General features: G+C 65.1%; 53 protein-coding genes and 1 pseudogene. 27 read left to right on the top strand and 27 right to left on the bottom strand.

Features of this window, described 5'->3' with window-relative positions; genetic code table 11:
• Positions 1-279: 279 nt before the first annotated feature.
• From RCH11_RS12375 to RCH11_RS12360, 4 genes are all read right to left on the bottom strand, one after another.
• Positions 280-1,407, bottom strand: a complete 1,128-nt coding sequence (locus RCH11_RS12375; RefSeq protein WP_327057322.1) for a baeRF11 domain-containing protein — start codon at positions 1,405-1,407, stop codon at positions 280-282.
• A gap of 166 nt (positions 1,408-1,573) precedes the next feature.
• A complete protein-coding gene (locus RCH11_RS12370) occupies positions 1,574-3,184 on the bottom strand; it encodes an SPFH domain-containing protein (RefSeq protein ID WP_327057321.1) in 1,611 nt (536 codons plus the stop codon).
• Positions 3,185-3,858: 674 nt separating this feature from the next.
• Positions 3,859-4,296 carry a hypothetical protein gene (locus RCH11_RS12365; protein ID WP_327057320.1) on the bottom strand — a complete coding sequence of 146 codons (438 nt, stop codon included), beginning with the start codon at positions 4,294-4,296 and terminating at the stop codon, positions 3,859-3,861.
• 145 nt (positions 4,297-4,441) lie between these two features.
• Positions 4,442-5,983, bottom strand: coding sequence for an amino acid permease (locus RCH11_RS12360; RefSeq protein ID WP_327057319.1), 1,542 nt, complete (start codon positions 5,981-5,983; stop codon positions 4,442-4,444).
• Positions 5,984-6,175: 192 nt separating this feature from the next.
• Between RCH11_RS12360 and RCH11_RS12355 the strand changes: the two genes are divergently transcribed.
• From RCH11_RS12355 to RCH11_RS12335, 5 genes are read left to right on the top strand one after another with little or no spacing between them, the layout of a single operon-like run.
• Positions 6,176-7,543 carry a glutamine synthetase family protein gene (locus tag RCH11_RS12355; protein WP_327057318.1) on the top strand — a complete coding sequence of 456 codons (1,368 nt, stop codon included), beginning with the start codon at positions 6,176-6,178 and terminating at the stop codon, positions 7,541-7,543.
• Positions 7,544-7,586: 43 nt separating this feature from the next.
• Positions 7,587-8,345, top strand: a complete 759-nt coding sequence (locus tag RCH11_RS12350) for a gamma-glutamyl-gamma-aminobutyrate hydrolase family protein (RefSeq protein ID WP_327057484.1) — start codon at positions 7,587-7,589, stop codon at positions 8,343-8,345.
• Entirely contained in the window at positions 8,342-9,703 is a 1,362-nt protein-coding gene (locus RCH11_RS12345; protein WP_327057317.1) for an aldehyde dehydrogenase family protein, read from the top strand. Before RCH11_RS12350 ends, RCH11_RS12345 begins: the two co-directional genes overlap by 4 nt.
• Positions 9,704-9,714: 11 nt before the next feature.
• On the top strand, positions 9,715-10,503 hold the full coding sequence (locus tag RCH11_RS12340; RefSeq protein WP_327057316.1) for a 3-oxoacyl-ACP reductase: 789 nt from the start codon (positions 9,715-9,717) through the stop codon (positions 10,501-10,503).
• Between the two features lie 2 nt (positions 10,504-10,505).
• Positions 10,506-11,267, top strand: a complete 762-nt coding sequence (locus RCH11_RS12335; RefSeq protein ID WP_327057315.1) for a FadR/GntR family transcriptional regulator — start codon at positions 10,506-10,508, stop codon at positions 11,265-11,267.
• 644 nt (positions 11,268-11,911) lie between these two features.
• On the opposite strand, the gene RCH11_RS12330 is transcribed toward RCH11_RS12335, so the two are convergent.
• Together RCH11_RS12330 and RCH11_RS12325 are read right to left on the bottom strand one after the other, a co-directional pair.
• Positions 11,912-12,625 carry a hypothetical protein gene (locus RCH11_RS12330; protein ID WP_327057314.1) on the bottom strand — a complete coding sequence of 238 codons (714 nt, stop codon included), beginning with the start codon at positions 12,623-12,625 and terminating at the stop codon, positions 11,912-11,914.
• A gap of 2 nt (positions 12,626-12,627) precedes the next feature.
• Positions 12,628-12,843: a hypothetical protein gene (locus RCH11_RS12325; protein WP_327057313.1), complete on the bottom strand. Its 216-nt coding sequence runs from the start codon at positions 12,841-12,843 to the stop codon at positions 12,628-12,630.
• A gap of 83 nt (positions 12,844-12,926) precedes the next feature.
• Between RCH11_RS12325 and RCH11_RS12320 the strand changes: the two genes are divergently transcribed.
• The 5 genes from RCH11_RS12320 (at position 12,927) to RCH11_RS12300 (ending at position 20,290) form a co-directional block, all read left to right on the top strand.
• Positions 12,927-14,084: an SLC13 family permease gene (locus RCH11_RS12320; protein WP_327057312.1), complete on the top strand. Its 1,158-nt coding sequence runs from the start codon at positions 12,927-12,929 to the stop codon at positions 14,082-14,084.
• 148 nt (positions 14,085-14,232) lie between these two features.
• Positions 14,233-14,664 carry a hypothetical protein gene (locus RCH11_RS12315; RefSeq protein ID WP_327057311.1) on the top strand — a complete coding sequence of 144 codons (432 nt, stop codon included), beginning with the start codon at positions 14,233-14,235 and terminating at the stop codon, positions 14,662-14,664.
• Positions 14,665-14,787: 123 nt separating this feature from the next.
• Positions 14,788-15,381 carry a TetR/AcrR family transcriptional regulator gene (locus RCH11_RS12310; RefSeq protein ID WP_327057310.1) on the top strand — a complete coding sequence of 198 codons (594 nt, stop codon included), beginning with the start codon at positions 14,788-14,790 and terminating at the stop codon, positions 15,379-15,381.
• A 2-nt stretch (positions 15,382-15,383) separates the two neighbouring features.
• Entirely contained in the window at positions 15,384-18,392 is a 3,009-nt protein-coding gene (locus tag RCH11_RS12305; protein WP_327057309.1) for an MMPL family transporter, read from the top strand.
• On the top strand, positions 18,389-20,290 hold the full coding sequence (locus RCH11_RS12300; RefSeq protein WP_327057308.1) for a YhgE/Pip family protein: 1,902 nt from the start codon (positions 18,389-18,391) through the stop codon (positions 20,288-20,290). The genes RCH11_RS12305 and RCH11_RS12300 overlap by 4 nt, the downstream gene beginning before the upstream one ends.
• Here RCH11_RS12300 and RCH11_RS12295 read toward each other — a convergent pair.
• Entirely contained in the window at positions 20,287-21,255 is a 969-nt protein-coding gene (locus RCH11_RS12295) for a magnesium transporter CorA family protein (protein WP_327057307.1), read from the bottom strand. The genes RCH11_RS12300 and RCH11_RS12295 overlap by 4 nt on opposite strands.
• Positions 21,256-21,299: 44 nt before the next feature.
• Between RCH11_RS12295 and otsA the strand changes: the two genes are divergently transcribed.
• The 7 genes from otsA to RCH11_RS12260 all read left to right on the top strand — a co-directional run bounded on the left by otsA (position 21,300) and on the right by RCH11_RS12260 (position 29,899).
• Positions 21,300-22,790 carry an alpha,alpha-trehalose-phosphate synthase (UDP-forming) gene (gene otsA / locus RCH11_RS12290; protein ID WP_327057306.1) on the top strand — a complete coding sequence of 497 codons (1,491 nt, stop codon included), beginning with the start codon at positions 21,300-21,302 and terminating at the stop codon, positions 22,788-22,790.
• Entirely contained in the window at positions 22,790-23,605 is an 816-nt protein-coding gene (gene otsB, locus RCH11_RS12285; RefSeq protein ID WP_327057305.1) for a trehalose-phosphatase, read from the top strand. Before otsA ends, otsB begins: the two co-directional genes overlap by 1 nt.
• Positions 23,606-23,978: 373 nt before the next feature.
• Complete coding sequence (ilvD, locus tag RCH11_RS12280) at positions 23,979-25,676, top strand: dihydroxy-acid dehydratase (RefSeq protein ID WP_327057304.1); 1,698 nt, start codon at positions 23,979-23,981, stop codon at positions 25,674-25,676.
• A 40-nt stretch (positions 25,677-25,716) separates the two neighbouring features.
• Positions 25,717-27,537 (top strand): acetolactate synthase large subunit, encoded by a 1,821-nt coding sequence (locus tag RCH11_RS12275; RefSeq protein ID WP_327057303.1) that lies wholly within the window; start codon positions 25,717-25,719, stop codon positions 27,535-27,537.
• Positions 27,538-27,541: 4 nt separating this feature from the next.
• Positions 27,542-28,048 carry an acetolactate synthase small subunit gene (ilvN, locus tag RCH11_RS12270; protein ID WP_327057302.1) on the top strand — a complete coding sequence of 169 codons (507 nt, stop codon included), beginning with the start codon at positions 27,542-27,544 and terminating at the stop codon, positions 28,046-28,048.
• A 34-nt stretch (positions 28,049-28,082) separates the two neighbouring features.
• Complete coding sequence (ilvC, locus tag RCH11_RS12265; RefSeq protein WP_327057301.1) at positions 28,083-29,108, top strand: ketol-acid reductoisomerase; 1,026 nt, start codon at positions 28,083-28,085, stop codon at positions 29,106-29,108.
• 164 nt (positions 29,109-29,272) lie between these two features.
• Positions 29,273-29,899: a DUF998 domain-containing protein gene (locus RCH11_RS12260; RefSeq protein ID WP_327057300.1), complete on the top strand. Its 627-nt coding sequence runs from the start codon at positions 29,273-29,275 to the stop codon at positions 29,897-29,899.
• A 256-nt stretch (positions 29,900-30,155) separates the two neighbouring features.
• On the opposite strand, the gene RCH11_RS12255 is transcribed toward RCH11_RS12260, so the two are convergent.
• From RCH11_RS12255 to RCH11_RS12235, 5 genes are all read right to left on the bottom strand, one after another.
• Positions 30,156-30,302, bottom strand: coding sequence for a hypothetical protein (locus RCH11_RS12255; protein ID WP_327057299.1), 147 nt, complete (start codon positions 30,300-30,302; stop codon positions 30,156-30,158).
• 186 nt (positions 30,303-30,488) lie between these two features.
• A complete protein-coding gene (locus RCH11_RS12250) occupies positions 30,489-30,746 on the bottom strand; it encodes a DUF6510 family protein (protein WP_327057298.1) in 258 nt (85 codons plus the stop codon).
• Positions 30,746-31,501 carry a ferredoxin reductase gene (locus RCH11_RS12245; RefSeq protein ID WP_327057297.1) on the bottom strand — a complete coding sequence of 252 codons (756 nt, stop codon included), beginning with the start codon at positions 31,499-31,501 and terminating at the stop codon, positions 30,746-30,748. The genes RCH11_RS12250 and RCH11_RS12245 overlap by 1 nt, the downstream gene beginning before the upstream one ends.
• 7 nt (positions 31,502-31,508) lie before the next feature.
• Positions 31,509-32,102 (bottom strand): sulfite oxidase-like oxidoreductase, encoded by a 594-nt coding sequence (locus RCH11_RS12240; RefSeq protein WP_327057296.1) that lies wholly within the window; start codon positions 32,100-32,102, stop codon positions 31,509-31,511.
• A gap of 36 nt (positions 32,103-32,138) precedes the next feature.
• Positions 32,139-32,912, bottom strand: a complete 774-nt coding sequence (locus RCH11_RS12235; protein WP_327057295.1) for a hypothetical protein — start codon at positions 32,910-32,912, stop codon at positions 32,139-32,141.
• 263 nt (positions 32,913-33,175) lie between these two features.
• Here RCH11_RS12235 and moaA point away from each other — a divergent pair, with 263 nt between their 5' ends.
• Both moaA and RCH11_RS12225 read left to right on the top strand, forming a co-directional pair.
• Positions 33,176-34,273, top strand: coding sequence for a GTP 3',8-cyclase MoaA (moaA, locus tag RCH11_RS12230; RefSeq protein WP_327057294.1), 1,098 nt, complete (start codon positions 33,176-33,178; stop codon positions 34,271-34,273).
• Entirely contained in the window at positions 34,266-34,538 is a 273-nt protein-coding gene (locus RCH11_RS12225) for a MoaD/ThiS family protein (protein ID WP_327057293.1), read from the top strand. Before moaA ends, RCH11_RS12225 begins: the two co-directional genes overlap by 8 nt.
• A gap of 398 nt (positions 34,539-34,936) precedes the next feature.
• Here the strand turns inward: RCH11_RS12225 and RCH11_RS12220 are convergent, their stop codons facing one another.
• From RCH11_RS12220 to RCH11_RS12210, 3 genes are all read right to left on the bottom strand, one after another.
• On the bottom strand, positions 34,937-36,313 hold the full coding sequence (locus RCH11_RS12220) for a hypothetical protein (RefSeq protein WP_327057292.1): 1,377 nt from the start codon (positions 36,311-36,313) through the stop codon (positions 34,937-34,939).
• 367 nt (positions 36,314-36,680) lie between these two features.
• Positions 36,681-37,250: a hypothetical protein gene (locus RCH11_RS12215; protein WP_327057291.1), complete on the bottom strand. Its 570-nt coding sequence runs from the start codon at positions 37,248-37,250 to the stop codon at positions 36,681-36,683.
• The gene (locus RCH11_RS12210; protein ID WP_327057290.1) at positions 37,250-38,740 is read right to left on the bottom strand and encodes an alkaline phosphatase family protein; all 1,491 of its coding nucleotides are present in this window, start codon (positions 38,738-38,740) and stop codon (positions 37,250-37,252) included. The genes RCH11_RS12215 and RCH11_RS12210 overlap by 1 nt, the downstream gene beginning before the upstream one ends.
• A 202-nt stretch (positions 38,741-38,942) precedes the next feature.
• Between RCH11_RS12210 and RCH11_RS12205 the strand changes: the two genes are divergently transcribed.
• Positions 38,943-39,266 (top strand): hypothetical protein, encoded by a 324-nt coding sequence (locus tag RCH11_RS12205; RefSeq protein ID WP_327057289.1) that lies wholly within the window; start codon positions 38,943-38,945, stop codon positions 39,264-39,266.
• Between the two features lie 44 nt (positions 39,267-39,310).
• Here the strand turns inward: RCH11_RS12205 and RCH11_RS12200 are convergent, their stop codons facing one another.
• The 5 genes from RCH11_RS12200 to RCH11_RS12180 all read right to left on the bottom strand — a co-directional run bounded on the left by RCH11_RS12200 (position 39,311) and on the right by RCH11_RS12180 (position 43,719).
• Positions 39,311-39,727, bottom strand: coding sequence for a molybdenum cofactor biosynthesis protein MoaE (locus RCH11_RS12200; protein ID WP_327057288.1), 417 nt, complete (start codon positions 39,725-39,727; stop codon positions 39,311-39,313).
• Positions 39,720-40,700, bottom strand: a complete 981-nt coding sequence (moaCB, locus tag RCH11_RS12195; RefSeq protein WP_327057287.1) for a bifunctional molybdenum cofactor biosynthesis protein MoaC/MoaB — start codon at positions 40,698-40,700, stop codon at positions 39,720-39,722. The genes RCH11_RS12200 and moaCB overlap by 8 nt, the downstream gene beginning before the upstream one ends.
• On the bottom strand, positions 40,697-41,902 hold the full coding sequence (locus RCH11_RS12190; RefSeq protein WP_327057286.1) for a molybdopterin molybdotransferase MoeA: 1,206 nt from the start codon (positions 41,900-41,902) through the stop codon (positions 40,697-40,699). Before RCH11_RS12190 ends, moaCB begins: the two co-directional genes overlap by 4 nt.
• A 37-nt stretch (positions 41,903-41,939) precedes the next feature.
• The gene (locus RCH11_RS12185; protein ID WP_327057285.1) at positions 41,940-43,049 is read right to left on the bottom strand and encodes a ThiF family adenylyltransferase; all 1,110 of its coding nucleotides are present in this window, start codon (positions 43,047-43,049) and stop codon (positions 41,940-41,942) included.
• Positions 43,050-43,110: 61 nt separating this feature from the next.
• A complete protein-coding gene (locus RCH11_RS12180) occupies positions 43,111-43,719 on the bottom strand; it encodes a GNAT family N-acetyltransferase (protein WP_327057284.1) in 609 nt (202 codons plus the stop codon).
• 55 nt (positions 43,720-43,774) lie between these two features.
• On the opposite strand from RCH11_RS12180, the gene RCH11_RS12175 reads away from it, so the two are divergent.
• From RCH11_RS12175 to RCH11_RS12155, 5 genes are all read left to right on the top strand, one after another.
• Complete coding sequence (locus RCH11_RS12175) at positions 43,775-44,179, top strand: TOBE domain-containing protein (RefSeq protein WP_327057283.1); 405 nt, start codon at positions 43,775-43,777, stop codon at positions 44,177-44,179.
• Entirely contained in the window at positions 44,176-44,955 is a 780-nt protein-coding gene (gene modA, locus RCH11_RS12170) for a molybdate ABC transporter substrate-binding protein (protein ID WP_327057282.1), read from the top strand. The genes RCH11_RS12175 and modA overlap by 4 nt, the downstream gene beginning before the upstream one ends.
• Entirely contained in the window at positions 44,952-45,782 is an 831-nt protein-coding gene (locus RCH11_RS12165) for an ABC transporter permease (protein WP_327057281.1), read from the top strand. Before modA ends, RCH11_RS12165 begins: the two co-directional genes overlap by 4 nt.
• Before the next feature lie 38 nt (positions 45,783-45,820).
• Positions 45,821-46,852, top strand: a complete 1,032-nt coding sequence (locus tag RCH11_RS12160; protein WP_327057280.1) for a sulfate/molybdate ABC transporter ATP-binding protein — start codon at positions 45,821-45,823, stop codon at positions 46,850-46,852.
• Positions 46,853-47,213: 361 nt separating this feature from the next.
• Positions 47,214-48,764, top strand: coding sequence for an AtzH-like domain-containing protein (locus RCH11_RS12155; RefSeq protein WP_327057279.1), 1,551 nt, complete (start codon positions 47,214-47,216; stop codon positions 48,762-48,764).
• Between the two features lie 45 nt (positions 48,765-48,809).
• On the opposite strand, the gene RCH11_RS12150 is transcribed toward RCH11_RS12155, so the two are convergent.
• Both RCH11_RS12150 and RCH11_RS12145 read right to left on the bottom strand, forming a co-directional pair.
• Positions 48,810-49,568, bottom strand: coding sequence for an SGNH/GDSL hydrolase family protein (locus RCH11_RS12150; protein WP_327057278.1), 759 nt, complete (start codon positions 49,566-49,568; stop codon positions 48,810-48,812).
• Positions 49,569-49,628: 60 nt separating this feature from the next.
• Positions 49,629-50,213, bottom strand: coding sequence for a nucleotidyltransferase family protein (locus tag RCH11_RS12145; RefSeq protein WP_327057277.1), 585 nt, complete (start codon positions 50,211-50,213; stop codon positions 49,629-49,631).
• 45 nt (positions 50,214-50,258) lie between these two features.
• Here RCH11_RS12145 and RCH11_RS12140 point away from each other — a divergent pair, with 45 nt between their 5' ends.
• On the top strand, positions 50,259-50,681 hold the full coding sequence (locus RCH11_RS12140) for a GNAT family N-acetyltransferase (RefSeq protein ID WP_327057276.1): 423 nt from the start codon (positions 50,259-50,261) through the stop codon (positions 50,679-50,681).
• 99 nt (positions 50,682-50,780) lie between these two features.
• Here the strand turns inward: RCH11_RS12140 and RCH11_RS12135 are convergent, their stop codons facing one another.
• The 4 genes from RCH11_RS12135 to RCH11_RS12120 all read right to left on the bottom strand — a co-directional run bounded on the left by RCH11_RS12135 (position 50,781) and on the right by RCH11_RS12120 (position 54,877).
• Entirely contained in the window at positions 50,781-51,287 is a 507-nt protein-coding gene (locus RCH11_RS12135) for a nucleoside deaminase (RefSeq protein ID WP_327057275.1), read from the bottom strand.
• On the bottom strand, positions 51,284-51,520 hold the full coding sequence (locus tag RCH11_RS12130) for a hypothetical protein (protein WP_327057274.1): 237 nt from the start codon (positions 51,518-51,520) through the stop codon (positions 51,284-51,286). The genes RCH11_RS12135 and RCH11_RS12130 overlap by 4 nt, the downstream gene beginning before the upstream one ends.
• 1,612 nt (positions 51,521-53,132) lie before the next feature.
• On the bottom strand, positions 53,133-54,080 hold the full coding sequence (locus tag RCH11_RS12125) for an SDR family NAD(P)-dependent oxidoreductase (protein ID WP_327057273.1): 948 nt from the start codon (positions 54,078-54,080) through the stop codon (positions 53,133-53,135).
• A complete protein-coding gene (locus tag RCH11_RS12120; RefSeq protein WP_327057272.1) occupies positions 54,080-54,877 on the bottom strand; it encodes an SDR family NAD(P)-dependent oxidoreductase in 798 nt (265 codons plus the stop codon). The genes RCH11_RS12125 and RCH11_RS12120 overlap by 1 nt, the downstream gene beginning before the upstream one ends.
• A gap of 54 nt (positions 54,878-54,931) precedes the next feature.
• Between RCH11_RS12120 and RCH11_RS12115 the strand changes: the two genes are divergently transcribed.
• A complete protein-coding gene (locus RCH11_RS12115; RefSeq protein ID WP_327057271.1) occupies positions 54,932-55,543 on the top strand; it encodes a TetR/AcrR family transcriptional regulator in 612 nt (203 codons plus the stop codon).
• An 805-nt stretch (positions 55,544-56,348) separates the two neighbouring features.
• On the opposite strand, the pseudogene RCH11_RS12110 reads toward RCH11_RS12115, so the two are convergent.
• Positions 56,349-57,020: pseudogene (locus tag RCH11_RS12110) on the bottom strand (hypothetical protein); the annotation flags it as partial.

Here is a 57,020-nt window from a genome sequence, read left to right as displayed (position 1 = left end):
GCCAGGTGGAGGGGCGGCGATCCGTCATGAGCAGGTTGGTCCCGTCGATGCCGCTGAGTTGCGTGGCGTCGGCGGCGCTGAGCTGAGTTGCGTGGCGTCGGCGGCGCTGAGCGTGGAGTGGTGTCCTCACTTTGGCCGCTACTGTTATACCGCCGCGGGCAACCCGAACAGCACGACGTTGGTTCCCTTGAGCCACTCGGGTCCGACAACGAGTCGCTAACCACCGTTGAAGCGATTGTTGCATACATCCATGATCAAACTTGCCCGTCGTGCGGAGGTCTAGGCGTGGACCGGAAACCGGAGAATTGCGGCGACGGGGCCGCTTCCCGGCACCTCAGAGCCGCGCAAAGCCAAGATCCTCGCATCCGACGACAGGGCGCGCCGCACTATCTCATCGATTACGTCGTAGAGTGTCTCGTTTTCGACCGCGTTCCGGGTGATGATCCCCGTCAATTCGTCGATGCGCCCCGGAAGGCGATGGTCGATGTCTACGAAGAGCGTGTCGATCGCCCGAGATGTGGCGGCGAGGGAGACGCCAGTGAGGGTGTCGTCAGCCAGACCCCGCGACGTACTCTCGTGGAACCGCGCGATCTGGGTGGCCAAATCGGCCGAATGCGCGGCATCGAGAATCGGAGTGGCGCTCGCGGCCAGCTCGAGCGCCGACTTCTGTTCGGGATTGCCCGGGATTGTTTCCCCTCCAAGTCGTGCATAGGACGAGACCGAACGATAGATGCTCGCGAGGGGTTCGGCCGCCGCGAGAATGAGGGGTCGATTCGAGTCGGCCACGATCGGACGCAGCGCTCGGTCAACCGCTTGCGAGAACTCCCGCATACGAACCTTCGGATCTTCGGACGTGCGAAGGTGAGCGAGCGTTTGCCGGTCATTTGTGAGGTCGAGAGCCACCGTGGTCTTCAGGTCGTGGGGGAGGTCGGGCACCACAATCTCGCTGGCCGGTGAAGTGGAAGAGACTTCGATGAGTCGAACGGCGTTCTGCGACAGGGCGAGCACGAAAGCCGAGCGGGAAAAAGTGGTGGCGCGCAGCACGGGGGTGATGGCAAACCGGTCGGAAACCTCAGTGAGCCCGAGAAGCCTGTTCGCCAAGTGAAAACTGACGAGCGACGTGCCGTTCACGAAAATAGCGAGGGTCCTGGTGTCCCGGCGCCAGAAGTCTCGCTCGACCAGCAGGCTCTCGACGGCGGCGCGGATCGACTCGATGGTGTCGGCATCCGTCCCCGCGGCCTTGAGCAATTCGGTCGCCGAGCGTAGTCGAGTATGGACCTCGATTCTTGCGGTGTCCGAGGCGTCGGGCCCAGCGGCAGCGTGCACGTAGATCGACACGCAAGCCGGTTCACGGATGCTGGCGAGCCTAAATATTTCGCCCTGGGTCGGAACGTCGATGTATGGCATGAGGATGCTCCCGTCGGCCGGTGGCAAAAAGGGGGATGCGGACCATCCGATGAACCGGCTGGTAGCCGATCCTAGGAAACGCGAGTGACGCCGACAAGGCCAAAGGTCACACGGCTTCGAGGTGCCGAGCGATCCGGAGTTCGGGAGGGAAGGCTAGAGAGTACCTTTACTCTTCTTCCGCCAGCGGCTCTTCGACCGGTACCGACACTGGCGCGGGTGGGTGCACAGCGCTCGTATCCGCGCTCGTGGTCGCGGCTGCCCTGGCCGCGGCTGCGCCTCCGGCAAAGCTGCCAAGCAGGCCACGCAGGTCGATGCCGGTGGTCGATTTGAGCACCGCGTCGATCTCGGTGAATCCGCCCGCGACGTTCCTGGTGAGCTGGCTTGCGCCATCCGTAGAAACGACCGTCAGCTGGTCGATATTGCCCATCGGCGCGGCGAGCTCGTGGGCGATCTGCGGAAGCATCTCGACGAGCCGCAGCTGGATGAGCGCCTCTGACTTCTGGGCGACCGCTTCGGCCGCGAGTTTAGTCGCCGCGGCCTCGGCCTGGCCCCTGGCGAGGATTGCATCGGCCGTGGCCTTACCCTCTGCACGGATCGCCTCAGCGTTGGCGACACGGCTATCGCGCTCGGCAGTTGCGGCGATGACGCGGGCCTCCGCGGCCGCGTTCGCTGCGACCTTCACGCGGTAGGCATCCGCATCGGCGACCGCGTTCACCTCGGAGGCCAGCTGGGCGCTGCGGAGCTTCGCGGCCGCCTGCGCGGTCACCTCCTGCTCGTGCACGATGTTCTGCTGGGTCTTGGCCTCGGCGAGCGGCTTTGCGCCAGCGGCCTCTGCCGTGGCCTTGTCGGTGTCGAGTTGCAGGGCAGCCCGCTTGAGCGCGAGGGTGTTTTGCGCGATTGCCACGGCCTGCTCTGCCGCGATTGATGCCTCCTGCGATGCCTGGCCGGCCTGGGCCTCGGCCACCTCTGCCGCCTTCAAGACGGATGCCTGCTCGGCGCGACCCATATTGTGGATGTAGTCGTTGTCGTCGGAGATACCTTTGATCTCAAAGGAATCAACGTCGAGCCCCTGGCTGAGGAGCGATTCCCGAGCGGTCGACAGCACGGCCGCACCCAGCTCGTCGCGCTTCTGGATGATGGTTTGCACATCTGTTCCCCCAATGGAGGACCGGAGTGAGCCGGAGAGCACCTCGAGCGCGAACCCGTCGATGTTCTTATCGTTACCGATGAATCGTTGGCCAGCGGCGAGGATAGCGGAATGTGTGTCGCCCACCTTGACGATGGCGACAGCCTCGACGGTGAGCGTGATGCCGCGGGCATCCTGTGCCACCGCCGCGAGCTCGATCGCCCGCGAGCGCAGGCTGATCTTGAACGCCTTTTGGAAGAACGGGGTAATGAAGACGCCCGATCCGACCACGATGCGGATACCCGACTCCTCGGTTGCGACACCGGCGACGGTCTTCACCTTGGCCCGCTTGCCGGTAATGAGGATCGCCTCGTCTGGCCCTGCATTCTTGTAAATCGACTTCGCGTAGATGAGCACGATGAGGAAGACCACGATCACGGCGGCGATGATCGTCACGAGGGGATTGAGGGTGAATGGCACGACGACGTCCTTTGTTCGGTGCCCGAACGCTAACATCCCTCGAGTAATTGCACGAGTTGTTCGGCTGCCTGCGGCGTCCTCCGGCTCGCCGTGCGTCACGATCCAGTCGAACCTGCGTGCGCTCGGATCGGATCTACCGGTGCCACGCTCGGTGGCCGAATGGATACTCATATCTACTCATCCCACGCGTCGTCTTCGCCGCATACATGCTCGGCGCCAGGGCGGGTGAAGACCGATACAGGGAGATCACCCGCGTCGCGACCCGGTACTGGAACGACTCGAAAGTGAAGAAGACTCGCGCTCAGGCGCTGAAAGCACGGAACAAGGGCGCAAAGGCAGCGCGCAAGCGTTTCGGCTAGTCACGGTTAACCACCCGTATTGGGGTGTTCCGCGCTAGAGACAAGCGCCGCTTTACGCTGGTACCGTTGGCTCAGATGCAGGGGGAAACAAATACTCTGGTCTCCTGGTGATCGTGTGTCGGGCGCGGGGGCGCTCATTGGCACGATGAATTCGGGTTTGTTTCGGTTCGGGAATCGGGACTAAGTCTCGATCGCCGCCACTCTTCGGAGGGGCGGCGATCAGTCGTTAACGGGGTGGTCAGCGGGCCGGGGTTCCGCCGGGACGAATTCTTGTCGGGACGGGCTCCCAGCGGACGTGCTTCCGTCGGGATTGGCCCCAGGCACGGGCCAGGGGCTGGTGAAGGGTGACTGCTGCGACACGCAGCATCCGCTCGCGATTTCCTGATTCGCGAGCAGGGCCAGCCGTCGAAGAGCGGTGCTCGCCGAGCAGACCCGTCACCGCGGGCTGATGTCCGCTCGCGGCCTTCGGTAAGAAGACTCGGGTCGTCAGGCGGCCTTGCGCGGCTTGAACATGCGGTGCTCGTCGTACTCGACGAACTCGACGGTGACCTCGACCGCGGGTTCAACCTCTGCTTCGGCAGGCACCGGCGCGGCGATCCATTCGGTGTTCTCAATGGCGAATTCCTCGTCATCGACCGTCTGGATGTCATCGTCGACATCCACTTCGGCGAGTTCGGCCGATGAGTCGACGCCGTCACGGGTAGTGGCGGCGATCTGGTCGGCGATGTCCCGGGCGATGTATTCGGAGATCGTCTCGCCGAACAGCGAATCGGTGTCGGTGTTGGCGCGGAACTGGAGTGTCCACATGCCACCGGCACCGACGGCCGTGAGCAATCGCTCACGGACCAGGTCGAAGACGAGTTTTTGGAGCTCGGCCGACTCTTCGGGCGAGATCGTGCTGTTGTGCTTGCGTGATTCCATCACGACTCACCCTTCAAGTGCAGGTTGATAGTTGCCCCAGTATGCGGCCGACCCCTCGCGCTTGCTCGGTGACACGCCGACAGGCCGATCCGTTGCATGCTGACGGCTCCGGAGGGGACCTCAGGAGCCGTCAGACGTCAGGCCATGACTACTTGGTGAAGATCTCGTCTTCCATCGCGTCGTAGCCCTCGACCTGCGGGTCACCGTGGAGGCCGCCGCTGAGGGCGTATTCCTCTTCCGGAGAGAGCACGAGCCGATTGCGGCCGAAGAGCGCGAAGAGCGTGAGCCCGATGACAAAGATGATGACGAAGGTGATGACCGCCAGATTGAATGTCGAGTTGGCCACGATACCGATGAACGACGCGACGGCGATAGCGCCGGCAATCACAGCTCCGGCCACCCCCGTCGGGCTTTTGTATGGCCGATTCGCCCGGGGGAATTTGCGTCGAAGCACGATGAACGAGACCATCTGCATCACGTACGAAATCACCGCGCCGAAGACCGCGATGAAAAGGATGATTCCTGTTGCGGCGCCCGCAGCACCCGGGTTTACTGCCGGGATGATCAGCGCGACAACGACGAGGATCACGAAGCCCATGACACCACCGACGAGGAGCGCCACCCAGGGTGTCTGGTGAGTCCTACCCGTGAGGGACAGGAACTTCGGGTAGTACCCGGCACGGGAGAGCGAGTACATGTTGCGCCCGTACGCGAACATGATGCCCTGGAGCGAGGCGAGCAGGCCGATGAGTGCGAAGAGGGCGAGCAGAGCGGCGACGCTGTCAGGCAGGAATGCCCGGAAGCCGGCGAGCAGCGGTTCGTCGCCGTCCCCTGGCGAGACCGTGAGCGCTTTCGACCCGGTTACGGCCGGGTTGAGAAAGAGGATAAGCAATCCGAAGAACGCCAGTGTGATGATTCCCCAGACGCCGGCCTTGGGGATGTCCTTCGCGGGGTTCTTCGCTTCTTCCGCAGCCAATGGCAGTTCCTCGATGCCGAGGAAGAACCAGATGGCGAAGGGCAGCGAGAAGAGGATGCCGACGCCCCCGAACGGCAGGAAGCTCGAGTTGCCCGCGGTCGGTTTGATATCGAACAGGCGGGAGAAGTCCACGGCACCGTTGGCAATTGAGAGGATGGCAAAAAGTAGGATGACCGCCATCGAGATAATCGCGACGATCAGGGCGAACCGGAAGCCCACTGACGCACCCAGCGAGTTCAGCCCGATGAAGATCGCGTACAGGATGATCCACAGTATCCAGGCCGGCACCACCGCTCCGGTGAAGTCGGTGATGATCTGGCCCGCATATGCGGCCGAAAACAACACGATGACGGCGGTGGTCACCACGTACTCGATGGATTCCGAGATGCCGGTGATGAATCCGCCCCACGGCCCGAGGGCAGCCCGGGCGAACGAGTAGGCGCCACCGGTGTGCGGCATGGCCGCGGACATCTCGCCGATCGAGAAAATCATCGTGAAGTACATGATCACGATGATGATGGTCGCAATCAGCAAACCTCCCCATCCGGTGGTGGCGAGACCGACGTTCCAGCCGGAGAAGTCGCCGGAGATGACGGCCGCGATGCCGATGCCCCAGATTCCCCAGAACCCGGCCGTGCGCTTGAGGCTGCGTTTCTCAAAGTAGCCGTCTTCGGCTTTCGTGTAAGTGACGCCGGAGACAGTGTTCTTGGGCATTCATTCCTCCAGGAGCGGATCATCGGGAGCCGGGCGCGATGAGTCACCGCGTCACGCTTATCGGAGAGCATGGCGTTTATTGGTACTTCTTGTCTACCTATAGATGTAAACAGTGCGTTACAAGCCCTAGGATCGGGGTCGTGCCACTGTGATGCAATGGTTGGCTAATGCTCGAGAAGACGAGGAACCCCCATGGCCGCTCGCACGGGAATGCTCACCACCGACCAGCTCAATGAGCTCATCGAAGACGGCAAGATCGACACGGTTATCGTGGCGTTCACCGACATGCAGGGGCGCCTCGTCGGCAAACGGGCCTCCGCTCGGCTGTTCAGGGAAGAGATCAGCAGCCACGGTGCCGAGTGCTGCAACTACCTGCTCGCGGTGGATGTCGAGATGAACACCGTTGAGGGCTACCGCATGTCCTCGTGGGAGAGGGGGTACGGCGACATGGCGATGATCCCCGACCTGTCGACCCTGCGACTGGTGCCGTGGCTGCCGGGAACCGCCCTCGTCATGGCCGACCTCACCTGGCTCGATGAGCGGCCGGTCGATCCTGCTCCTCGCGAGATCCTCAAGAAGCAGATCGCCCGGCTCGCTCAGAAGGGGCTCGTTCCCTACGTCGGCACGGAGCTCGAATTCATCGTCTTCGACAATAGTTACCGGGATGCCTGGAGCAAGGGCTACGTGGGACTGACCCCGGCGAGCGACTACAACATCGACTACGCGCTGCTCGCCTCGACACGCATGGAGCCCCTGCTGCGAGACATCCGGCTCTCGATGGAGGGCGCTGGGCTGTATTGCGAGGGGGTGAAGGGCGAGTGCAACCTCGGGCAGCAGGAGATCGCGTTCCGATATGAGGACGCGCTCACCACCTGCGATAACCACTCGATTTACAAGAACGGCGCGAAAGAAATCGCGGACAAGCACGGGAAGTCCCTCACCTTCATGGCCAAGTTCAACGAGAGGGAGGGCAACTCCTGCCACATCCACATCTCGTTCCGCGGCACCGACGGGTCGGCGGTCTTCGCCGACGATGCTGACACGCTCGGGATGTCGAAGATGTTCCGTCACTTCCTGGCGGGCCAGCTGAAGACAATGCGCGAACTCACCTTGTTCTTCGCTCCGAATATCAACTCGTACAAGCGGTTCGTCGACGGCAGCTTCGCGCCGACTGCGGTGGCCTGGGGACTCGACAACCGCACCTGCTCCCTGCGCGTCGTCGGGCACGGGCTCGGGATGCGCGTGGAGAACCGTGTGCCCGGCGGAGACGTGAACCAGTACCTGGCCACCGCAGCGCTGATCGCCGGCGGACTGTACGGCATCGAACACGAGCTGGAGCTCGAGCCGATGTTCGAAGGCAACGCGTATGGGAGCGACGCCCCCCGCGTGCCGACGACCCTTCGAGAGGCGGCCGAGCTCTTCGGCAAGTCCGAGATCGCCCGAGAGGCGTTCGGCGCGGATGTCGTGGAGCACTACCTGAACAACGCCCGCATCGAGGTGCAGGCCTACGACGCAGCCATCACGGATTGGGAGCGGGTGCGCGGCTTTGAGCGCTTCTGAAAATACGGTCTCTGACAACCCGACATCGCAGGCTCCGTCGGCACTGGCGTCGCGTGATCGCCATCGCTCCAGCGCGCCCGTCATCGGCCTCACCACCTATCTCGAGCAGGCGCAGACCGGAGTCTGGGACGTGCAGGCGGCCTTCTTGCCGAAGGTCTACTTCGAAGCGATCACCCGAGTGGGCGGCATTGCCGTTCTGCTCCCGCCGCAACCCGTCTCCGAGCAGATCGCGAGCCGGGTGCTCGACGGACTCGACGGCCTGCTGATTACGGGCGGAAAAGACGTGGACCCGGCCCGATACGGCCAGGAACCGCATCCGACCACCGATATTCCGCGCACCGATCGTGATGCCTGGGAGGATGCGCTTCTCACCGCGGCAATCGCCCGCGAGCTTCCGTTCCTCGGCATCTGCCGCGGAGCCCAGGTGCTCAATATCGCGCGCGGCGGTACTCTGCATCAGCACCTCCCCGAGGTGCTCGGCACTGAGAAATACCAACTCGGCGGCGGCAACTTCGGCCGGGTCGAGGTCGCGGCGGAGGCGGCAAGCGCGGTTGGTCGACTCGTCGGAACCGATCCGCTCGAGGTGGCGGTGTATCACCATCAGGCCATCGACCGGGTGGGCGATGGGCTTCGCGTGACCGCGCGCACCGAGGACGGCGTGATCCAGGCAGTCGAACTGGACAGTGTGCCGTTCGGGGTGGCAGTGCAGTGGCATCCGGAGCAGACCGGCGAGGACCTGAGGCTGTTCGCCGGGCTTGTCGAGGCGGCCAGGGACTACAGCGCCGCAGGGGCCGGGCGATGACCGGCATCACGTTGATCAACCCGGCCACCGAGGCGGTGCTGCAGACCGTCGAGCACAGCAGCCTCGAGCAGGTGGATGACGCCGTCGCCCGAGCGACGTTCGCGCAGCGCGCCTGGGCGGCTCTTCCTCCGGCCGAGCGCGCTGCTGCTCTTCGACGGTTCGCGACGGTCGTCGAGGGCGATATCGATAATCTTGCCGCGCTCGAAGTAGCCAACTCGGGGCATCCGATCTCCCAGGCCCGCTGGGAAGCGGGCCATGTGCGGGACGTGCTCAACTACTACGCGGCCGCCCCGGAACGGATGATCGGGAAGACCATCCCCGTGGCCGGAGGCATCGACGTCACCTTTCTCGAGGCGCTCGGTGTGGTCGGAGTGATCGTGCCGTGGAATTTTCCGATGACCATTGCGGCGTGGGGCTTTGCCCCCGCTCTCGCCGCCGGGAACGCGGTATTGCTCAAGCCGGCCGAGTGGACTCCGCTCACCGCGATCCGACTCGGCGAGCTGGCCCTCGAGGCGGGTATGCCGCCCGGGCTTTTCCAGGTGCTGCCGGGCAAGGGTACGGTGATCGGCGAGCGATTTGTGACGCATCCCGAGGTGCGCAAAGTGGTCTTCACGGGCTCGACCACCGTGGGCAAACACGTGATGGCCGGCTGCGCCGACCAGGTGAAGGCGGTGACCCTCGAGCTCGGTGGCAAGTCGGCGAACGTCATTTTCGCCGACTCCGACCTGGAGAAAGCCGCGGCGACCGCTCCTTACGCCGTGTTCGAGAATGCCGGCCAGGACTGTTGTGCGCGCAGTCGAATCCTGGTGCAGCGCAGCGTCTACGATCGTTTTCTCGAGCTGCTGGAGCCCGCGGTGAAGGGCGTGCGCGTCGGCTCTCCGCTTGCAGACGACACGGAGATGGGCCCACTTGTCTCTGCGGCACACCTGGCAAAGGTGCGCTCGTATGTTCCCGACGATCGTCAGGTCGCCTTTCGAGGCAGCGCTCCGGATGGCCCGGGCTTCTGGTTCGCCCCGACGGTGCTGCTGCCAGACTCGCGAACCGATCGGGTGGCAGTGGATGAGATTTTCGGTCCAGTTGTCAGTGTGCTGCCATTCGAGGACGAGGCGGATGCCATCACCCTCGCCAACGACAGTATTTATGGGTTGAGCGGCTCGATCTGGACGAGGGACCTCGGCCGCGCCATCCGCGTCTCCCGGGCGATCGAAAGCGGAAACCTCTCGGTGAATTCGCATTCCTCGGTGCGCTACTCCACTCCCTTCGGTGGATACAAGCAGAGCGGTCTCGGGCGCGAGCTCGGACCGGATGCCGCCGCCGCATTCACCGAAACCAAGAACGTCTTCATCAGCACGGATTAGGAGCACAGCACATGCCAGTAGCGAAGATCGACCTCACCCAGCGCCTCGCAGGCAAGGTCGCCGTCGTCACCGGGGGAGCGAGTGGGATCGGTCTCGCCACCGCCCGGCGTTTCGCCGCAGAGGGAGCCACTGTGGTGATCGCCGACTTCCATGCGGTGTCCGGTGCGGCTGCGGCCGCCGAAGTCGATGGGCTGTTCGTGCAGGTGGACGTGTCCGATGAGGCCCAGGTGAATGCGCTCTTCGCGACAGTCAACGAGACCTACGGATCGGTCGACATCGCGTTCAACAACGCCGGAATCTCCCCGCCCGACGACGACTCGATCGAGACGACCGAGTTGCCGGCCTGGCAGAAGGTGCAGGATGTCAACCTCAAGTCGGTCTACCTGTGTTGCCGGGCCGCGCTCAGATACATGGTCGTCCAGCAGTCCGGGTCGATCATCAACACGGCGTCGTTCGTGGCGGTGCTCGGGTCGGCGACGAGCCAAATCTCGTACACGGCGTCGAAGGGCGGCGTGCTCGCGATGAGCCGCGAACTCGGCGTGCAGTTCGCCCGCCAGGGTATCCGAGTGAACGCGCTCTGCCCCGGACCGGTGAACACGCCGTTGCTGCAGGAGCTGTTCGCGAAAGACGAGGAGCGCGCCCAGCGGCGTCTCGTGCATATTCCCACGGGCAGGTTCGCCGAGCCGGAGGAGCTCGCCGCCGCGGTTGCGTTCCTCGCCAGCGACGACTCCTCCTTCATCACCGGCTCGACCTTCCTCGTCGATGGCGGTATCAGCGCTGCCTACGTGACCCCGCTGTAATCATGAGCGAGCGGGGCGAGGGAGGGCTGCTGCGGGCGGATGTCGCCGGTGACGCCCTCTTCCGACCGGTGCGCGCGGGTAACGCCTTCGAGGAGACCGTGAGCCGCCTGCTGCAGGCCATCCGCCTCGGGATCGTTCCACCCGGAGACGCCCTGCCGGCCGAGCGCGAGCTCGCCACGCGATTCTCGGTGAGTCGTGACACCGTGCGTGACGCCATCCGCTCACTGTCTGACGCCGGCTTCCTGGTGTCGCGGAGGGGGCGCTACGGCGGCACCTTCGTGGTGGATACCCCGCCACCCCGGGTCGCGGGCTCCGGGATCGACTCTCTTGCGGCATCCGCTCCTGCCACCGCGGAGGAGATCGAAGACGTGCTCGCCCTCCGCGACATCCTGGAGGTTGGGGCGGCGCGCTCTGCTGCGGCCCGCAGTCTCACCGCGGGCGATCGCGAGCTGCTCTGGACCAGGCTGCGAGAGACGGCGGCCGCGACCGTCACCGACTACCGACGGCTCGACTCGCGGCTGCATCTCACGATCGGCGAACTCGTCGGGGCTCCCTCGCTCGTGCCACTGCTCGCGGAGAATCGGATGCGGGTGAATGGCCTGCTCGACGACATTCCGCTGCTGCAGCCAAACATCGAACACTCTAACCAGCAGCATGAACGCATCGTGATCGCCGTCCTCACCGGGGATGCCGAGCGGGCGGCATCCGCGATGCAGGAGCACCTCGAAGGCTCGGCAGCGCTGCTGCGCGGATTTCTCACCTGAGGTCGCACGGCGAGCGCCTTGGTGTCGCTGCGGCCTCGGACTGCGGGTTTGCGCTGCGTCTTCGGACTGCGGCTTCGGGCTGCGGCTTCGGACTGCGGCTTCGGACTGCGGCTTCGGACTGCGGCTTCGGACTGCGGCTTCGGACTGCGGCTTCGCCTTGCGGCTTCGCCTTGCGGCTTCGCCTTGCGGCTTCGCCTTGCGGCTTCGCCTTGCGGCTTCGCCTTGCGGCTTCGCCCGCGCCTTCAGAGGAGGTGACGATGCTCCGTGATGTGCAGAGCCGCGCTACTGCCACGGATGGCCACGAAATGTGCGCTCCGCGGACCTTCTCCGCGCGGGTATCGCGCTGGTGTCACGACCTCCCGGCGGTGTCACGACCTCGCGGCGGGGGTTATGGTTCCCTGCGTGCGGGTATCGCGCTGGTGTCACAACCTCCCGGCGGTGTCACGACCTCGTGGCGGGGGTTACAACTCCCTCCGTGCGGGTATCGCGCTGGTGTCACAACCTCCCGGCGGTGTCACGACCTCGCGGCGGGGGTTGTAACTCCCTCCGCGACCACCTTGGGCCTCCGCGAGCTGTCTTATCTCCCGCCACGAGCAGAAGGAAGGAAAAGGTGTCCGCCGTTCGAACGTAACCTGGGGTTGTCCTCAGTCGGTCGGGGGCGACTTCGGCGTGCGGGGCTGGGTCTGCGCCTTGACCACCGGAGACTTAGGCGCGGGTGTTTTTGCGGCCGTGGGCTTCGCCGCGGCCACTGGCTTCGCCGCGGCCGTGGTCTTCGCCGCAGTCACACTGGGCTTCGCCGCAGGCACCGTGGAGATGGTACGCGTCGGTGTCGGCGGTGCGGGTGTCGGCGGCGCGGGGGCGGGTGTGGGTGCTGTGGCGGTGGGAATCACCTTTGTCGTGGTGGTGGGAGTTATCGAAGCGGTAGGAGCTGTCGGGGTGGATGCCCCTGAGGTCGCCGGGACGGTTACCCGAGGCGCGGAAGCCGGAGGCGCGGAAGCCGGAGGCGCGGAAGCCGGAGGAACCGAAGCCCGAGGCGCAGAAGCCGGAGGAACCGGAGACGTGGACGCGGACGGCGCTGCCACGGGAGGTGTCGAAACCGAGGATGGTGCGGCGGAGGTCGGCGCGCTTGGCGCTGTCGGACTGGGGCGCGGAGCGGCCGGAGGCTTCGGCGGCTCGTTCTTCGCCACGTACAACTGCGCGGCGCGCGTCGCTACGAGGAGGAAGCGCACCAAGAGGAAGACGAGGCCAACTCCGACGGCGAGGGCGAGCAGTGAGAAGAAGCCCCACACCACGAGCCCGGCGAATCCGAGAACCCCCGCTCCCATGTCGTACATTCCCGGAATGAGTGGGTTGTGCATGGTTACTCCTCTAGCTCATCGACAGCGCGCGACTGCTCCACTACTGAGTCCACCGCAATGACAACGGTAATGGCCCAGCTGACCCACATGAGGATCAGCCGCCAGTCGCGCGGACCTTTTCGGGTCGTCTGGAGGGTACTCCACCCGCCGATGACGGCGCTGATCAGGGTGCCACTGAAGATGAATTTGCGCAACGTGAGCCTTTCCGGTCGATACATCCACGGTACTCCGCCGCGGTATCGGGCCCACATCCCGATATAGAGTAAAAGCCCGGTGCGGCGTCGAGTGACCGAAGGGGCCCGTGCGAACTGCGATCCTCGGAGCTGCCCTGCTCCTGCTCGGCTTCGTCGCCATTGCCACTGGCATCCTCCCGGTGGCGGATGCGCTGGCCATCGGCGAACGGGTATGGCCGATTTTACTTTTCGTGGTCGCGATCACGGTGGTCACTGAGCTCGCCGCAGAGGCGGGGCTGTTTCGGGTGCTCGCGGAGCAGACCGCCCGCTGGGGACATGGCCGGGCCTGGCTTCTCTGGCTGCTCGTGCTCGCCCTCGCGGTGGTGGGCACGATCTTCCTCTCGCTCGACACGACGGCGGTGCTCCTGACGCCGGTTGTGGTGATCCTCGGCCGGCATGCCGGACTCTCGCCGCTGCCCTTCGCCCTGACGACCGTGTGGATGGCGAACACTGCATCCCTGCTGCTGCCCGTGTCGAACCTGACCAACCTCCTCGCCGAGCACGAACTCAAGGGTGTCGGGCCGCTTCAGTTCGCCGCCCTCACTGCAGTACCCGCGCTGATCTCCGTGCTGGTTCCGGCGCTCATCCTGTTCCTGGTCTTCCGCCGTGACCTGCTGGTGCGTTATCGCACCGAGCCGAGGGAGCTCGCCGATGACCGGGTGTTGTTGATCGCGAGCGGCGTGGTCGTCGCGTTGCTGATCCCCTCGCTCGTTTCGGGCCTCGAGGTCTGGATCCCCACAATAGCGGCGGCGCTCATCCTTGGCGGATTCTTCCTCGTGCGACGCCGATCGGTGGTGCGATTCGGCTTACTTCCGTGGCAGCTCGTGCTGCTGGCATCCGGACTCTTTCTCGTGGTGGAAGCGGCGCATTCCCTCGGCCTCGGGATGCTTCTCGCGACGGTCTCGGGCACCGGACATGACCCGCTCAGCCTGTTGCGGTTGGCGGGCGTGGCGACTCTCGGTGCCAATGCGATCGACAATCTGCCGGCCTATCTCGCGCTCGAACCGGTGGCTGGCGACCCCGTGAGGCTCGTCGCGCTGCTGATCGGCGTGAACGTCGGATCGCTCGTCACCCCCTGGGCGTCTCTTGCCACGCTGCTGTGGCACGAACGGCTCAAGGCGCTTGATGTGGAGATCTCCTGGGGCCGCTACGCCCTGCTCGGGGTGATCGCCGCGCCGATCACCGTTGCGCTTGCTACCCTCGGTCTCGCCTTTGCACAGGGCTGATTTCCCGGGTATTTCCAGAAGCTCCGAAGCCCCGGAAAATACGCCGGCTTTCGCTGTGAATGCTTACACGAAACGCGGATGGCCCGTCGCGGCCTTTTAGCGTTGAGAGCACATATTCCATCCGTCACGACCTTCCCAGGGGGAGACAATGTCACGCGCACTCGAAGAACGAACCACCGATACTCAGACGTCGAACCATCGAATGATCGCTGTGGACCGCCGCGTTGCCGTGGGGCTTGGACTCGCTTCGGTAGCGGCTATCCACATCCTCGACCTGCCAGGCAAGTTCGCCGAGACGCCCTACCTTGCAGCCTTCTACGTCGCCCTGATCATCGCCTCCTTCGTGCTGACGGAGCGGCTCTTTGTCGCGGGCACGCGGCGCGACTTCCTCGCCGCGGCCGCCCTGTCGGCCGCCGTTATCGTGGGATTCACGATCAACCGTACCGTCGGGATGCCCGGGGCCACCGGTGACATCGGCAACTGGCTTGAGCCCCTCGGGCTCCTCTCTATCGTGGTTGAGGCCTTCGTGCTCTGGCAGTCCATCGCGGCAGTCGTCGGGATGCCCCGAAAGGCTCGCTGACCGACATCGGGGGGCGAGACATTCGGGTCGCGGATGTTTCGTTCCCTGATCGAAAGCTGGCAAGCCACTGGCAAACTGACCGATCGGACAGGATCTGACCGATCGGTCAGCTAATTTCGAACGGTGTCCACCTCGTCCGAAGATCTTCGCGCTATCGCGCTCGCCGAATTCGCCGCCGCCGGGTACGCCGGAACGTCTATTCATCGCATCGCCGATATCGCCGGGTTGTCCAAATCGAGCGTGCTCTACCACTACTCGTCCAAGGAGACTCTGCTCGAGGCGGCGGTCGCACCGGCCATCGATCGGATGACTCAGATTCTCGAGGCGCTCGAAGTGCGCACGCTCTCTGCCGAGGGACGCCTCGCATTCCTGAGCGAGTTCGTGGACTTCCTCCTCGAGTACCGCCGTGAAGTACACATGTTCATCAACCAGGGGCCATCGCTCGTTGACGTTCCTGTCATCGACAGGGCCAACGATCTCGTCGTCAGGCTCGCCAAGTTCTTTGCGGCCAATACCGCTTCGGTAGAGGAGAAGATGCGCTTCGGGATCGCCCTCGGCGGCGCCGCCTACATGCTCTGCACCCAGGATTCACTCGGCTTCGACAACACCCCAGTGGACGAGACCCGGGCGGCTCTCATCACCATTCTCACCGGACTCCTGGCTCCGGTCGGGGGTTCCGCAAACGCAGCCCCATCCATCACAGTGAACGGGATCTGATCATGGCCACTCTCCTCTATCGGCTCGGTCGGTTCTCCTACCGACGAGCGTGGGTCGTCATCGGGGTCTGGCTCGTGCTTGTGGTCGGGGTGCTCGGCGCCAGTGCGGCGCTCGGTGGCAAGACCCAGGAGTCCTTCGCGATTCCCGGCACGGAGTCGCAGATGGCCCTCGATCGCCTCGACGCAGTCTTCCCCTCCGTCGCGGGGGCAAGCGCCCAAGCGATTGTTGTCGCGCCCACGGGCGGCGCGATCCGCGATGCAGCCGTGACGGCGGCCATCAAAAAGATGGATGTGCGGATTGCGAAGATCCCTGGCGTCGACTCGGTCATCAGCCCCTTCTCGCAGTACGCGGGAAATGCCATCAGTGGCGACGGACGCTATGCCCGCACGCAAATCCAGTTCATCGGTGCTTCGACGGACGTAAAGCCGGCCACCATCACGGCGCTCAGGGCTACCGCGTCGATCGCTGAGGATGCCGGATTGACCGTCGCATTCGGCGGTCAGGTCTTTCAAAACAACACCGTCGGGCTCACGGTCACCGAGGTGTTCGGACTTCTCTTCGCCGCCGCGGTGCTCTTCATCACCTTCGGGTCACTCGTGGCCGCCGGTATGCCCCTGCTCAGCGCGATCATCGGCGTCGCCATAGTTGTCGGGGGCATCAGCGCCATTTCCGCCTTCACCACAGTGTCGAGTTCGGCGCCCCTGCTGGCGGTGATGATCGGACTCGCGGTGGGGATCGACTATTCGCTCTTCATTCTGTCGCGACATCGCAACCAACTCGCCGCGGGGGTAGAACCGGAGGAGTCGGCCGCAACGGCCGTCGGTACGGCGGGTAGTGCTGTCGTCTTTGCAGGCGTCACGGTGATCATCGCGCTGCTCGGGCTGCTCGTGGTCGGCATCCCCTTCCTCAGCGTCATGGGCGTCGGTGCCGCTTTCGCCGTACTTATCGCGATCGGCGTCGCCACCACGCTGCTTCCCGCACTCCTCGGCCTCCTCAAGGGCCGCCTCGCACCCAAGCCGGGATCGCGGGCCTGGAAGCGAGCAATGGTGCATGACGAGGGAAGCCGCCCCACCATGGGCCTGCGCTGGGTCACGGGCGTTATGAAGCGCCCGGTCCTCGCCACGATCGGGGTCATCGTCGTGCTCGGCGTACTCGCAATCCCCGCCCTCAGCCTCGACCTCAACCTGCCAGACGGCGGATCCCAGCCCAAGGGATCGACCCAGCGCCAGGCATACGAGTTGATCAAGAAGGGATTTGGACCGGGCTACAACGGTCCGCTCATCGTCGCCGTCGACATCACCCAGACGACCGCCATCCAGTCCGATCTCGAGAAAATTGGCGCCGAGTTGAAGACACTCAAGGATGTCGAGTACGTCGCACAGGGCTTCCCCGACATCACCCTCGACACCGCGATCATCCAGGTCGTGCCATCCAGTGCTCCGGATGCCCCGGAGACCAAGGTGCTCGTACAGTCGATCCGTGACCTCGCTCCGTCGATCGAGAAGAAATACGGCACCCCGGTCACGGTCACGGGCACTACAGCGATCGGCATCGACATCTCCAATCGCTTGACCAGTGCGCTCATCCCGTTCGGAGCTATCGTCGTCGGCCTCTCCATCGTGCTGCTCATGATGGTCTTCCGCTCAGTGCTCGTCCCATTCAAGGCAGCGCTCGGCTTCCTGCTGTCGGTCACGGCATCCTTCGGCGTCATCGTCGCGATCTTTCAGTGGGGATGGCTCGGCAATGTGCTCAACGTCGAGAATCCGGGTCCCATCCTGAGCTTCATGCCGATAATCCTGATGGCGGTGCTCTTCGGCCTCGCCATGGACTATGAGGTGTTCCTGGTCTCCGGTATGCGCGAGGAATTCGTTCACTCCGGCGATGCGAAGCAGGCGGTGCGCCGCGGGTTCGCCAATGGCGCCCGCGTAGTCACCGCTGCCGCTCTCATCATGTTCTTCGTCTTCTTCGCCTTCGTGCCGGAGGGCTCCGGCACCATCAAGCCGATCGCCCTTGGCCTTGCGGTCGGGGTCGCATTCGACGCCTTCCTCGTGAGAATGACGCTGGTGCCCGCGATTATGACCCTGCTCGGTCGGGCGGCCTGGTGGATGCCGCGCTGGCTGCAGCGCGCGCTGCCCAACATGGATATCGAGGGCGAAAACCTGCGCGAGCATCGCGAGGCGATTCTGTGGACCCATGGCCAGCAGGGTGCCGCTCTCAGCGCCGAAGGTCTCCTGGCGGGCTCGGCGGAGTCTCCTGTTGGACCTCTCGACTTCAGCATCCCCAGCGGCGCCCTCGTACTCGCAAGCGGCGAGACGACCGCTCGCCGTCTCGTGGCCGCGACCCTGGGTGGCCGGCTCGATCCGTTGTCCGGACGGGTGCAGGTGATGGGGCATCCGCTCCCCTCCGAGTCGGCCAGGGTGGCCCGTCTGGTCGCCATGGCGGATGTCGGCGGGCTCGAGCGCGAAGAGAGCCGGGTGATGCTTGGCGAACTGCTTGACGAGCGGATGCGCCTCAGCCAACCCTGGCATCGAATCGGATCCCGGCGCCACAGGGTCGAGCGCTGGATCATGCGAATCAACGCCGAGCTCGCCGTTGTCAGCGCTGGTCGCGGAGTGATCGTGACCGCGCAGTCCACGCTGCAGGAGCTGCCTCAGCGGGAGCGGGCGATCGCGCTCGCGACCGTCGCACTCTCCGAGGGCACACCGGTGGTCATGCTCGACCTGCTCGACTCGTTCGCGTCGCCGACCGATGAAGAAGCCTTCCTTGCCGCGGTGTGTCACCTCACGCCGGCGACGACAACCCTGTTGCTCTTCACTCCAGCGACGATCCGCACCGGCGTCGCGCCCGAGCGCGACCTTGTCGTGCTGCCCCTCGCCACTTTCGATACAGCCACTTTCGACGCCACCACTTTCGATGCAACCACTTTCGATAGCACCGTTTTCGATACAGCCGCTTTCGACGCACCCGCTTTCGACTCCACCGCTTTCGACTCCAAAGGAGCGCTCAAGTGAGCCAGCCCCACGCACCGGCCGCACCGGCACCGCACCGCGGGTGGATGCGCATCGCGGCCATCATCGCCGTCGTGCTCGTTCCCCTCGCATTCGCCGGGCTGTTCGTCGGGGCCCTCTCCCAGGCATCCACCGCCGTAGGCCGCATTCCCGCAGCCATCGTCAACAGTGACAAGTTGATTTATTCGACCGCGGCCGACGGCACCAAGTCGCCGATCTTCGCTGGTCGCCAACTCGTCACCGAACTCACCGGTGGCAGGAGCGCGGGCAAGTCCGGCAGCTTCGATTGGACCATCACCAACAGCGCCGACGCACGAAAGGCCCTCGCCAACGGCACCGTCGACGCGATCCTCACCGTGCCGAAAGACTTCTCCTCGTCGATCCTGTCCTTGCAGTCCTCGAACCCGACCAAGGCCAACATCGCGATAAAGACGGATGATGCCCACAGCTATCTCACCGGCGCGGTCGCCCAAGCGGTCGGCGACGGTATGGTGAACACCTTTGGCAAGGCCATCACCGAGAGCTACATTTCCGGCATCTACGCGAGCGTGGGCACGCTCGGCAGCTCCCTCACCACTGCAGCGAATGGCGCGAACGGCCTCGCGACGGGGGCCACCAACCTGAGCGGCGGGCTCGGCAGCCTCACCGGGGGTGCGACCTCGGCTGCGGGTGGCGCGGCCTCCCTCGCCTCCGGCATCGGTAAGTACACCGGGGGAGTCGACTCCCTGAGTGCGGGACTGCGCTCGCTCGACTCGGGGGCCGCCGGGCTGACGCCGCTCAGCCAGGGTATTTCGGGCGTCTCCGCTGCTGTTTCCGGACTTTCGGCCAAATTGGCCGCAGCAACTTCTGAGCCCGTTCCCGACAACGCCGCGATTGCGGCGATCAGCGCCCAGCTCTCGGCCGCCTCCTTTCAACTGGCCTCGATCAGCGGGCAGAACGCGAACGCGGCGACCGGAATCCAAAACGGAGTTTCGCAGAGCGCGACCGGCGCCGCCAAACTCGCCGCCGGATCCGCCGGACTCCGGTCAGGAGCAAGCTCCCTCGCCAGCGGGGTTGGCGAGCTATCGACGGGGGCGGCGTCCGCAGCATCCGGTGCATCGGCGCTCGCGACCGGAGCATCCCAGCTGGCCACCGGGCTGAAGTCTGGTGCCGACCAGGTGCCGGTGACGGATACGGCGGCCGCGGCGAAGTCCGCGAAGGTCGCGGCGAGCCCGGTCTCGCTCACCGTGACGCGCGAAAACAAGATCGGCGACATCGGTACGGCGATCGCGTCATTCTTTGTGCCTCTCGGACTCTGGCTCGGCGCCCTCGCGGTCTTCCTCCTGATGCGCCCCATCACGCGGCGTGCTCTCGCCACGAGCGCGGGTAATGGCCGCCTTGTGCTCGCTACGCTCGCGCGGGCGAGCGCCATCACCGCGGTGCAGTCCCTGCTGCTCGTCGCGCTGCTCCACCTCGGGCTTGGTGTCTCCTGGACGGTGCTGCCCGCAACTCTCGGATTCGCGCTGGTGCTCGCCCTCGCCTTCGCGGCGTTCCACTATCTGCTCACGATCGTGTTCGGTCGCGTCGGGCTGGTGGTCTCGCTGCTGCTACTCGCCGTTCAGGTCACGTCGACCGGGGGACTTTATCCGGTGCAACTGCTCGCCGCCCCGTTCCAGGTGATCAGCCCGTTAGTACCGCTCACCTATGGGGTGCAGGGCATGCAGGGGATCGTAGCCGGTGGCGATGCCGGGCCGATCATCGCCGCCGCTCTTGTGCTCCTCGCATTCGGCCTCATCAGCGTACTGCTGTCGATACTGGCGCTCCGCCGGGTGCGACGCGCCGATGCGCTCGGGCTCACATCGAAGGCGGGCACCGCTCGGGCCGCGATCTCTCCGGTGCGGGTGTCGGCGGCGATGGGCTAGAGCCAGTCGCGCTTGCGGAACTGCAGGTACAGGGCGAACGACGCCACGACGATCAGGCCGAGTGACGCGTAGGCACCCCACACCGTGCCGAACCCGATGAAGGTGAGATTCTGGCCGAAGAAGCCGGTGATGGCCGTGGGCACCGCGATAATGGCCGCCCAGCTCGTTACCTTCTTCATGATGAGGTTCATGCGATTGCCCTGGATGCTGAGATTGGTCTCCAGGATCGTCGAGATCAGGTCGCGCAGGGATTCTGTCCACTCGGTGGCGCGCAGCACGTGGTCGTAGACATCCTGGAAATAGGGTGCCATCTCCCTATCGAGGGTCTCCAGATCGCGGCGAAGCACCGTGTTCACTACCTCGCGCATCGGCAAGATCACCCGGCGCAGCAACACGAGGGACTTGCGGAATTCGAACGAGCGCCGCTGTACCTCCTTGTCACGAGGGCGATCGTCGAAAAGGGCATCCTCGAGTTCGTCTGACACTGTGTCGAGCTGCTGCACTGTCTCGAAATGGCCATCGACGATTTCGTCAAGGAGTCCCCAGAGCAGATAAGCGACCCCGTGTTTCGCCAGGTTCTTATCGCTGTCCCAGCGGGCAACAACCTTCGAGATATCGAAGTCCGGCCCGTGAACGGTGATGAGCGCGCGAGGGGTGATGAAGGCTTTGATCTCGTGGGTCTCGAGCTCACCCGTCACCGTGTCGAGCGTCACCCCATAGGCCGCGAGAAACAGGTGGGTGTCGTAACGGTCGAGTTTCGGCCGCTGCGACGAGTGGACGGCATCCTCCACTGCGAGGGGGTGCAGGCCGAACTCTTCGCTGATGATTGCGAGGTCTGCTGCGTTCGGCGAGACGAAGTCCGCCCAGACGGTGCATTCTTTCAACTGGATGTGATCGGAGATGTCCTCGACCGCGAATCCCTGGGTCTTTAATTTGCCGTGGGTGTAAAGCCGGGTAGTCGCCATCGGGCAATGCTAGTTGTGGTCGGTACAGTAATCTTGAGGGCACAGTGAAACTCACGACCCACGGCACCTATGACTTCATCGTCGTGTCCAATCGCCTCCCCGTCGATCGCGCGGTCGAGGCTGACGGCTCGGGATCCTGGAGTCGGTCTCCCGGCGGGCTCGTCACCGCGCTGGAGCCGGTCATGCAACAAAACGAGGGCGCTTGGATCGGGTGGGGCGGACAGCCTGACCTCGAGCTTGAGCCGTTCGAGAGCGATGGTATCCACATCATTCCGGTGGCCCTGAGCGCACTCGAGATCGAGAACTACTACGAAGGCTTCTCCAACGACACCCTATGGCCGCTGTATCACGACGTGATTGCACCCCCCAGCTACCACCGGGAGTGGTGGGAGAGCTACGTCGAGGTCAACCAGCGGTTCGCGGATGCCACGGCAGAGGCGAGTTCCACCGGTGCCGTCGTCTGGATCCAGGACTATCAGCTACAGCTTGTACCGAAGCTCCTTCGCGAGATCCGTCCCGATCTCACCATCGGGTTTTTCAACCACATCCCCTTTCCGCCCTACGGCATCTATTCCCAGCTGCCCTGGCGAACGCAGATCATCGAGGGGCTGCTCGGAGCGGACGTTATCGGCTTCCAGCGTGTGGCGGACGCCAGCAACTTCCAGCGCGCGGTCCGTCGGCTGAAGGGCTACGGCACCAAGGGGTACCAGGTGGAAGTACCGCTCGTCGACGGTTCTCCCGGAGTGCGGGTCTTCGGCGAGATCAAACGCCAGGGCTCGTTTCGCACCGTTGTCGCCCGCGCGTTCCCTATTTCGATCGACAGCGCGAGTTTCGAAGCACTCGCACGCACCCCCGCTGCGCAGGAGCGTGCGAAGCAGATCCGTGCCGAACTCGGCAACCCGCGCACCGTGATGCTCGGCGTCGACCGCCTGGACTACACGAAGGGCATCGCGCACCGCCTCAAGGCCTACGGCGAGTTGCTGGCCGAGGGTCGATTGAGCTCCGAGGATGTCACGCTCGTGCAGGTGGCGAATCCCAGCCGCGAGCGGGTGCAGGCCTACATGGCGCTGCGAGACGAAATCGAACTGACGGTTGGCCGGATCAACGGCGACTACGGCACTATTGCGCACGTGCCGATCAGCTACCAGCACCACGGATTCCCCCGCGAGGAGATGGTGGCTCTCTATCTCGCCGCCGACGTGATGCTCGTCACGGCCCTCCGCGACGGCATGAATCTCGTGGCAAAGGAGTATGTGGCGTGTCGATTCGACGACGACGGCGTACTCATCCTCAGTGAATTCGCCGGGGCATCCGACGAGTTGAAGCGCGCACTGCTGATCAACCCGCACGACATCGACGGTGTGAAGGAGGCCATCCTCCAGGCTATTTCGATGCCGAAGGTCGAGCGAACTGCCCGTATGAGATCGCTGCGCAAGCGGGTGCTCGAGCACGATGTCTCTCGCTGGTCGCGGGACTTTCTTGAGGTGCTCGAGAGCCGGGCGCACCATGGATCCGAGGGGCACGAACTCGCCTGATGGTCGGCGCCGATATCCCACCCAACTTCTCCAGCCTGCCCGAGCCGTTCATCGGGGCGTTGCGGGAACTCGCCCTTACGCGTCGGCTGCTCGTCGCCCTCGATTTTGACGGTACCCTCGCGCCGGAGGTGGATTCCCCGGAGCAGGCGCGCGCGCTGCCTGAGGCCCGTGCCGCCGTCCTGCGGCTAAACGACATTCCGAACACGAGGGTCGCCCTCGTCTCCGGCCGTGCGCTCGACAGTCTCATTGCGGTCTCCGACCTGCCGGACAGCGTGCTGCTCGTCGGCTCCCACGGCATCGAACTACGGCTCGACAACCCCGGGGACAGCGTGACTCTCAACACCACCGAATTCGAGCGGATCGATCTGCTCGGCGAGGTGCTCGGCGAGGTCGCCAACTCCTTCGACGAGGTCTGGCTTGAAGAGAAGCCCGCCGGCTTCGCTCTGCACACCCGTCTGGCCTCGGAGCACAACAGCCGGGTCGCCCACCTGGTCGCCCGAAGCGAGACAGCGGCGGAGCTCGACGACCTCACCATCCGAAGTGGCAAGAATGTACTCGAATTTTCGGTGCGCTCCACCACCAAGGGCGAAGCCGTGCAGCACCTGCGTGCGTACACGAACGCCACCGCGGTTTTCTACGCCGGTGACGACGTGACCGATGAGGATGCCTTCGCTGCGCTCAGCGCCGATGACGTCGGGCTCAAGAGTGGCCTGGGTTCGACTCTCGCGAACTTCCGGGTCGGTGGACCGAGCGATGTCGCCCGGGCGATCAACCTGCTCGCTGAACTGCGCGAGGGCCACGCCCGCGCGCACTAGCATCCGCTGTCGCCTGCCTGCGCGCCCGCCTGCGCGACTCCGCGCTTCCGCCTGCGCGCTTCCCGGTGGTGCTGTGACGCCGTGGCGGGGGACGTGCCTCCCTCCGCGAGAGGGTGAGGCCTCCGCGAGCCGGCGTATCCCCCGCCAGGGATGGTGAGCCCTCGCGAGCCGACGTATCCCCGCCAGACGGTGAGCCCTCCGCGCCTGCGCGACTCCCGGTGGTGCTGTGACGCCGTGGCGGGGGACGTGCCTCCCTCCGCGAGACGGTGAGCCCTCCGCGAGCCGGCGTATCCCCCGCCACGGCGGAAAAGCGAGCGGCCGAGCGGCACCGGTTGCGGTAGTGCACCCATGGTGGCGTTCTAGACTCGGTTACATGCCCGAAACAGTTGACTGGAAGCCCCGCTCGCGCACGGTCACCGACGGCATCGAGGCGATGACATCCCGGGGAATGCTCAGAGCGGTCGGGATGGGGGATTCCGACTGGGAGAAGCCACAGATCGGCATCGCGAGCTCGTGGAATGAGATCACCCCCTGCAATCTCAGCCTCGACCGGCTCGCGCAGGCCGCGAAGGAAGGCGTGCACTCCGGCGGCGGGTATCCGCTTCAGTTCGGCACCATCTCCGTCAGCGACGGCATCAGCATGGGCCACGAGGGCATGCATTTCTCCCTGGTGAGTCGTGAAGTCATTGCGGACTCCGTCGAGGTCGTCATGCAGGCCGAGCGCCTCGACGGCTCGGTACTGCTCGCTGGCTGCGACAAGTCACTGCCCGGCATGCTCATGGCGGCCGCTCGCCTCGACCTCGCCTCGGTGTTTCTCTACGCCGGCTCGATCGCGCCCGGCTGGGTTCGCCTCAGCGATGGCACCGAGAAGGAGGTCACCATCATCGACTCCTTCGAGGCAGTCGGTGGGGTCAAGGCTGGCACTATGAGCGACGAGGATGCCTATGCGATCGAGTGTGCAATCGCCCCGGGCGAAGGTGCCTGCGGCGGCATGTATACCGCCAACACGATGGCGAGCGTTGCCGAAGCGCTCGGGATGGCCCTGCCGGGCTCCACGAGTCCGGCCGCGGCAGACCGTCGCCGCGACTATTTTGCGCACAAGAGCGGCGAGGCTGTCGTCAACCTGCTCCGCCTCGGCATCACGACCCGCGACATCCTCACCAAGGATGCATTCGAGAATGCGATCGCCGTGGCCATGGCGCTCGGAGGATCGACCAACGTCGTGCTGCACCTCCTCGCCATCGCCTGGGAAGCGGATGTCGACCTCAGCCTCGACGACTTCAACCGCATCGGCGACACCATCCCGCACCTCGCCGACATGAAGCCCTTCGGCCAGTTCGTGATGAACGACCTTGATCGCCGCGGGGGAATCCCGGTGCTGATGAAGGCATTGCTGGATGCCGGACTGCTGCACGGCGATGCGCTAACGGTCACCGGCAAGACACTCGCCGAGAACCTCGCCGAGTTGAACATCCCGCCGCTCGATGGCAAGGTCCTGCGCACCCTGGACAATCCGATCCACGCGACCGGCGGCCTTACTATCCTGCACGGATCGTTCGCACCGGAGGGTGCCGTCGTCAAGACCGCCGGCTTCGATGCAAAGGTCTTCGAGGGTCCGGCCCGGGTCTTCGAGCGGGAACGCGCGGCGATGGATGCCCTCACCGAGGGAAAAATCGGCGCGGGGGACATCGTCGTGATTCGCTATGAAGGACCGAAGGGCGGACCGGGAATGCGCGAGATGCTCGCCATCACCGCCGCCATCAAGGGAGCCGGGCTCGGCAAGGATGTATTACTCTTGACAGACGGGCGATTCTCAGGCGGCACAACCGGACTGTGTATCGGCCATATAGCACCCGAAGCGGTGGACGCAGGTCCCATCGCCTTCGTGCGCGATGGTGATCTGATACGGGTCGATATCGCCGCTCGCTCGCTCGACCTACTTGTCGACGAGTCTGAGCTCACCGCTCGCCGCTCCGGCTGGGCTCCGCTTCCTCCGCGTTACACCCGTGGCGTTCTGGCAAAGTATTCGAAGCTCGTGCACTCCGCTGCGGAGGGCGCAATAACGGGCTAACCCGGGGTCGGGAAACGGGCCCTCTCACCATTCGCACTCTATGTCTCGCAAGGAATATTCAATGACCACGGAAACCGTTGCCGTGCCGACGTCGCCAACCAAGAGAGCCACCGAACCTGAGATCCTGACCGGGTCGGGCGCGATTCTCCGTTCGCTCGAAAATCTCGGGGTCACGGATGTATTCGGCCTGCCCGGCGGCGCGATCATGCCGTTTTATGACGAGCTCATGTCGTCGACGGGCATCCGGCACATCCTCGTACGCCATGAACAGGGCGCCGGTCATGCCGCTGAAGGCTACGCCGCCTCCACCGGCAGGCTCGGGGTCTGCATTGCGACATCCGGTCCCGGTGCCACCAACCTTGTGACCGCAATCGCGGATGCCTACATGGACTCCGTTCCACTGCTCGCGATTACCGGCCAGGTGTTCTCCACGCTCATGGGAACCGACGCCTTCCAGGAGGTGGACATCGTGGGAATCACGATGCCGATCACCAAGCACTCGTTCCTGGTGACCAGGCCGGAGGACATCCCGGCCACGATCGCGGCGGCGTACCTCATCGCGACGACCGGTCGTCCCGGGCCTGTTCTGGTGGATGTCACCAAAGACTGCCAGCAAAACAGCGCGCCCTTTATCTGGCCGCCCAAGGTCGAGCTGCCCGGGTATCGTCCGGTAGTGAAGGCCCACGGCAAACAGGTCCAGGCTGCAGCGCAGCTGCTCGCCGAGGCGAAGCGACCGGTGTTCTACGTGGGCGGCGGTGTGATCCGCTCCAAGGCATCCGCTGAGCTGCTCGAGCTGGCCGAACTGGTCGGAGCGCCGATCGTCACCACGCTGATGGCCCGTGGCGCCTTCCCGGACTCCAACCCGCTGAACCTCGGCATGCCCGGGATGCACGGCACGGTGCCCGCGGTGCTCGCCATCCAGGAATCCGACCTGCTCATCTCCCTCGGTGCCCGTTTCGACGACCGGGTCACCGGTAAGCCGAGCGAATTTGCGCCGAATGCGAAGGTCGTGCATGTCGACATCGACCCGGCGGAGATCTCGAAGATCCGCTTCGCCGATGTTCCCATCGTCGGCGATGCCAAGGACGTCATCGCCGACCTCACCGTCGCCTTTCGTGAGGCGATAATGACCACGCCCTCCGACCTCTCCCTCTGGTGGGAGCGCCTGGACCAGCTTCGCGCCCGCTATCCGCTCGGCTATGACGAGCCGGAGGACGGCCTGCTGTCGCCGCAGTACGTGATTCAGCGCATCGGAGAGCTCACCGGACCTGAGGCGATCTACGCGTCGGGTGTCGGTCAGCACCAGATGTGGGCGGCGCAGTACATCAAGTACGAGCGTCCCAACTCGTGGCTCAACTCGGGAGGCGCTGGCACCATGGGCTACGGGGTTCCCGCCGCCATGGGGGCCAAGGTCGCAGAACCCGAGCGCACTGTCTGGGCGATCGACGGTGACGGCTGTTTCCAGATGACCAACCAGGAGCTCGCCACCTGCACGATCAACAAGATCCCGATCAAGGTCGCGATCATCAACAACTCTTCGCTCGGCATGGTGCGCCAGTGGCAGACGCTGTTCTACGATGGCCGCCACTCGTTCACCGACCTCAACACCGGCCATGACACGGTGATGATCCCGGACTTCGTGAAGATGGCGGACGCGTATGGGGCCCTCGGCATCCGGGTGCGAAACAAGGAAGACGTGGATGCCGCCATCAAGCTCGCCAACGAGACAAACGACCGCCCGGTGGTGATCGACTTCATCGTGAGCCCGCACTCGATGGTCTGGCCGATGGTGCCACAGGGCGTGGGTAACTCCAACGTGCAGTACGCGAAAGACCACGCCCCATCCTGGGACGAGGAGTAAGCCGATGACGCACGTTCTCTCCCTGCTCGTCGAGGATAAACCCGGACTCCTCACCCGCGTCGCTGGCTTGTTTGCCCGCCGCGGGTTCAACATCGAGAGCCTTGCCGTCGGCGCGAGCGAGATCCCCGGACTCTCCCGCATCACCGTGGTGGTGGACGTGGAGGAGTTGCCTCTCGAGCAGGTGACCAAGCAGCTCAACAAGCTCGTGAACGTGATCAAAATTGTGGAGCTCGACCCCGTGCAAACCGTCGAACGAGAGCACATGCTGCTCAAGGTACGGGTCGACAACACCACGCGAAGCCAGATCCTCGAAGCGGCAACACTGTTTCGGGCACGCATCGTTGATGTCGCCACCGATGCCCTTGTTATCGAGGTCACCGGCGATACCGCAAAGGTGCAGGCCCTGCTGAGGGTCCTGGAGCCCTACGGGATCAAGGAGATCGCCCAGTCGGGCCTGTTGGCGATCGGGCGCGGATCCAAGAGCATCACCGAGCGCGTGTTCAAGAACTAGTTTTCACCTCACAACAACCAAGGAGACACACACCGTGACTGAGATTTTCTACGACAAGGATGCCGACCTCGGCCTCATCCAGGGCAAGAAGGTCGCTGTCATCGGCTACGGCTCGCAGGGCCATGCGCACGCGTTGAACCTGCGCGACTCCGGAGTCGAGGTCGTTGTCGGCCTCAAGCCTGATTCCCGGTCCGTCGTGAAGGCGCAGGAGGCCGGGTTCACAGTGCTGTCGTCCGCCGAGGCGGCCGAGTGGGCCGACGTGATCGTGATTCTCGCGCCCGACCAGCACCAGCGTGGACTCTACGCCGCCGATATCCAGCCGCACCTTGTCGCCGGCAATGCGATTCTGTTCGGTCATGGCTTCAACATCCGCTTCGGCTACATCACCGCGCCGGAGGGTGTCGATGTGATCATGGTCGCGCCAAAGGGACCGGGCCACACCGTGCGTCGCGAGTTCGAAGCCGGTCGCGGAGTTCCCGTTATCGTCGCGGTGGAGCAGGATGCTTCTGGCCAGGCTTGGCAGCTCGCCTGGTCGTACGCGAAGGCGATCGGCGGACTGCGTGCCGGCGGCATCAAGACCACCTTCACCGAGGAGACCGAGACCGACCTGTTCGGGGAGCAGGCCGTGCTCTGCGGTGGTGTGTCGCAGCTCGTGCAATACGGTTTCGAGACCCTCACCGAGGCCGGGTACCAGCCCCAGATCGCCTACTTCGAGGTGCTTCACGAGCTCAAGCTCATCGTCGACCTCATGTGGGAGGGTGGCATCGCCAAGCAGCGTTGGAGCGTCTCCGACACCGCCGAGTATGGCGACTACGTCTCCGGCCCGCGCGTGATCGACCCGCACGTGAAGGAGAATATGCAGGCCGTGCTCGCCGACATCCGATCCGGTGCCTTTGCCGAGCGATTCATCGCGGACCAGGATGCCGGAGCGCCCGAGTTCCTCGAGCTGCGCGCGAAGGGAGCGGCTCACCCGATCGAGGCGACCGGCAAGGAGTTGCGCGCCCTCTTCGCCTGGAAGCAGGTCGACGAGGACTACACCGACGGGTCCGCTGCCCGCTAGTTTTACTCGAAGAGGCCCCGGTTTTGTGAAACCGGGGCCTCTTCGCTGCCTCCCGCCTGAATAGCTCCTGCAATTTACCGGGTGTTCTTGGACTCTCACGGGTTTTCGGTGGAGCTGGGGCCGGTGCGAAGAAATCTGCAGGAGTTATGCGCGAGGCTGGGACAATGACACCGCCGACGTCCGCCCGGGTATGCCGGGCGTTCGCCACAGCGGCACTGGCTCTTGTGCTGCTCTACGTGCTTATTGACGTGGTGCTGCAGTTTCTGCCGCCGCATTACTCGGTGCTGAGCGACGCCGAGAGCGACCTCGCAGTTGGGCCGTTCGGTGGGGCGATGAACCTCAACTTTTTGGCCAGGGCGGTGATGAGCGGATGCGTGGTGGTAGCGGTGGCGCTCACGGCTCCCGCTTCACGACTGCGGTTAGCCGGCTCGGTACTTCTCACGCTGGCGGGGCTCTGCTCGGCGGCCCTGGTCTTTTTTCCTACGGACGTTAACCGTCCGGACGAGTTCGGCATGACCCCGCGCACGACCGTCGGGCTCGTGCATGTGGTATTCGCGACATCCGGATTTCTCGCCGTACTGCTGGCCATGGCACTGCTCACCCGGTGGATCGGCCGGACTCGCGCGGTAAGGGGCTTCTTCGTGGTCGCGCTGGTCGGGCTGGGGCTGCTCGCCGCGAGCCTGGCCGTGTGCGCGCAGGTGGTCGGCCTCACCGAACGGCTGTGCCTGGTGGGCATCCTCGGGTGGACTTTCGCGCTCTGCTGGCGGTTGCGGAGTTCGCCGCCTTCGTGAGTCGGTTTCGGATGTCGCGGATGTCGCGGCGGGGAGCACTGCGGCGCTGATACGCCCTCGTGGAGGGAGTCGTAACCCCCGCCGGGGTGCGCGCAGGCCGCCGGGAGTCGGCACAACTCCCGCCGAAAGGTGCACTGCGGTGGGGAACGCTGCGGCGGGGAACATTGCGGCGGGGAACAATGCGGCGGGGAACATTGCGGCGGGGAAAGACTGCCGGGGGGAACTCTGCGGCGCTGATACGCCCTCGTGGAGGGAGTCACAACCCCCGCCGCGCTGCGCCCACGCCGCCGCGAGCTGGCACAACCCCCGCCGCGGGGTGCATTGCGGTGGGGAACACTTCCGCGGGGAACATTGCCGTGGGGAACTCGGCCGCGGGGAACTCGGCCGCGGGGAACTCGGCCACGGGGGGAACTCGGCCACGGGGGAACATTGCGGCGGGGAACACTGCGGCGGGGATACGCCCTCGTGGAGGGAGTCATAACCCCCGCCGGGGTGCGCGCACGCCTCCGCGAGTCGGCACAACCCCCGCCACGGGGAACACTGCAGCGGGGAACACTGCCACGGGGAACACCTCCGCGGGAGAACTTCGCTAGCGGGGCACCTTTAGCCACGACATTCCGCGCAGCTCGAGACAGATACTGTTGGGCTCCTCGACGATCACCATGAGCACGTCGTCGCACTGGCCGCACCGCACGACATAGCCAGTGGGATCGGGGTATACCGTGGCGCGAGCGAGTTCCGACAAGTCGCCGCAACCGAGACAGCGCGCGGTCGCCGTCGTGAGATCCGCCGAAAACAGCTCAGAGAGAGGTCCGGCGAGAGAGTTGCCGTCGACGGGTTCCGGCATCAGGCCCCTCCGAATCGTTCGGTCTTGACACGCTGAGGGTCGTGACCGAGCGCCACGAGATCTGTCGCAACGGCTTCGACGAACCCCGTGGGTCCGCAGACGAATACGGCAGGGGAGAGGGACGACGCGAAGACGGATGCCGCGAGGTCGGCGAGCGAGATGCGCGCAGCCGGCCGTGGCCAGCCGTCCGGCACGCGGCGGGTGTAGAGCCAGGTGACGTCAAGGTGGGGTGTGGGTCGCTCCAGCTCTGAGCGGAAGAATGCGTCATCCGGAGTCCGCACCGAATAGAGCAGTCGGAAGGGCGCGGTGCTGGCGGAATCGGTGTGGGAGCGGATCATCGCCATTAGCGGCACGATTCCGGACCCTCCGCCGATCAACTGCACCGGCTCGGTCTGCGTCGGCTTCCAGACAAACCAGCCGCCGAGCGGACCGCGAAGCTCGAGCTCGTCCCCGGGGAGCAGGTCGTCGACGAGGTAGGGGGAGACCTCGCCAGTGGGGAAGCGGTCAACGGCGAGTTCGACCCGGTCGCTGTCCCCTGCCGATGCGATGGAGTACGAGCGCACCGCCTGGTAGCCGTCCGACGCGGTCAGGCGCACATCCGCATGCTGGCCGGCGAGGTTGCCCCCCCAGCCCGGAACGTCAAGCACGATGCTGCGGCCGGTGGGCGTTTCGGTGTGAGTCGAGACCACGACGCCGACGTGCCAGAGGCCAATCCGGTGCGGTGGCGCATCCCGGGTCTCACGTTCTGATATCACCAGCCGGTCACCAATAGCGCTGCTCGAGCCACGGGTCGCCGTACATGTTGTAGCCGTTCTGCTCCCAGAAACCCGGTTCGTCCGAGGGCATCATCGTGAGCGAGCGGATCCACTTCGCGCTCTTCCAGAAGTACAGGTGGGGGATGAGCAGTCGCGCCGGCCCGCCGTGCTCGGGATCGAGCGGCTCGCCGTCGAACTCGAAGGCGACCCAAGCCTTGCCGCCCAGCAGGTCCTCCAGTGGCAGATTTGTTGTGTAACCACCGTAGGAGTGGGCCATCACATATTCGTCACTCGCCTCTATGCCAGCGAACAGGGTGTCGAGTGAGACCCCACGCCAGCTCGTACCGAATTTCGACCAGCGGGTGACGCAGTGGATGTCCGTATCGATGTTTTCTATCGGCAGGGCGTGTATCTCATCCCAGCTCCAGGTATGGAGCGTGGCGTCGTCAGTACGGATGCTGAACGACCAGTCCGTGGTGCCGATGTCGGGGGTGGGGCCAGCCGACAGCACCGGAAAATCTGTGGTGAGGTACTGCCCGGGAGGAAGCTCGGGTGTGTGTTCGCGACTGCGGCCGGTGAAACCGCGAGAGATGACAGCCATGAGATGTTCCTTCGGTTGGAACCAGCGTACCGATCGTTACTGCTCGCGGTCGAGGCCGCCCATGCGCTCAAGTACCGCGTGCACCAGCTCGATCTCGGCATCCGGGGTGATGTGGTGGTTTAGATAGATGCCCTCCAGCCAGGGGAGCACCTCCTCGCGTTCAAGGCCGACGGCCGACCAGTCGACGCCGGTTTCGGCGGACGTGACGGGTTCGCCGGAGATCGGGTCGAGCCAGGCACGGGCGATGGTGCGATCGGGAATTGCACCATCCACCGGATTCCAGAGCAGTGCGATCGGATGATTCTCGCCGTCGACATGGTCCTGGTTCACCGTTCCCGAACCGAGCCAGGGCAGGGTGAGGATCTCGCCTTCGATCTCCACCTCGATGAGGTCGAGTTGCGCGGGCTCGGTTTCGCAGACGTAGAGGGGAAAGCCCTCCTCATGCCACGCGGCGGCTTCCTCGATGTCTTCCATGAGCTCGGGCATCCGCTCGAAGAAATTGGCGGCGAGAGCGGTGGACCACCTCAGCAGCACGACCGTGTCGGCATCATTCCACGGGCTGGTCTCGCTCGCATCACCATCCGATCCGTGAAAGTGGTGCTCTGCTCCGGACGCGCCGAGATCGAGATGCAGCTGCCCGTCGTCGAATCCGACGTAAAACGAGACCAGCTTCTCATCGTCCTGCCATTCGGCGAAAATCTCGGGCTCGCGCAGCGCCGTCGGAAGCTCGATCTTCGCCGCACGCTTGTCGCCGAGGTCGAATACCGCCTGGAAAATGGAGTTCGGCAGTCGCAGCGTTTCGTCGGGCATGGGTCAACTCTTCCATGTCGGACGCTGGCCCGCGCGCCCAGGGTCTCGGATCCCCCGCCGAGGCAAAAGTCGCGACCTGCTACCTCGGCGGCTGGTGTGATCGTCAAGGCGGCCGCGTCGCCGAAACGCGGATGCCGGAGCCTGCTCGACTTCGGCGCGGCGGTGCTCGATGGCGGCGCTCCATGGCGGTACTCGCTGGCGGTGCTGCGATCTTGCGGGCGGTGCGCAGAATTCGCCCCGACGCTGTCACGTAGGCTGAATCCATGACTTCCCTCGCGCTCGGCATCCCCGGGATTCGGCGCGACCCCGCTCGCCTTCCGCCAACCGCCGGGCGTCCCGACGATGCGGGACTGCTCGACCAGTTCGGCCGCACGGCACGAGACCTGCGAATCTCGATCACCGAGAAGTGTTCGCTGCGCTGCACCTACTGCATGCCGGAACAGGGGCTTCCGGCGATCGCCCGGGACGACCTGCTCACGGCTACGGAAATCGCGCGTCTCGTCGGCATCGCCGTGCGCGATCTCGGGGTTCACGACATCCGTTTCACCGGCGGAGAGCCGCTGATGCGGGCGGATCTGGCGGAGATCATCCGTAAATCGTCAGCCGTCGCGGGGCTTCCGGGAGGCGGCACCGCGTCGATCTCGATGACGACGAATGCCATCGGGCTCGATCACCGTATCCACGAGTTGGTGGAGGCGGGCCTCACCCGCATCAATATCTCCCTCGATACCGTGGACCGCGACCATTTCGCCCGCCTGACCCGCCGTGACCGGCTGCCCTCGGTCTTCGCCGGTATCCGGGCGGCCAAAGATGCCGGACTCACGCCGCTCAAGATCAACGCGGTGCTCATGCGTGACACCCTCGCGGGCGCGGCGGACCTGCTGGAGTGGTCCCTCGCCAACGGCGTGCGATTGCGCTTCATCGAACAGATGCCGCTGGACGCCGATGAGGCCTGGGCTCGCGACAATATGGTGGATGCCGCGGAGCTGCTCGATGTGCTCGGCGCGCGCTTCACCCTCAGCCAGCCGCACCGTGAAGATCCCTCCGCCCCCGCCGAAGAGTGGATTGTTGACGGATATCACCTGCAGGGCGGCCCGGCCACTGTCGGTATTATCGCCTCGGTGACGCGCTCGTTCTGTGAAGCCTGCGACCGCACCCGCGTCACGGCCGAAGGGACGGTTCGCTCCTGTCTGTTCGGCGACGACGAGACCGACCTGCGGGCACTGTTGCGGAACGGTTCCGAGGATGCGACGATCGCGCAGTGGTGGCGCGCCGCCCAGTGGGGCAAACAGGCCGGACACGGAATGGACCGGGCAGACTTCGTGCGTCCGCAGCGCAGCATGGGCGCCATCGGTGGCTGAGGTGGCTCAGTGGGACGACGAGGGGCGCAAGGTCCTCGTCCGCTACTTCGCGTCGGCAGCAGAGGCAGCGGGACGGGACGAGGACCTTCTCCCCACCGTTGGAACCGTTGGGCAGTTGCGGGCGCTTTTGGTGCACGAGTACGGCGACGCGATGGCCCGGGTACTGGCATCCGGTTCATTCCTGGTCGACGGGGTGGTCAGTCGTGATGATTCCTTCGCTGTCGGCAATCGCGTGGATGTGCTGCCGCCTTTCGCCGGCGGCTGAGCAGCACCGCCAGTCGGCTGTTCGTTCACCAGCACGGGAACCCCGAGTGATACCGGGACGGCCCGGCCGGCGAACCCGGCAGGCGCGTTGCAACGGCAAACGCGGAGCCTGAGCCGGCGTCGATAGCGATCGAGCGGGTCGCATCCGTGGAGCTGTGAGGGCGGGTTGGCGTCGATTTATCCGCGGCATCGGAGCAGACCGGGCCCGGAAAACGCATGTGAGCACGACACTGAACGGGGGTTCAATTCCCCCGCCATCTCCACGGTTGGTCACCGTCGTGTGTCGTTCGAGCTCTCCTGCGGTGCCTCGCGTTGTCGTTCGCCCCTAGTGCTGTCTCGGGCGCGCAGGGGGAATCGACGCACCCACAACAGCGAGTAGCGCGCGACCGGTGAGCGCCGCTATTCGGGCTTCGGGTTGGAGCGCAGGCGCAGCAGGAGCTGGATCACGAAGAACGCAATCACGAGCCCCTGGTCGATGAGGGCGATGGATCCCGCAAGCGTTGCGCTCTGGTAGCCACCGCAGGTGGACGGGGTCGCTTGCGACGAGCAGAGATAGCGTGGCGGTGTCGCACCCTCCGTCGGGAAACGTCCCGTGGTGAGGAGCTTGTGATATCCGAACTTGAGACCCTCGTTGAGGGTGACACCGATGTGATCCGAGTTCGGCACGATGATGGTGGAGACATGCCAGCCGGCCTCGTCAGCGAGGCTTGCCACCTCGATCACACCCGGTCCGTATTTCGTGTCGAGCGCGCCAGTGGCGAACGTGGCGACCGTGTCTTTATAGTGCCCATGTGCCCTCAACGCCGTAGCGGTGAGTGACGCGTCAAAGGCTGCCTGGCTGCCGCCGAAGTAGTGCGCGATGGCGTAGGCGACGTGCGGGGTTCCGGGCCGGTCTGGTCCCGAGACGCTGATCATGTTGGACCAGATCGATGGGAAGGTCGCCTCGAGAAACTCGGCACAGTCGCCGCCGTGAGAATAGCCCGCGACGGTCCAGTAGGTGCGCGTGTCGGGTACCGGGAGGTTAGCGCGGATCCACCGAGGCACGTCAACGGAGAGGTAGGTGGTCACTCTGCCGGCAACGGTGTCACGGCACGGGGGGTTGAGGTTGCGACCACCGAGCTGATCGACGACGAGCACGAAAGGCGCATTCTGCAGCGCGTTCGACCCGAGGGCATGAAGGGCGTTCAGGGTTGCGCCCAGACTCGCATCACCGGGTTGGCCCATCATGGTCTCGACGACAGGGCGGCGAACATCCGGATGGAGGATATAGCCCGGCGGCACCCACAGGTTCGCATCCCGTGCTGAGAACCCCGATGTCGTTGGCGGAATATGAACGGCCATCGAGTACCCGTTCTGAAGCGTTTCTGCGGTGATGGGAACCTGCTTGCCGGCCACCGTGGTGCGACTCAGGCTGGGCACGATCGCCGCCGCGACCGCGCCGACGGATCCCGTGAGGGTGAGCGCTAGGAGCGCAATCGTCACGATCTTCAGGCCAGGGCGTGGGGGTACGGACCACTTCCCGTCGAGTAGGGCGCCGACCGCGAGCGGCACAGCGAAGGCGACGAAGCCGAGCGCGATCCAGCCGGGAAGCTCAACGAGGTCGGGACGCGCGGTGTTCGAGCTCCACACGAGCAATGCCACGACGGACACGAGCTGCCAGACCACGACGGCGATGAGGGTGCGGTTCGACGAGTACACGAGCGCGCGACGCACGAATACGATCGACGAAAGCACGAGCAGTGCGCCGACCCCCAGGCACAACCCGACCAGAAGCATCCCCCATTCATATCAGTGCGCGGTGCGATAAGGGCGCCCATCGGCGAGTGAGCCGCAGCCAGCCCGTCAACTATCCGCAAGCCGTGCGACTGCGTGCGCTACTTTGCGCGAGAAATCTGCGTGCCAGGGCAATTGCTCACAGTCAGGGGTGTGAGAAGGAGCGGAGAGGTGCCCTCCGCTCACGCGGGAATCGTTCAGTCTTGGGTGTGGTGGTGGTGCGAAATGGGCCAAGTCGATCAGCGCCTGGTTCGGAACTGCTGAATCAGTATCGGGCGAGGAATGTGATGTGGTCCTGGTCGAGTTGGGTGAGGGCAGCGTTCGTATCGTGAGCAATGCAGAACGCTGAAAACCTGCGTGGAAAGAACACCTAATCCAGTTCGATAGTGAAGTCCCACAGGGCGAGCGGATGTCCGGCCGGCTGCCATGTCACCTGGGCTGCTCCGCTCGTGAAAGTACCCGAAACCACCAGCTGTGCGGTGTCTCCGGCAGTGGCGGTCGCGCTCGACGGACCGACCGCCGTGAGGGGGATGACGGCGCCAGTCTGATTGCGACAGACCAAGTCTGAGACGGCGAGGGAGATCGAGCCGCTTGCAGATTTCACTGCCAGAGTGATCGTCGCGGAGGTGGTGGCGCCCGGCAATGATGCGGTACCGGATGCCGCGGGCTGGGTGATCCTCTGATCGGGACCGGTGGCGGTGGCGATGCCGCGTGTCGCAGGGTCCAAGATCACCAGGGTCGACGCCCCCATAGCGAGCAGTTGAGGCTTCCCGATGGTGGCGGTCGGCATCGGATCCACGGCCGGAGCGGTGGGGATGGGCACCGCGCCGAGCGAGGCCGTCACGGACTGGGCGGTGGGGGGAGCGCTGCAGCCGCACAGCATCCCGAGTAGAAGCACCGACAACAGTGCTGTCGCGCTCAAGTCCCGGCGGGACAGCATTACTTGTCGTCGACCGGCACGGATTTCGTGACGATCTTCGGCTGGGGGAGTTCGTTGATACTTGCCGTTGCCGGATAGAGGGAACTGCCCGATGGAGAGGGCTTCAGGGCGCGCCCCGCAGCATTGTTGTAAACATCCGGTCCGAACGGTCGAAGGCCGTCGGTACCCGCGTAGGCGAGGTGGCCATCCCCATCGATTCCACCTCGGTGAATGCCGAAGGTGTCCTCGATAGTGCGCAACCAGCTGTAGTGGTTGTAGGGCTGGGCGCTCACCGAACCGGGAGTGATGAATCGGCTGATCAGCACCGCACCGGTGACGCCACCGCCCGGGGTGGTGTCCTGATTGAAAGCCTGGAATCCGGGCTGGGTGGTGTTCGGTCCGGGCAGTTCACCGCAGCAGGCCACCACCGATTGAGCAGTGTCGGCTTCGGCCTGGGCTGATGCCCCGGTGCCGCTGTCCGTTCCGAATTTGCTGTCCGCCGCGTACTGCTGGTCGGCGATCGAGTTGCCGTACATCTTGTAGGGCGGGAAGGCCTCATCGAAGAGGATTTGGATCTCACCGTCCTTCTGGAAGGCGGCCGAGCCCATGATGGAGGGGATCCACTTCTTCAGGAACAGGTCGGCGGCGTACAGACCGCCCTGGTGGTTGTTCGGGTCGCCCGAAAGGTTGTCGCCCTTGCAGGTGGCGTCGTGCGCATCCGAGCAGTTGTTCGGGGTGATCCAGGAAAATGCCGGGGTGGTTTTCTCTGACTTGAGGTCATCGGCGAGGCTCGGGATGGCGGCGTGACCGGTGGTAGCGGCGTAGCCGTCGAGCGGCACGACGTTCGCACAGTCCGCGGGGTTATCGATCACCGAGTGGAACCAGGCGGCCGGGTTGTGCTTGACCACGTACTGGTCGGTCGGGGTCGATCCACCCGGATCGACAACGCCGGCGCCCGAGGGGTCGCCGGGAATGCCGCATTTGTAGACATTCTCGCGGGCCGGGTTGTTGCCCATGTCCTGGTTGTAGACCTTCCAGGAGACCTTCTTCGCGTCGAGCTGGTTGAAGATCGTCTGAACGGATGCCGGATAGACGCAGCCGCTCGACGCGTACACCTGGCCGTCGGCGGCCGGCAGACCCGGCGCCACATTCGTGTACTGGGCGCAGTCGGCCTGGTTGGCCGGCGCCGGCGCCTGTCCGGACACGGCGCTGATGTAGTTGTCGAGCGAGTAGTGCCCGGTGCCGTAGTACTGGGTGAGCAGCTCTCCGTAGGAGGGGAGCGTCTTCCACAGGTAGTCGTTCTGGTTGAGCCCGGTGAAGGTGGACTCGTAGGACTTGTTCTCGAGCATGATGGTCCACACGTGACCCACTTTGGGGGCGTGGAACTCGCTGCGGTGATTGTCGTCTGCGCCGGATGCGAAGCCGGGTGCCGCGACGAGGCCGACTCCCGCCATCGTTGCGAGGGCTGCGATGCCCGCAATGATCGTCTTCTTTGTTCGAGTGAGTTTCATTGGGAAGCGCCTCCACTGGCCGGAATCGTACTTCAATAGTGGACCGCGGAGGGGTTGTCGTAAAGTGCCCGAAGGTGAACGTCAGGTGACTACTTGACGTCAAGTAACTAATTGAACGGGAACGAAGTGACCGGAGGTCGAATGCACCATCCCGGGCAGCATCCACGCAGCCGGTAGGGTGTCGAACAATGAGGACTCTTCCATGAGCGGAATCGCGGTGGCCACAGGCGACCGGCGCCGGCTGCTGCACCTTCTATGGATTGCAGTGGTCGCCGTGTTGATCGACCTACAATCCATCCTGGGAGCCAAGATCAGCCGCTGCGGGGTAAGCGGGTGCAGCGGCGGTGGGTTCGGACTCTCGGCGGACCCCGGCGCTGTGGTCGCCTTCATCGTCGGAGCCGGACTCGTGACTGCTGCGCTGGTGATCTTTGTGCCCTGGCACCGCTCCCGCCGGGTGCGCGTGGTCGTCGGAGCACTTGGGGCAGTGGCATCCTGGGCATTCGTGGCGCTGCAGTACGCCGCCTGATCGCCCGGAACGTTGTCGGTGGGTTCCCGTGCGTTCCGACAGGGCTACAGCCCGACCCACTCGGTGGCGCCATCGGCCAGATGCTGGCGCTTCCAGATCGGCACGGTCTGCTTGATCAGGTCGACGAGGCGCTCGCAGGCCGAGAAAGCCTCTCCGCGGTGAGCTGCAGAGACTGCGGCGACGAGCGCGACATCGCCGACCACGAGCGGCCCGATGCGATGCGCGGCGGCCACACGGAGGCCGGTCTCGGTCGCGATCGTCCGGCAGCAGTCCTCGAGGAAGCGCGCGGCATCCGGGTGGGCGGAGTATTCCAGCGAGACGACAGCGAGTCCGTGGTCGTGGTTGCGCACCACGCCGCGGAACGTGACGAGGGCGCCCTTCTCGTCATCCATCACGAAGTTCTCGATGGCGGTGGCATCGATCGGCTCGACCGAGATGAGCGCGAGGATGTCGTTACCCATGGGCGCCACCCCCGGCGATCTGCGCGACGAGGTGTTCGAGCAGCCCCTCGAGCACGGCGAGACCATCGCGCACCCCGCCGGTGGATCCGGGCAGGTTCACGACAACGGTGCCGTTGGCGGTGCCGGCGACCGCGCGGCTGAGCGCCGCGGTCGGGGTCGCAGCGAGCCCGCGTGCGCGGATCGCCTCGGCCACTCCGGGGAGCTCGCGATCAAGCAGTGCGCGGGTGGCTTCCGGGGTGCGGTCGGTGGGGCTGAGACCGGTGCCGCCGGTCGTGATGATCACGGCGGGAGCGGATGCCACGACCCGGCCGAGTTCGGTGGCGATGTCGGCATCCGCCACCACGGTGACCGCGTCGACCGCGAAACCGTGCCCGGCGAGCCAGTCCGCGATCACCGGTCCGGTGGTGTCTTCACGCATTCCGGCGGCTCCTCCGGTGGACGCAACGACGACGGCGGCGGTGCCGGGTCTGAGTCGGACCGGCGCAGATCCGCCGTGCCGCGTCCAGTGCCCGCGCTTGCCGCCGGTCTTCGATTCGAGCCGGATCTCGCCGAGTTCGGCGGTTGGATCGACCGCCTTCACCATGTCGTGAAGGGTGAGCCCGGCGATCGCCACCGCGGTGAGGGCTTCCATCTCGACCCCGGTCTGGCCGATTGTCTTCGCCGTCGCCGAGACGAGGATCGAGTCATCCGTGAAGGAGAAGTCGATGCTCACCGAGGAGAGCGGCACCTGGTGGCAGAGCGGGATGAGTTCGCTGGTCTTCTTCGCCCCCGAGATGCCGGCGATCCGCGCGGTGGCGAGCACATCGGCCTTGGGAAGTCCGTCGGCGCGCACGAGCGCGATGACCGCCGGCGTGGTGATGAATCGACCGGTCGCGGTCGCGGTGCGGGCGGTGATGGCCTTGTCGCCGACATCCACCATGCGGGCGCGACCGTCGGAGTCGAGATGGCTGAGGGAGTTACCGTTGCCGCTCACAGGTCGATCGTCTCCACGGGGTCGCCCGCTTTCAGTTCGGTGATGCCTTCCGGAATGTCGAGAAGCAGGTCGGATGCCGCGAGGCCGGCCACGAGGTGGGAACTCGGGCCACCCACGACCTCCACTCGACCATCGGGCAGGGCGCGCCCGCGCAAAAACTGGCGAGTGCCGGCAGCGGACCGCAGGTCGGCGATGAGCGTGCGCGTCTGGCGGCGCGCGGCCGGAAGGCCGGCGGCCTCCCGCAGGATCGGGGCGACAAAGACCTCGAAGGAGAGCTGGGTGCTCACGGGATTACCGGGAAAGCTGATCACCGGCACGCCGTTGAAGACGCCGGATGCCTGGGGCCCGCCTGGCTGCATCGCAATGTGGCCGACCTCGCCGCCGTTGGCGTGCCAAAACTCGCGGACCACCTCGTAGGAACCCATCGAGATTCCGCCGGAGGTGAGGATGAGGTCGGCATTTGCGACACCGAACACCATGGTTTCTCGAAACTGCGAGACCGCATCCTCGACCGGATGGATCGCGTAGGTCACCTCGGTACCGCAGGCGGTCGCGGCCGCCGTCAGCGCCGCGCTGTTCGAGTCGTAGATTTCGCCAGGCTCGGCTCTCCGCCCCACCGGCGCAAGCTCCGCGCCGGTGCTGATCACGACGATCCGCACGCGGCGGCGCACCTCGATCTCTTCGATGCCCGCGGCGGCGAGCGCGGCGAGGTGGCGGGAGGCGAGGCGGAGTCCGGCCGGAAGCAGGGGGTCCCCGGCACGCAGGTCGCTGCCGCGGTCGCGCACGTATTCGCCGATGGCGCGGGCGCGGGTGACGGTGACCGTGTCGGCGGTTGACGAAGTGTCCTCGACCGGCACGACGGCATCCGCTCCCTCCGGCACGACGGCACCGGTCATGATGCGCACCGCGGTACCCGAGACGAGAGGTGGGGGAGTCCCGGGTCGGGCTGCGACTTCTCCGACGATCGGCAGGGTTACCGGCAGGCTGGTGAGCAGAAGGGTGGCGAGGTCTGCCGCAACGACGGCGAACCCGTCCATCTGCGAGTTGCGAAAGAGCGGCAGATCCACGGGACAGAGGATGGCGGCCGCGGTCACGCGCCCAAGGGCCGCCCCGACGGCAACGGTGTCGAGACCGGTCGGCAGGGCCGGCGTGATGAGGGCGCGAACGTGGGCCGCATACTCGTCGACGGTGCGGTGTGACACCTCAGTACTTCGCGAAACCTCAGTACTTCGCGACACCTCAGTACCTCGCGACACTCGGGTCGATGCGGCGGGACCAGGCGTCGATGCCGCCGTCGAGGCTGCGGGCGGGGATGCCGTGCTCGCCGAGGAGCGCGACGGCGCTCGCCGAGCGGATACCCGCGTGGCAGTAGACGACTACCGGTTTCGAGCGCTCGATTCCGGCGAGGTTAGTCTCGAGCGATCCGAGAGGCAGCAGCGTCGACCCGGGCAGACTCGCGATCGCAGCTTCCCAGGGCTCGCGAACGTCGATGAGGGTGACCGCGCCGAGGGAGGCGGCCAGTTCATCCACGGATATCGCATTCGGGATGCCGCAGAACAGCTCGTAATCGATCAACTCGGTAATCGCTGCGGCCGTCGGATCTTGCGCGTAGGCGAGCTCGCGGAATACGCCGGTGAGGGCATCGAAGGTGGTGACCCGCCCGATGAGGGGAGTTCCGATACCGGTGATGATTTTCACGACCTCGCTGGCCATGATCGACCCGATCACGGCGACGACGCTCGGCAGCACGCCGCCGGCCTCGCAGGAAAGCACGGACCCCGGCGGTGGGGGAGCGGGGAAGAGGTCGCGGTACTGCGGCCCGCGTGCAGCCCAGGCGACCCCGGCCTGTCCGGCGTACTGCGAGACAGCGCCCCAAACGAGAGGAATGCCGGTGAGCGCCGCCGCGTCGTTGGCGAGGTAGCGGGTGGGGAAGTTGTCGCTGCCGTCCACGACCAGGTCGTAGCCGGCGAAGAGTTCAAGCGCCATGTCGGCGGTGAGGCGCCCGTCGAGGGCGTTCACCACGGTCGCGGTATCGATGTCCGCCACCGTGTCGGCTGCCGAGTGCACTTTGGCGCGTCCGACATCCGCGATGCCGTGGGCGAGCTGGCGATGCAGGTTGCTGAGCTCCACCGTGTCGTCGTCGATGATGCCGATGGTTCCGACGCCCGCAGCGGCCAGTGCCGGAATCACGCTGCTACCGAGTCCGCCAGCGCCGATCACGAGCACGCGAGCGTCCGTTAGCTTTTGCTGGGCCTCCGGTCCGAAGCCGGGAAGCGCGACCTGACGGGAGTATCGGGCGCTATTCGTGCCGGTCGGCGGCGGGGTTGCTGGCGGCGGGGATGCTGGCATCCTTCGATTCTTGCAGGTGTGGGTGGGAGCTAGGCCGTTGACGTCGCCCTGCCCACCTGCGCTATCGGGCCGACCGCCACATGGTGGTGATGATGTGACCCGACGCGACGGTGAACTCGCCCTGCCGCTCGAATCCGACGCTGCGGTATCGCGCATCATTGACCGGGTTGGACGATTCGAGGTGGGCGGCCCCGCCGAGAGCATCGATGCGCTCCAGGTTCTCGCGCAACAGGCCCATGCCCAGTCCTCTACCGCGGTGGTCGTGGTGGGTGGCGAGCAGGCTGAGGTAAATGTGCGGCTCGGTCGGGCGAACCTCCTCGAACTGCGCCGAAATGACCATGATGCCCTTCGCCGCCTCTTCACCCACCAGGTCGACGAGGAAGGACTCAAACCCGAGGGACTCGTTTTCGGTCAGGTCGATACCGCCCGGCGGTATCCACACCGCCACTGATTCGGTGTTTTCGGTGAGATAGGTGAAGGGATAGCGCAGTGCGGATCCAGCAAAAAGGCGCCAGAGTGCGGAGGCCTGGGCTTCGCGGTGAGTGAGATCGGGGAAAGCCGGTCCCCACAGCGGATCGTCGAAGAACGCCGAGGTGAGTGTGGCGACGACGCCGTCGAGGTCATCGATGGTGGCGACTCGCACCGCCGGAAAAGAGCCAGAGGGTTCCATGGACCCAGCGTAGAGGGGCAGCCAAGTCCGCTAAAACGGAAGTAACATGGCTCTTATGCCGCAGATAAGGATAAAGGACGCCGCCCTGTACATGGGGGTGAGTGACGACACCGTGCGCCGCTGGGTCGACAACGGCACTCTTGTTGCCGAGAAAGACGAGTCGGGGCGCGCCGTCGTCGACGGCCTCGCCCTTGCCATGCTCGCGCGGGAAAACGCGGTGCTGCCGGATGACCCCTCCGGCGTCGCCCGCTCGGCCCGCAACAGTTTTGTCGGCCTCGTCACGAACATCGTGATGGACACCGTGATGGCACAGGTGGAGCTGCAGTGCGGCCCGCATCGGGTGGTTTCGCTGATGAGCAGCGAAGCCGTTCGCGACCTGGGGCTCGAGCTCGGATCCGTGGCAATCGCCGTCGTGAAAGCCACGACGGTAATCATCGAGACCCCCAGGGGACACCAATGAAGAAGAAGCTTCTCGCTACCCTCGCGGTCGGCATCCTCCTCGCAACCGCGGGATGTTCGGCGCCGGCGCCCGCTCCTGCGTTGTCGGCGACACCCACGAAGGATTCGCTCAGCGGGTCGATCACGGTGTTCGCCGCGGCATCCCTCACCAAGACCTTCGGTGAGCTAGCCACGAAGTTCGAGACCGCGCACCCGGGCGTCACTGTCACGACGAGCTTTGCCGGATCCGCCGACCTCGTCGCCCAGATCACCGCCGGAGCACCCGCCGACGTGTTCGCCTCGGCCGACACGAAAAACATGGCCAAGGTCTCGACCCTGGTGGGCGCTCCGGTGAACTTCGCGACCAATGAGTTGGAAATCGCGGTGCCCCCGGGCAATCCGGCGAAGATCGCGACCTTCGCCGACCTCGCGAGGCCCGGCGTGAAGACAGTGGTGTGTGCACCGGCGGTACCCTGCGGCGCAGCGACGGTCGCCATTGAGACTTCCACTGGCGTGAAGCTCACCCCGGTGAGCGAGGAGAACGCGGTCACCGATGTGCTTGGCAAGGTCTCCTCCGGAGAGGCGGATGCCGGACTCGTTTATGTCACCGACGTGAAGGGCGCCGGCTCCCGCGTGACGGGCATCCCGTTCTCGGAGTCGAGCAAGGCGGTGAACACCTACCCGATCGCCACGATCACGGCGAGCAGAAACTCGAGAATCGCCACGGCCTTTGTGCACTACGTCACCGGCACTGTCGGCCGTGCGGTGCTGGCGGCGGCGGGCTTCGGAGCCCCGTGACCCGGAATGTCGTCGGCACGCGCCGCGCGTCGTTCTCGGGAGTGCCGCACTGGGTGATCGTGATCGGGATCATCGGTGCTGCCTTCGTGCTGCTGCCGCTCGTCGCGATGGCGTCCCGGGTGAACTGGGGTGGATTCGTTGCGCTGGTCTCGAGCGAATCATCCGTTTCGGCCCTGCTATTGAGCCTGCGAACTTCGGTCTCCGCGACGATTTTCTGCGTGGTGTTCGGGGTACCGATGGCGCTCGTGCTCGCCCGCACCACCTTTCGCGGCCAGCGGCTCGTGCGGACCATCGTGCTTCTGCCGCTGGTGCTCCCGCCCGTGATCGGCGGCATCGCGCTTCTCGCCGCATTCGGCCGACAGGGGCTGCTCGGACGCCCGCTCGAGGTGTTGGGCATCTCCGTGGCCTTCTCGACGGTGGCTGTCGTGATCGCTCAGACCTTCGTGGCACTGCCCTTTCTTGTGCTGAGCCTCGAGGGCGCGCTTCGCCTGGCTGGCACCCGCTACGAGGCGGTTGCGGCGACGCTCGGCGCCCGCCCGACGACGATTCTCCGCCGCATCACTCTGCCGCTCGTAATGCCCGCCCTGCTCTCCGGAGCCGTGCTGTCATTCGCGCGGGCCCTCGGTGAATTCGGCGCGACACTCACCTTTGCCGGCAGTCTCCAGGGGGTCACGCGCACGCTGCCATTGGAGATCTACCTGCAGCGGGAGATCGATCCGGATGCCGCGGTGGCGCTGTCTCTCGTGCTGGTAATCGTCTCCCTCGTGGTGGTCGCTCTAACGCTGCGCACCGCTCCCGGTTCACGACTGGGACGGGTTACCCGGTGACGGTCGCCGAATGAGGGTCGCCGAATGAGGGTCGCCCAGTGACACTGCACCTTGATGCGCGCGTCGCCGAGCGCGGCTTCGACGTGCGCCTCGAGGTTGCCGAGGGGGAGACCCTGGCGATCCTTGGTCCGAATGGCGCGGGTAAGTCGACCCTGCTGTCGATCCTCGCCGGCCTGCTCCGACCCGATTCGGGCAGCGCCCGCCTCGACGGAGTATCGCTCTTCGACCTCGACCGCGGGCAGTGGCTGCCTCCGCACCAGCGCGGGATCTCCTTACTCGCCCAGGAACCGCTGCTCTTCCCGCACCTCAGTGCCCTCGAGAATGTGGCCTTTGGCCCACGCAGCGCGGGCCGGTCTCGGGCCGAGGCGCGGGCATCGGCTCACCACTGGCTCGCGGCGGTGGAGGCGGCGGAGCTTTCGGCCAGCCGACCCGCACAACTCTCCGGCGGGCAGGCCCAACGAGTAGCGATCGCGCGCGCCCTCGCGCCCGAACCGCGGCTGCTGCTGCTCGACGAACCGCTCGCCGCGCTCGACGTCGCCGTCGCCCCCACCCTGCGGCGCATGCTTCGAGCGGTACTCTCCGGTCGCACCGCGATCCTCGTGACGCACGAGGTGCTTGACGCCCTCACCCTCGCCGACAGGGTGGTCGTGCTTGGCGACGGAATGATCGTGGAACAGGGCGTGACGGCGGAGGTGCTGCAGCGGCCGCGACATCCCTTCACTGCGCGGCTCGCCGGCCTCAACCTGCTCACCGGGGTGCGCACTGCGACGGGGCTTCGGATGCCGGACGGCACTCTGGTCGATGGTCCGGGTACGGGCGCAATCGGCGCTCCTGCCGCCGCAGCCACCCGACCCTCCGCGGTCTCGGTACAGCTCGAACAACCGCATGTCCCGAACGCGTTTGCGGTGATCGTGCAGGATCTCGAGCCGCGCGGGGATAGCGTACGGGTGCGCACTGCGTCGATGGCCGCCGATATCTCACCGGGACGCGCCGCGGCCCTCGGGCTCACTCCGGGACTGCCGGTCTGGTTCACACTGCCGGAGACCGAAGTCTCCATATACGCTCTCTGAGTGCGGCTGCGCCGATCTGTGCCCCCGCCGCATGGCGTTACCGCCCCCGTAAACACCGTCTGTAGTGTTCAGGTGGCACCTGTTGTCGGTGTGGTCGACAGAGTCGGAAGCGAGGGTGGAATGCAGAACGGGATGTTCCAGCCCACCGTCGGCCCGATCCGCGTGCCGCATTGCCCGCCGTCCGATCCATCCGCGGTGGATTGGGGGCGGCTGCCCTGCGCCGCGCCCGCCCGATTGCAGGCCAGATTCGCACTCCACACCGCACACACGTGTGCGTACCTCAGCACGGCCACGGGGTTCAACATTTCGCAGGTCGTGGACGCCGTGAACGGCGCTAACGCAAAGATTAGGGTGGCAGATTTTGACTGACAGCGTGGTAACCGGGACTGCTCCAGACGGTCTCCTCGATGCGTTCTGGGAGTACGAGCGGGCTCTCATGGCCAATGAAGTTGAGACGCTCGACCGTCTCTTCGCGCCGGGTGAGGAGACCCTGCTTGGTGACGCCGGCGGCATCCTGGTGGGTCACGACGCGATCAGCGCGTTCCGCCAGGGGCGCGACGGGGCTCCGGCCCGCATCATCGGCGACCTCCAGGTGCGCGACCTTGGCAACGACCGTGCCCTTATCGTGGCCGTGACCCTTCCGGCCAGCGGTGGCCGAGGACAGCAGACCCAGGTCTGGCACCGCAGCTCCACCAATGACGGGGATGTCGACTGGCTGATCGAGGCCACTCACGAGAGCGTTCCGGCCCCTGCGATCGCGGCATCCGTCTGGCGGATTGTCGGCAGTCCGCTCGTCGCGGGTGCTGTGGACGGACCACTCGTCGGCAAGACGGTGGCCGTGAAAGACCTCTTCGCTGTTGCCGGATTCGCCGTCGGGGCCGGGGTCCCCGCCTATCTCGCCGAATCGCCGCGCTCCGTCACGCATGCCTCGGCGGTCACGGCGCTGCTCGCCGCGGGCGCCGCAGTGCAGGGCATCGCCCAGACGGATGAATTCGCCTACAGCGTCGCCGGCAAGAACTCCCACTACGGCACCCCACCGAACGTCGCCGTCGCCGGCGCGATCCCCGGCGGCTCCTCGAGCGGACCGGCCACCGCGGTCGCCTCCGGCCAAGTCTCCATCGGGCTCGGCACCGATACCGGGGGATCGATCCGCGTTCCCGCGTCGTACCAGGGACTGTGGGGTCTCCGCACGACGCACGATGCCATCGCGCGCGACGGCCTGCTCGGGCTCGCACCCTCCTTCGACACGGTGGGCTGGATGACTCGTGACGCGGCGACGCTGCGGGCCGCGGCATCCGCCTCTCTCGGAAGTGCCGGCCGGAAGGCTGTATTCGGTGGATTCGCGGTCGCCCCGGCGCTCGTCGCGCTGGCCTCGCCCGGTGTGCAGGATGCCTTCGCCGCGGCCCTGATGCGACTGGCCGAGGCCGGACTCACCGACGATCTTGTCGAGCTGACGCTGCCAGATGTCGACGACCTGCACGAGATCTTCCGTACGGTGCAGTCCGCGGAAGCGTGGGCAACCCACGGCGAGTGGATCACCGCGCATCCGGGTTTTCTCGGCGGGGAGATCGCGGCACGGTTCGCATTCGGCTCGACGGTCGACCCCGATACCCGGTCCTTTGCGAGCCAGGCGCTGGAACTGGCCAGGGAGCGCATCGAGTCAATCGTCGGTGACCGGGTGCTGCTGCTGCCGTCCGCGTCATCCACCGCCCCGTCGACGACGGCGGATGCGGAGATAATCGAGCAGGTACGCCAGACCACCCTGCGCCTCAGCTGCGTCGCCAGCATCGCCGGCCGGCCGGCATTGAGCGTGCCAGCCCTCACCGTGGATGGCGCTCCGGTGGGATTCTGCCTCGTCGGACCGCCGAACACCGACATCGCCCTCATCGCGCTGGGGGAGTCGCTGGCGTAGGAGCGCCCGTAGGAGCGCCCGTCGAGCGATGCCCGTCGAGCGGCCTCAGTGGAGCGGTGGCCGCTTCACGGGCTGCAGCGTAGCGATTTTCGGATCCCGATTGTCGCCTGAGGAGCGGCCGGTGAGGCGGCGTCCGATCCACGGCAGCACGTACCGGCGCCAGTATGCGGCCGTGCGTTCGTGCGCTTCCGCCGGGATCCCGGAGCGGGAGACATCCGCGATCGGCACACCGAGCGCCGCGAGCACATTGCCAGCCACCCGCGCGTGCCCGACCGGATTCAGGTGCAGCTTGTCGCGGGACCAATAGGGAAGCTGCCCGAGCTCGGTGTCGGCCCAGTTGTCGACGAAGGTCACGTGCTCCTTGGGGAGGCGATCCCGAACGGATGCCGCAAGCTGGTCTCCCCGCGCGCGCACAAAGGATCCGAGTGGGATGTGGCGGGTCGGATCGGCGCCGCTCACCAGGATCACGTGCACGCCGCTCGCGACCGCGCGGTCGACCGCCGCCTCGAGCTGATTGGCGATCGCTGTGATCGAGACCCGAGGTCGCAGGATGTCGTTGCCTCCACCGTTGATGCTCATCAGCGCGGGTGTGAGCGCGAGGGCGGCGGTGAGTTGCCCGGACACGATCGGGGCGAGTAGCCGACCCCGGATGGCGAGGTTCGCGTAGGTGACCGGCTCGGTGGAGGCCGCGGCAAGCCCGAGCGCCACCAGGTCGGCCCAGCCGCGGACCCCTCCGTCGGGCAGATCGTCCCCGACACCCTCGGTGAAACTGTCACCGATGGCGACGTAACTGGTCAGATTCATGCGCACGCACTCGAGTCCATCACATTTCCCGGAATCTGACTGGACTATCTGTTGGTCGCTTTACGGCGCGAGCCGGTCGATGTCGTGGCCGTCGAACAGGTCGCCGCACTCCACCTCGGTCACGCCGTTGGCCACAAGGTAGTCGCGCGCCCCGCGGTCACCGACGAGAGTCGGGATTAGGCCAGCCAAGTGGGCGCGCCCGATCAACACCGGATGGCCCGGCATCCCTCCGAACACCGCTTGTGTCAGTGTGCTGTCATCAAAAGGTGAGGCGAGTATGCGTGCCGCCACCTCGAGGGGCAGGCCGGGGAGATCGACGAGTGTGATGAGAGCTGCGTCTCCGGGGGCTGTATCTCCGGGAGCTGCATCCTCGAGGGCGGCGGACAGCGCCTGGCGCAGGGACTCGCCCATCCCGGCGGCCCAGTTCTTTACGACGAGGATGTCGGTGCCGGCGGGTACGAGAGCGGTCGCCTCGGCGGCAGCAGCTCCGAGCACCACGAGCACGTGATCACAGCCCGCGGCGTGCAACAGCCGGGCAGCCCGGGCGACCCAGGGCTCGCCATCCGTGGTTCGCATCAGTGCCTTCGGGCGCCCGAGGCGCGAGCCGGCACCCGCCGCGAGCACGATTCCGGTCAGCGTGGTCATGGGTAATGTTAGGCAGAAGATCCGGCTGCCCGGGAAGGAACCGCTGTGACAACCATCGATATCGTTACACCGGACCAGGTTGAGACCGGTGAGTTGATCGAGCTCTACGATTCGGTGGGCTGGTCGGCCTATACCCGGGATGTCGACACGCTTCGGCGTGCCCTGGCCGGATCATCCACCCTGGTGATCGCGCGGGACGGTGCTGTGCTGATCGGGCTGGCACGGGTCGTGTCGGACGGTTCGACCATCTGCTATCTGCAGGATGTGCTCGTGAATCCCTCTCACCAGGGCCACGGCGCGGGACGTGCGCTGGTGCAGGCAGCGCTCGAACCCCATGCCAAGGTGCGTCAGAAGGCGTTGCTCACCGATGATGAGCCCGCACAATGCCGATTCTATGAATCACTCGGCTATCGCGATGCCGCCGTTGCTGCCGGCGGGCCTCTTCGGGCCTTCGTGCGGCTCGACTGACCGCTGCTGGAGAACCGTGCTGCCATTTGTCAGCCATGCTTACAAACGTCGGGCTGCATGGCTGACAAATGGCAGCACGGTCGCACGGCGGAGCGACGCTCAGTAGTCTGTGCGGGCCGCGTTCGCCAGCCAGGCGTCGAAGGGCGCGGGAGATTGCGGGATGCGCACCGAGACCACCGGGAGCTGCCAGGTGTCACGGTCGCGGGCGAACAGTTCGTAGAACTCGAGATCGTCGAATCCTCCACGGGCGGCATCGTGCCGGTCTGCGGCGAACACCACTCGATCGACCCGGGCCCAGAGCGCGGCCGAGAGGCAGAGCGGACACGGTTCGCAGGACGTATAGAGCGTCGCCCCGGCCAGTGAGAACGACCGCTCCACCTGGCAGGCCGCGCGAATCGCCACCACCTCGGCATGCGCTGTCGGATCGAGATCGGCAGTCACGCGATTCTGCCCCTCGGCGATGAGCGAACCATCACGCACGATAAGAGCACCGAAGGGTCCGCCGCCGTTGTCGATGTTGAGGGTGGCGAGTTCGACGGTGCGCTCCAGCCAGCGCGCGTCCTCCGCAGCGAGGGGGACCAGGGAAGGCTCGGTGCCGTCGATCATGCGAGGCCCGCTGATGCGCGCCACAGCGCGGTGGCGAACGTGCGAGCGAAGACGGTTTTGGAGTCGCGGGAGGGCTCGTGCCCTGCCACATCCGTCGTGGTTAACCCCCACCTTGTGTCGAGAGCCCGTGCCATCGCCCGGTCGCGGATCTCGTGCCGCGTCGAACCGCGATACCCGCGCATGAGGCGCGACTCTGATGTGCCGTACTGGTTGCCGCTCAGGATCAGTGCCATCTTCGGATTATCCCAAACTCCTGTGACGGCGGTGTTTCCGCGATCGAGTATTTTTCCGCCAGTCGATGGAGCACTTCTGTTGCCCGGCTCGTTGATACGCACGGGGCTGTCGATGAGAGCGGATGCCGCCTGCAAGACCCACTCGAACCGTGGGTTACTTATATAGACATCATATGAATGTCATGAAGACGACTTTTGGAATTGCACCGAAAACAAATCGCAGGTTGCATAAGCGACGCACCAGAGTGGGTGCGCGGTATCCGGTACTCGGAAGCAGGTGTTGAGGGCTGAATTAGGGTTCGCCCTCGACAACGAGATGACTTAAAAAAGTCTCCATTTTGCGGACAGATCTAGTGAGTGCCTGAAGCGCTCAACTGCTGTCGTAGGTGCCGGGTTCGACACATCCGAACTGTTCCCGATTGGTCTCATGGACGTCGCCGCCGTCGAACTTATCTTGTCGAGTCGCAGAAATTGCCTCCCTGCTAGAGCATCGAGCTTCGCGACTCCGCCCGCATCGTTTTGTAGCCAGCTTTGACAACTCTTCAGGAATGTCACGACGGAAAGGACACTGGCTCCCGTGTCAAGCGCTGACCTGCCGGGAGACTGTGGAGCCCGCGTCCTCTAATCGACGCAGGCGGTCGACAAGGAGACGATTTGGAAAAGGGGCTGCTGCACGATTAGGTGACAGTTTCTAGTAACGCAGGAATTGCGGCACCCCCGTCTCTCAACCGTCTACGGGGAAAGCAAGATCAGCCAACATTAGGAACACATAGTTGTAAGACACAGGCAAGCCTGGCCGACGCAGCATTTGTGGGGGAGTGGCTGAGCATCGTTTTGTCTCACCAAATCGTCTTGCAAACCTTGGGATTTGAGACTGCCACCGGCATCCGATCGCTCAAAGTGGTCGGATGGCATGTAGCTCAAACTCGTGGTTCGAAGTCACCTCGCGTCGGTGCGGTCACGTTCCCGCCGAATGGAACGCCTGCCCGCTAGTGCTCCAGCTAGGAGCGATATCCCCACGAGGAGGAGGCCGACGAACGATGTAATTCCCGACCATGATGCGCCGCCTGAAGCGACCAGGCCTGTGAGTGTCACGACAGCCGCCAGCGCAGCGATGGGCAAAACCACTTTAGATGCAGCCCCCCGCGCGGTTGCCTGGCTCTCGCTATTGCCTGGCCCGAAGTCATGAGCAAGCCAGGCGAGATTGGTGGAACTGTGCACGTCAATCCTCGGCGCCACCGCGACGAGGACGGACGCGATTAAAGTGACAATACCGATGAGTAGCCAAACGCTCATTCGTTCCCCCTGAGATCGAAGTCGAAACGTTAGCAGCCGACGGGGGGTCGAGGCTAGGGGTGGTGATGTCTCGATATCGGATTGGCCGGGGTGTGTTCGAACGGCAGCAGGCTGCCCCTCGCTGTGAGATCTACCCGTCAGCCGGGACGTGATCAATTGTGGAGTGAGTCTCAATACGCGAGCGTCTCTAAACACATCGGATGCAACACACTGCTGCCGGCGAGCGCAGGGCGAGAGGCCTCATTTCTCTACGGTTAGGGGACTGTCGAGGGGGCGCTTGCTTGCGCAGTATGGACTGTGCGCAGTTACCTGTCTGTCAGGCTAAGACCATCGGCTGTGGGTCCTTCTCGGTGACGAGTTCGATGGAGATATCCCACAGTTGTTTTGCGACGGCCGGGTCCAGGGCATGCGACATGACACCGTGAATACCATCCGTGATTTTCCTCACAACGCGGGCAGGGTGGCAGTCCTCGAAATACGCGGGGCCGTCGAGTGTTAGGTCGGCCCTGGTCGCAACATAGACCGAGGTCGCAGCACCTTGTGCTGTGGTCTTCGTCGGATATCGACGCTTCATGTCAGCGAGTACTACGGGATCCCAGTACCGCTGCAGGTTGGTCCAGATGCCGCCCGGCATGGCCGCTGCGGCCGTGATGCCGTAAGCCGCCCACCGTCTTGTCGCCTCGAGGGCGAAGAGCACATTCGCCGTCTTCGACTGCCCATAGGCGAGTCCCGCGTCGTAGGTATCTCGCTGAAAGAACAGGTCGTCAAAGCGGATGCCGCTGGCCGCGTGGCCGCTCGAGCTGACCGACACGATCCGCGCGTTTCGCGCTTCGACGAGCGCGGGGAGTATTTCCGTGGTTAGTGCGAAATGTCCTAGATGGTTGACGGCCATGTGCATCTCCCATCCTGCGTCGGTGCGGAGCTCCGGCGCGTGCATGATTCCGGCGTTGTTGATTAGATAGTGGAGCGGACCAGACCACTTTTTGGCGAAAGAGCGCACGGACGCAAGATCTGCGAGGTCCAATTCGACGACACGGATGCTGCGATTACCGGTCGAGGCGCGGAGGGATACGGCGGCGCGTTCGCCGGCAGCGGTGTCTCTGACCGCGAGGGTGACGCTGGCCCCGGCGGATGCGAGTGCCCGCGCCGTCTCGACGCCGATGCCGGAGCTCGACCCGGTGACGATCGCAGACCTGCCGAAGAGGTCAAGGCCGTCGACCACGTCGAGTGCGGTCGAGTCCGGACCGAAAGTGTTGACCGCCATCAGCCGACCCGGGTGTTGGCGATCCCGCCATCGACATCAAGCACAGTGCCGTGCACGAACAATGCCTCATCCGATGCGAGATAACGAACCGCGAAGGCGATGTCAACCGGGCGCACGGGTCGGCCGGCGGCGGTGGCGGCGGTCATTACTGCGAGCACTTCCGCGCTGTCGGCGTTGCCCGGAGTGCTCGTCGCACCGGGTGCAACAGTGTTAACGTTGATGCCGCTCGGCCCGAACTCTGCCGCCCAGGTGCGGGTCATCTGCTCGATAGCCGCTTTCGAGCCGGTGTACATGGCACCGAAAGGGACGCCGACGCGAGACATCCACGAGCCGACATTCACGATCGACCCGGTGCCCCGCACGGCCATGGCGGGGGCGAGTTCGGCGACGAGCACGTGGGGTGCACGCACATTTGTGGCCAGGATCGCGTCGAGGTCGGTGTCGGAGAGGCCGACCGTTGGCGGCGCCGGATAGATACCGGCATTGTTGACGAGAATGTCGACATGGCCACCGAGCACTTGTGTCGCCGTGCCGGCGAATGTACGCAGATCGTCGTAAGTTCCGGCCAGATCAGCTGCCAGAACATGAGCAGCTCCCCCTGCGGCGACAATTGTGTCTACGACCGCCTGGGCGCGGCCTGCATCACGGCCGCTGACGACGACGGTGGCTCCGGATGCTGCAAGCACTCGAGCGATGGCCTCGCCAATGCCACTGCTGGAGCCCGTGACGATCGCAGTGCGCCCGGCAAGACGAAAATCAGTTGGAAGGGACTCGAGGACTTCTGTATTGGACTTCATGGTCCATTCCTAGCACACACTGGACCTCATGGTCCAATAGGCTAGATTGAAGTTATGGAAACAGCGAAGATTACTGAGCGGGGACGATTGACCCGTCAGCGGATCATCGAGGCCACGGGCGAGCAGATCCTCGCCTCGGGAATCGGCGGCACCACACTTGATACGGTGCGAGCTGCAACGCTGACCAGTAAGAGTCAGCTGTTCCACTATTTCCCTGGCGGCAAAGCGGAGTTGGTGCGTGAGGTCGCCGATTGGGAGGGACGCCAGCTGCTGGAAGCGCAGGAGCCGGAGATCCACGACCTCGGGTCGTGGGAGTCGTGGGAGCGGTGGCGCGCCCTGCTTGTGGAGTATTACATTGGGCGGGGTCGCTGGGCTTGCCCGATTGGTTCGCTCGCGACGCAGGCTGCGATGACCGATCCTGAACTTGCGAGCACCATTGCGGAGAGCATGCGCGCTTGGCGTGGAGCATTGGCCAAAGGCGTGCAGAGAATGCAGAGCACTGGAACAGTAGACAAGTCGGCCGATTCGGAGAGGATCGCGACCGTCATCCTTGCTGCGATCCAGGGTGGTCTCCTACTTAGTCAGCCTGAGGGGTCTGCCTGGCCGCTGGAAGCTGCCCTAGACACTGCTCTCGCGCCGCTTCATAGAGTTTCATCCACGGCATAGTCTAAGTGCAACAATCGGCCACTCTGCGCTCGAAATCATCATCCGAGGCACTGATTCATGACCGTCATGAGACGTCTCGCAACCCATGACTTCCGAGACGGTCTACAGCGTCGAACTGGTGTCGCGTATGACGTACCCCGAGCGCGAATTCCTTACGGGGCACCTATACGGGCACCCTGCGCCGAAACGTGCCGTCGATCCCAGTAACGACGGGGGAGTGTCCGTTCAGCGTCCCGCTTGCGGGCGTTCGATCGGGTCGGCTAGCAGTCTCGATCGCACTCGCGTGAGCGCATGAAACTATGCGTAATTATCCCGAATCGCACCCTTGCACTTGAAAGAAAGCGGCACAAAACCTGGGCGGGTAGACCCACCGGGACCCCGCTAAAAATCGAACCCACCGTGGATAATCGTCGGCAGCCATGGAATCGGGGACGGTGCGTTTCCCCATCCGAACATATTCGGATCAGTGAGCGCCAAAAGGAGAGCGATAGCCCAGCGAATCCACTAGGGCCTCACCCATCGAGGTACTGCCACAGCGACTAGCACCAGAGCCGCGCACACCACCTCACACTCGGCGTGGACGAGACGCAGCTGAGTCGTATGAGGTTCGCGTGGGCGCGCAACGGGCTGACGCATCGGCCTGTGCAATTTCTAATGTCCGCCAAATTCATACTCGTGGCTCATGGCGCGTGCGGCGGTGATGATGACGGCCGAGGGTCGACAATGTCGCCTGCTGGTCTTTTTCCCATCGCGGCCCTCGCCTGTACCGTGCACACAGGGTTATGCCTGTTGGTGGTGGGGTTCTCTATAGCCGGGTCAGTTCGATTATCCGACTGCTGTGGGTGTTGTAGGTTTTCGTGGCTGAGAAACCTGCCCTCTGGAGGTCGGTAAGACCATAGGTGTCGGGTATGCCAGACACGATGTACTCGACCAGCCAGACCCGCATAATTCCGGTGAGTCGTCCGCGCGCGTCGGCTTGAGCGACCGAATAGGTGAGGTCGTACCAGGTTGGTGAGTGCTGATACGGCGTTTTCAATGTGACGTCTTTGAGGCCCACGAAACCGGTCGGGTAGGTGTGCAATGCCAAACGTGGACGACGCGAGGGCGAAGCGTGGCCGTCGAAGACGATGGCATCCCCAGGCGTGGCGTGGGCTCTCACAATCTGGCTGACCTGCGCCCAGTCGCTGCCGTTCTTGGCGTAGGGCGTGCGTTGGGCCAGATAGATAGGCGCCGCGACGGCGGTGGTGAGGATGAGGAGAGCGACCATCCGCAGGAGTCCACCGCGGGCGATCACCTCGATCCCGAGGGTGATGAGGATCGCAGTGGCGGGCGCCGAGTACGACAGGTAACGGCCGGTGAAATCAGCCTTCATCAAGTTGACAGTGAGAAGAACAAGCCCCGGTACGGCAACCCAAGTGAGAGCTACGACCATGAGGGAGGGAGTGCTGGGCTGTGGCGGCTTCGTTCCCTGACGATC

It is taken from the genome of Glaciihabitans sp. GrIS 2.15 (assembly GCF_035984695.1).
Lineage (GTDB): Bacteria > Actinomycetota > Actinomycetes > Actinomycetales > Microbacteriaceae > Lacisediminihabitans.
The sequence above is the reverse complement of the archived record's forward strand: the minus strand, read 5'-3'. Positions and strand labels throughout refer to the sequence as shown.

What these genes read in the sequence shown, in the direction of transcription:
- RCH11_RS12375 (WP_327057322.1), bottom strand. Translation starts at nt 1,407, where the DNA reads ATGCCATACATCGACGTTCCGACCCAGGGCGAAATATTTAGGCTCGCC.
- RCH11_RS12370 (WP_327057321.1), bottom strand. Translation starts at nt 3,184, where the DNA reads ATGAGTATCCATTCGGCCACCGAGCGTGGCACCGGTAGATCCGATCCG.
- RCH11_RS12360 (WP_327057319.1), bottom strand. Translation starts at nt 5,983, where the DNA reads ATGCCCAAGAACACTGTCTCCGGCGTCACTTACACGAAAGCCGAAGAC.
- RCH11_RS12355 (WP_327057318.1), top strand. Translation starts at nt 6,176, where the DNA reads ATGGCCGCTCGCACGGGAATGCTCACCACCGACCAGCTCAATGAGCTC.
- RCH11_RS12345 (WP_327057317.1), top strand. Translation starts at nt 8,342, where the DNA reads ATGACCGGCATCACGTTGATCAACCCGGCCACCGAGGCGGTGCTGCAG.
- RCH11_RS12340 (WP_327057316.1), top strand. Translation starts at nt 9,715, where the DNA reads ATGCCAGTAGCGAAGATCGACCTCACCCAGCGCCTCGCAGGCAAGGTC.
- RCH11_RS12335 (WP_327057315.1), top strand. Translation starts at nt 10,506, where the DNA reads ATGAGCGAGCGGGGCGAGGGAGGGCTGCTGCGGGCGGATGTCGCCGGT.
- RCH11_RS12330 (WP_327057314.1), bottom strand. Translation starts at nt 12,625, where the DNA reads ATGCACAACCCACTCATTCCGGGAATGTACGACATGGGAGCGGGGGTT.
- RCH11_RS12325 (WP_327057313.1), bottom strand. Translation starts at nt 12,843, where the DNA reads ATGTATCGACCGGAAAGGCTCACGTTGCGCAAATTCATCTTCAGTGGC.
- RCH11_RS12315 (WP_327057311.1), top strand. Translation starts at nt 14,233, where the DNA reads ATGTCACGCGCACTCGAAGAACGAACCACCGATACTCAGACGTCGAAC.
- RCH11_RS12305 (WP_327057309.1), top strand. Translation starts at nt 15,384, where the DNA reads ATGGCCACTCTCCTCTATCGGCTCGGTCGGTTCTCCTACCGACGAGCG.
- RCH11_RS12295 (WP_327057307.1), bottom strand. Translation starts at nt 21,255, where the DNA reads ATGGCGACTACCCGGCTTTACACCCACGGCAAATTAAAGACCCAGGGA.
- otsB (WP_327057305.1), top strand. Translation starts at nt 22,790, where the DNA reads ATGGTCGGCGCCGATATCCCACCCAACTTCTCCAGCCTGCCCGAGCCG.
- ilvD (WP_327057304.1), top strand. Translation starts at nt 23,979, where the DNA reads ATGCCCGAAACAGTTGACTGGAAGCCCCGCTCGCGCACGGTCACCGAC.
- RCH11_RS12275 (WP_327057303.1), top strand. Translation starts at nt 25,717, where the DNA reads ATGTCTCGCAAGGAATATTCAATGACCACGGAAACCGTTGCCGTGCCG.
- ilvN (WP_327057302.1), top strand. Translation starts at nt 27,542, where the DNA reads ATGACGCACGTTCTCTCCCTGCTCGTCGAGGATAAACCCGGACTCCTC.
- RCH11_RS12260 (WP_327057300.1), top strand. Translation starts at nt 29,273, where the DNA reads ATGACACCGCCGACGTCCGCCCGGGTATGCCGGGCGTTCGCCACAGCG.
- RCH11_RS12250 (WP_327057298.1), bottom strand. Translation starts at nt 30,746, where the DNA reads ATGCCGGAACCCGTCGACGGCAACTCTCTCGCCGGACCTCTCTCTGAG.
- RCH11_RS12240 (WP_327057296.1), bottom strand. Translation starts at nt 32,102, where the DNA reads ATGGCTGTCATCTCTCGCGGTTTCACCGGCCGCAGTCGCGAACACACA.
- RCH11_RS12235 (WP_327057295.1), bottom strand. Translation starts at nt 32,912, where the DNA reads ATGCCCGACGAAACGCTGCGACTGCCGAACTCCATTTTCCAGGCGGTA.
- moaA (WP_327057294.1), top strand. Translation starts at nt 33,176, where the DNA reads ATGACTTCCCTCGCGCTCGGCATCCCCGGGATTCGGCGCGACCCCGCT.
- RCH11_RS12220 (WP_327057292.1), bottom strand. Translation starts at nt 36,313, where the DNA reads ATGCTTCTGGTCGGGTTGTGCCTGGGGGTCGGCGCACTGCTCGTGCTT.
- RCH11_RS12215 (WP_327057291.1), bottom strand. Translation starts at nt 37,250, where the DNA reads ATGCTGTCCCGCCGGGACTTGAGCGCGACAGCACTGTTGTCGGTGCTT.
- RCH11_RS12210 (WP_327057290.1), bottom strand. Translation starts at nt 38,740, where the DNA reads ATGAAACTCACTCGAACAAAGAAGACGATCATTGCGGGCATCGCAGCC.
- RCH11_RS12205 (WP_327057289.1), top strand. Translation starts at nt 38,943, where the DNA reads ATGAGCGGAATCGCGGTGGCCACAGGCGACCGGCGCCGGCTGCTGCAC.
- RCH11_RS12200 (WP_327057288.1), bottom strand. Translation starts at nt 39,727, where the DNA reads ATGGGTAACGACATCCTCGCGCTCATCTCGGTCGAGCCGATCGATGCC.
- RCH11_RS12185 (WP_327057285.1), bottom strand. Translation starts at nt 43,049, where the DNA reads ATGCCAGCATCCCCGCCGCCAGCAACCCCGCCGCCGACCGGCACGAAT.
- RCH11_RS12180 (WP_327057284.1), bottom strand. Translation starts at nt 43,719, where the DNA reads ATGGAACCCTCTGGCTCTTTTCCGGCGGTGCGAGTCGCCACCATCGAT.
- RCH11_RS12175 (WP_327057283.1), top strand. Translation starts at nt 43,775, where the DNA reads ATGCCGCAGATAAGGATAAAGGACGCCGCCCTGTACATGGGGGTGAGT.
- modA (WP_327057282.1), top strand. Translation starts at nt 44,176, where the DNA reads ATGAAGAAGAAGCTTCTCGCTACCCTCGCGGTCGGCATCCTCCTCGCA.
- RCH11_RS12150 (WP_327057278.1), bottom strand. Translation starts at nt 49,568, where the DNA reads ATGAATCTGACCAGTTACGTCGCCATCGGTGACAGTTTCACCGAGGGT.
- RCH11_RS12145 (WP_327057277.1), bottom strand. Translation starts at nt 50,213, where the DNA reads ATGACCACGCTGACCGGAATCGTGCTCGCGGCGGGTGCCGGCTCGCGC.
- RCH11_RS12135 (WP_327057275.1), bottom strand. Translation starts at nt 51,287, where the DNA reads ATGATCGACGGCACCGAGCCTTCCCTGGTCCCCCTCGCTGCGGAGGAC.
- RCH11_RS12130 (WP_327057274.1), bottom strand. Translation starts at nt 51,520, where the DNA reads ATGGCACTGATCCTGAGCGGCAACCAGTACGGCACATCAGAGTCGCGC.
- RCH11_RS12125 (WP_327057273.1), bottom strand. Translation starts at nt 54,080, where the DNA reads ATGGCGGTCAACACTTTCGGTCCGGACTCGACCGCACTCGACGTGGTC.
- RCH11_RS12120 (WP_327057272.1), bottom strand. Translation starts at nt 54,877, where the DNA reads ATGAAGTCCAATACAGAAGTCCTCGAGTCCCTTCCAACTGATTTTCGT.
- RCH11_RS12115 (WP_327057271.1), top strand. Translation starts at nt 54,932, where the DNA reads ATGGAAACAGCGAAGATTACTGAGCGGGGACGATTGACCCGTCAGCGG.